Here is a 57,671-nt window from a genome sequence, read left to right as displayed (position 1 = left end):
TGGTCGATTAATGCTGCAATGTTCATATCTAAAAGCTCCTTCATTAGATAAATAGTGTGAAGACAAAAGTCATTTATTTCTCTGTGATGAGACCATCATAGCACGGCTTTGAACATATGTAAAACACATTTTGAAATTATGTTCAAGCTTGTGCACAAGTCGTCACCTACATATCATATTACCCTGTAGGGACGTGCCATAACCGTATATTTTGCTGGGTTGAGACGACTTGCTCTATTGTAAAAGTGCTTGAGCCGTAAACTGATCCGTCACCAAAATATTCGCATACTTGCCACGCAGCGATGCCCGAATGGCCTCCACTTTACGCTGGCCTCCAGCGACGAGAATAGACTTCTCCTTCTTTCGCAAATCAGGCAAATCAATCCCGACGGTACGGCTATTGATTTCCTGACTGCATATATTGCCTTCAGCGTCAAAAAAGCGCGAGCAAATATCACCCTTGCCAATTCTTTGCAGTAGCTTCTGCTCTTCCCCGTTAAAATAACCCAATCGGAACAGCAACGCATCCTCCTTGACCGTCCCCACCGTAAACACAGCGATGTTCGCCTGCTTGCCAAGTTCGATGATGCGCTGGATATGCCGATCCTCCTCGACCATTTTCTTAACAGCGTGACTGTCGAAAATCACAGGCAGCGGTAAATACCTTGCTATGGTATGAAAGGCTTCTGCGAACAAATTCACGGTTTCCACGGCATATGTGTTGACATGTGAATGGCTCACGCCTCCTTTGAGCTGAACCACCTCAACACCCTTGACCTGCTTTTGTTGGAGATGAAGCGCCACGGCATGCATTGTTGTTCCCCATGTCACTCCAATAATATCAGCATCCTGTACCGTTTCATGCAAATAATCGGCTGCTTTTTTGCTAATATGCTTCTTAATCTCCTGATATTCATTTAACGGCGAATAACAGACTAACACAGTATCCAGTCCGTACTTCTTTTTCACCTGCTCTCCGAGCGCGTCCATATCCTCCATCGGGTCCACAATACTGATCCGCACGTATCCCTGTTCCTTGGCAGCCTGAAGTAACCGCGATACCGTAGGACGCGAAACCCCGAGTCTGACCGCGATATCTTGCTGACTGTAGTCGTTTAGATAGTATAATCTGGCTGCCTCGATACTTAATCGCTGCTTTTCATGATCCATTCTACCTCAACCCGCTTATCTTAAAATGTAGTGCCATCGGACACAGCTTTAGTCCCCAACATTATATATGAAGGGAAACTTGAAGCCACGCCTTGGCCGTATGGTTGTTATTTTGGAAGATTTAACTGCTCGTTTGTGATATTCTGTGATTAACTACAACTACTTTACCGCATCCTCAACTTTATCGTTCCATCTGTCAAAACGCAATAGCTAACCCATTTTACCGCTCATTCACAACCTGTGATGGCTTATCTGAATATGTAAGGAGAATTGCTATGTCTGAATTTATTGTGTGCAGTCTGGCGGACAAAAAGTTCGCTTTAAACTTTGTGGAAGTAGAAGAAGTCATGAATGCCAAAAAAGGGACCCCACTTCCCTTTTCCGAAGCGTGGCATGAAGGAATGGTGACTATTCGCGGTGGTGTCTTTACAATCCTTAACTTACGCAAAAAGCTGCTTCTTCCTGCATCAAGCGATTCCTCCGAGGACAAAATGATTTTGCTCAGCCGTGCGAAGATTGCTCTGCTTGTCGATCAGGTAGAGGACACAGCTTCTGCCGAGGACAGTCAGCTACAAAGCAATGAGGAAGAGTGGCAGCGCGAGTTGTTCCCTACTGTGATGGAGCATCAGGGGACCCTCATTCCGGTGATCGATATGGACGCTTTTCTTGCATCCACCAAGACGAACTAAAACGCAAAATACTCCCGAACCTTGAGCTGGCTTGCACTCATCGTTCGGGAGTATTTTCCGTTATTGGAGTCCCTGCCCCTCTTTCATGTGAACCAGCGTGTTCAGCTGCTCCAGCAACGTATTCCCGCCAGTCAGCGAAATCGTGCCAATCTTCTCGCAGATTTTTTCCATGAATTCCAGTTCTTTAAGACGATAGAGGGTGGCATTCTCGTCCATCAGCTTGGCCGTATTGAGCAGACTACGAGTGGATGCCGTCTCTTCACGTCGTGTGATAAGGTTGGCCTGTGCCTTCTTCTCTGCCAACAGCACGGTATTCAGAATATCCTTGATATCCCCTGGCAAAATAATATCCTTCACCCCTGCTGACGTAAAAGTCACTCCATATTCGCCGCTCTGCTCATTTAGTCGAGTCAAAACATATTCCGCAATCTCCTGCTTCATTTTCAGCAAATCATCCAGCTTCATCGTACCAACGTACTCGCGCAGCAGCAGTTGAAGCATAATGTACATTTGTTCCTCGTATGCTCGGAATTCCAACGCCCGCAACGGGTCGATGATACGGTACTGACAGACAAAGTTGAGGCGCAGCGTGATTTTGTCCTCTGTCATGATTTCCTGTCCCATCAGGTCCAACTGCTGCTGTCGCATATCTATCGTTTTGATCTCTGTATTCACTGTGGACATCCAGAAATAATATTTGCCCGGTTTCAGCTCACCCTGCAACACATTATCGTAATACAAAAAGCCCATTTCATAGCTGGCCACCTGAAGTGCCTTCCAGAAGCCCGGTGTCTTGGACAAGAATGCTTGCCCCAATGCCTTATCAATTGCAGGCTGCCGAGTATCTGCACGAACAAAACGATGCTCCTTAAGCATGTTCCAAAAAGCATATTTCCCAGCCGTCAGAAGCTCCACAAACCGATTATCCTCATAATGCAATACATATTCATGGTCCTCTACATCGATGACATTCAATTGCTCAAGCAATAGGGGATCTGTCAAAAACAAACGAATATCATGATCCGGTACAAAAAATGGTTCGGCTACATTCAAAATTTCAACTGCTTCCTGCTGAAATGTCTTCAAAAGGTAAGTTCCTGGGTGCAACAACTTGTGGTAGCTTCCTTTTTTGAACAGTAGCCCGCGCTCATCAGATTTAATCGTTATCTTCTTAAACATCGTATCACTCCTAGTATTTAAAATCCTCCACTTAAAAGTATGCTTCTTTCTATGTGTGGCGGCTCCGCGGTCCATTTGATCTTCCGATCGCTGTTGCCACTGAATTTTTAGAATGGATGAACCCGTTAAAGGGTTAAAATTCAGTGGCAAAGGCGAACGCTTCGCTTCTTCAGATTCAAATGGGCCGCTCCGCTGCTATCCGCCTTAAAATCAACACACTTTTAAAATGAGAATTTTTTATTTTTATTTGTTGTAGTAGGGTTAGTGACCCTTGCAGAGCATCCCTCCGGTGTGGACGGCGGGGCCAAGCTTGAGGAAAAAGGAAGATACCGCCTGTTTCCGTGTTCTAGGGATGGGATTCGTCAGCCCAACATCGACTGTGAACTCGCATCTCCCGAAGCTTCGGAGCCTGTCGGCGCTTGCTCTCCCCGGTATCCGCTGGCCGCATAGCCATCGCCCCGATATCTGTCATCGAGACCAGACATGGGATGCTCTCATCCGGGTCTTTTCATTGTTTTTATTCGATCATTCGAATACTCTCAGAAGTCGCGTGGAAGGCGATTGGGAATTGAACCCTAATTGTTGATAGATACATCAGATTTACAGGATACCTGACCCAATCAGGGTAGGCACTGCGGGACCTTTGGAAATCCACGCCTCGGTAATATCTTTCTGTATCAGCCTTTATCATTATCGCTCAACCTGGAACTCACGAACATGGTGAAAGTATTACGACCCTATAAAAAAAGACACAGGAGAAGCGTATGTGCTTCCCTTGTGTCTTTCTTTCTATAGTTAACTGTCGCGTTCGTATCTTAGGTCTGATCCACTAGGATGTTTTTTCGAAAACGGGATCAACGCTCGGTAGTGGAAGTTGTGGAACGTCTGTTGTTGTAGAAGAAGTCTGCTGGTGTGTATAGCTGAATGAAGGGGTCTCGTATTGCAATCCCGCCTTTTCATAGGTAAACCAATAGCTGACAGCCTTCCCGATATCGAGGTCTGTAACCCGCTGCTCCCAAACACCGCCGTTGTTTGTCATCCGGTAATTGAGCTGTTGTCCACCCGTTAAAGTATAATGCACGTCAACATAGGCTGAGGCTGTTTTTTTGGGTGTAAATTGAAGCAATGCTTCACGATCGCTGACAAAGCGAGCTCCTACTTTATAATCCTCCGTTTCTCCGCCACCCTCATTACCACCAGATGCTGGCTCTGTCGTTACCTCTACGGAATTGCTTGCTGCAGATAGGTTGCCCGCTGCATCGCGTGCCTTAACGGTAAAGCTGTAAGTGGAAGCTGCACTCAGCCCTGTAATTGAAGCGGAAGTACCGCTTATCTCTGCTGCCTGAGCCCCGTCCTTATAAACGATATAACCCGTAACGCCAACATTGTCTGTAGCTGCATCCCACTCCAGCGTGACTACCGAAGCCGTTTTGGTCGTAGCTCGAACATTCGCCGGGATGGATGGAGCCTCCGTATCAGGTTGCGGATTGCCACCGCCGCTTCCATTTCCGGTATTAAAGCTATTCGGCTGCACAGTAATACTGTGCCCATCTGAGAAGGTTACCGTTTTGACCTGGTTTGTAAAGTTGTAGGCCACATAAGTTTTTACACCGTTTTTATGAAATACAGCATAAATAGGTGAATTAGCGGTGATGCTGCGGTCGATGTTGCCTAAAGCATCCAAATTGTAGATCCAGTGGTAGGCATTCGCCTTGGAATTCCCTGCTTCCGGTGTCATGGCCGCTGCGCGTGCACTGAATTTGGCCTTGGCATCGGACGGGTCCGAGATCGCTCTGTACATATACACAATATCTTCCCACGGACTGAAGTTCCCACCGCTTTTTCGCAGCAGATCGTTATAGTTCTTAGCCGCATACTCCGAATATTGCGTCAGATACAAGGAGGCCGAGGTAATCGGGAGCCAGTTGATACCATGCACCTCTGTGGCATTATTGGTCCACCATGTTGCATTCCCTACCGTTTTACCGCCCCAGATCATGCTTGCCGTCGCGCTTTGCATCCCTGCAGGGGTGTTTGTGCCATGCACATCAAACCAGTATTCGTTAATCGCATTCATTTCCGTTGTGTATAGATAGATGCCGAGATCACGAGTTTGAGTATTTCCCGTCGCCTCGCCCCATAAAATAAGACCGGCCCAAGCATTCATCGCCTCCGAGGAGGATTCATTGTTGTTGCCGTCGCCAAATTTGGCATGGCCGGAAGCCCAAGTGTGCCCGGCATAGGGATCAAAATTACGCAAATACGGAAATTTTGAATCAGACCTGTCGGTATTGGCGATATCGCGAATGAGCAACTGCACCATTTGTCCCCATTGGGAATCGGATGCCCAGTTCTTGTCCACACGTGCAATTTCGGCTGCGGCCTTGATAAAGTAGCCATAATGGAAATGATGGTCATTTAATTCTACCGCACTACCAAAGCTGTCGGGATAACCGATCAATGTCCCCCAATGGTTGTTATACACAAATAGACTGGAGCTTTTCAGATTCCCCGAGCTGTCACTGGCCTTAAACCAGTCCTGCAGCCGGCTTTTGATCTCATTGCGGAACTGGGTCGCTGCTGCGGTATTGCCAGCCTGGTCGGCAATCGGCGCCAGCGCTGCTAGCTTGCCCAGACGTTTTCCAGTCCAGTACGTATCTCTATCGCCGGAGTAGACTTCTGCTTTCGCTTCGTTTATATAATTGTTGAGCGTATTTTTATCGTAGGACCCCAAGTCGGGCAGGGAAGGCAGTACTCCTGTAAATTTCATTTTCGTTTGAAAAGACGCACCCTCTGCTGTTTTCATCAGACCACGTACAGAATTGTACGTATAGCCTAGCAGGGGTTGTGATGAATTCTTCCACTGATGCGGGTATAAGGCAAAAATAGTGCCGCTTTGTGTGCCTTCCTTTGCTGTGGTTGCAACGTTAAAGGTGGTCGTTACCTCGGAAGAGGCTTCGTTATAGCTGTACTGTGCTTTGGAGTTTGTAACGAAAGAATAAGCGTATTGCTGAAACTTGTCCAATGTCGCTTTTGTTTTGTCAGGCAAAGCCGCCACTGTAAAATAGTTTTTCCCGTTCAATTGATTGATCAGAGTACTCGTTCCGAGGCCAGACCAAGTGCTGCCTGAAGGAGCAAACAGACCATAGTGTGAGCCATTAACCGTAATGCCAAGTACAGGAGAACTAGCTGACCCAGACCATACCTCTGGTACCCCATTAAATGAAAGCTTGGGATTGCCACCGCCAAACTCAAAAAAAACATAGGGGGAGCCGTGTCCATAGGTAGCACTCATTTTATTGCTGCCGCTTTGAAATAATGATTTGACAAACCAGTCGCTGAAACCGTCCACCTTGGCATCAGGAAATGAAGCGCTTACAGAATGACCGACGGTAAAATCGTTCACATCATCCATCCAGCCTGCAATGTATCCAGTATTTACCGTAATTTTCCCACTCGGGTTAAAGATGCGTAAACCGTTTTGCTGATTTTTCAAGGCAAGGGGATGTGGATATTGAGCCTCGGAGTACGGTACCCAGGCCAGACTGCTCCACCAGTCATTGGTAGGCATTGGGCTGGTTATATTCGCTGTTTTGTAAATCTCGTTTTGCGGTGTTGCTGCTCCGGTAGGTAGTGTGGTTGAATATGAGCCAGCGCCTTGTGTGACCTCACCCGAAAAGGCTTTAGTAGAAACTGGTGCAGCTAAAAATATCAGACTGGCACTTAACAAGCATAATATCGTTTTTTTCACAACCTACATCCTCCTTTGATTTCTCTAATCCCTTTTACTGCAAGGCTTTTCCCTTCTCTCTTCCAAGTTGAATTCAACTTCATTGTGCTTGATCTCAATTTCCAGGTCAATCCTTTTATTTCTATATTCTAACTAAACGAGGCGAAAGTCTCTAAAAATACATAAGAAACCAGTACGAAAAACCCAAGCATGCGTAATTATGTTATCTCGACTTCACCCCATAAGACATTCACCCTATGAGTTATTCATCCCATTAACCATTCACCCTAATAAACGTTTAGCATATAAAAAAAGAATCTTCCAGGCCTTTTAGCCCTTCAGATTCTTTATTCTTTTAAGTGTATATAAGCTTTTGAGTTATTTAAGTCCTTTTGCCCTTCCCATACTCCACACCATTTCGGAAAACGAGTGACTTTGCCGTGGGCAATAGCGGAGCGAAGGGGTTGAATCTGGAGAAGCGTAAGCGTTCGCCTTTGCAGTGGGATTCTTACCTTTAAATGTCTTATACAATCCGAAGAATCCCACTGCAACAGCGATCGGAAGATCAACCCCTTTGCGGAGCCTCCTTCATCCTCAATTCACTCATTTTCCCCGCTCAAAATACCCTTCTATTTTCCAGTCTACGCCCACCTGCGTTACGCTCAAATCCTGCAATGCCACCGCATCGCTCATCGCAGACACGCCCTCTCCCCCGAGAAAGCCCGGGGCTGCGCGCCCTCCAACCAGCTTTGGTGCAATGTACAGCACCAGCTTGTCTGCCAGCCCTTGCTGCACGAACGAAGCGTTCACCTCGGCTCCGCCTTCCACGAACACCGATGATACCTCCGCCGCACCCAGAATATCCAGCATTTGCGGCAGGTTCACCCGATCGCTGTTTTCATCCTGTGTCGGATATATCCTCACACCAAGCTGTTCCAACTGGCTTCGCTTGCTTTCATCATAAGTGCGTCCTGTGAATATCCAGGTAGGTGCCTCCCCATCTGTAATGACACGGGCATCCAATGGAATTCGAAGCTTGCTATCCAAAATAATACGAATCGGATTCCGTCCTTCTGGTAGACGAGTCGTAAGCTGAGGATTATCGTGAATCACCGTCTGTACACCGACCAGGATTCCTACATGCTCGTTACGAAGACGATGCACATCCTCCCGTGCAGCCTCAGATGTAATCCACTTGCTTTCCGAGGTCCGGGTCGCAATTTTACCGTCCAGCGTTACTGCCGATTTGATCGTAATAAAAGGACGCTTGCTCACGATATATTGATTGAACACTTCATTCATGCGGATGGATTCCTGCTCACATACTCCGATAATGACCTCAATGCCCGCATCTTTCAAAATCTGTACCCCTCTGCCGGAAACCAGCGGGTTCGGGTCCAGCGCTGCAATCACCACTCGACGAATGCCAGCCTTCACAATCGCTTCCGCGCACGGGCCTGTCCGGCCGTGATGGGAACACGGCTCCAGCGTTACGTAAATCGTCGCTCCCTGAGCGTGTTCACCCGCCATACGCAACGCATGAATCTCGGCATGTGGCTCGCCGGGCTTCAGATGAGCGCCGATCCCAACGATACGACCGTTGTTGACAATGACTGATCCGACGAGTGGATTCGGTTCTGTTTGCCCTTTAGCACTTCTGGCATTTTCCAGTGCCAGGCGCATATATTTTTCGTGAGTGGTCATAGAACCTCCCTGAGATCGGAATCCCGCAAATGGCCGGATCGTTCCACTTTTGTATTCAAATACCGTTCATTATATTGCGACACATCACCCCAGAGCGGCATGCGACCCGCCACATTCATACCCGACTTCTTCAAAGCATCCATTTTTTTAGGATTATTTGTAATCAAAGTTACCGGTTTTTGTCTCAGGTGACGGAGCACACTAATGGCATCCGCATAGTTGCGTGTATCATCTTCAAAACCCAATTGATGATTGGCTTCGACAGTATCCATGCCTTCTTCCTGCAGAATATAAGCCATTGCTTTACTAAACAAACCGATTCCGCGGCCTTCATGGTTAGCCAGATAGAACAACGCACCCGCTCCGTGTTCCACAATCATTTTCATGGACTGGTGGAGTTGAAATCCGCAATCACAACGCTTGCTACCAAAAATATCTCCAGTATGGCAAATACTATGCATGCGAACTAATGCATTTTCCGACTGTTCAAGATCGCCATACACCAAAACGCTTGACTGTTGTCCCTCTGCCAAATCCAGTGTGGACAATCGCTTCACAATCGTCTCAGCGGTGGCATTCAGTAAGTCCTGACGATCTTCCTCATCCCGTACAGGCAACCAGCAGTACCACTGAAAAACAACCGTTTCTCCTTCCAAATTAACTGGCAGCTTGATCGGTCCTACCAAAATCGTCGAAGATTGCTCTCCACGAACGGTTTGAATTTTATCGTTAAGTAGCGTAGCTACATCTTTTTGGTTCATCTCTCTGCACCATCCTTTATATGAGCTCTATATAGAAAATGCCTAATTCTTCAAAGGCTAATCGTTATTGTCAGGGTATAAATCATTGAACTATGTGTAAGAAATGTTCATGAAACGTGGATTCCATCGTCAGCTGCCGTTCCTGAAGCTCGGTGACAGCCTGTCGTCGTCCGTCTTCGAACGCCTTTAAGTCTTCTGCGGTATAACTCTTCTGTCGTAAACGAAGAAGCTCACTGGCTAGCACTTCGGCATCCTTCAAAGCTGCATTCAAGCCAAAAGCTCCGGTAGGTGTCATGGTATGCGCCGCATCTCCAATAAGGACCAGTCCGTTCTGCGTCCAAGTGTCACTGCGGCTGCTGAAAATATCCAACGGTACAAAGTCCTTCCATGAACGAATGTGATCATGCACACTATGCTTCAAATCTGGAAAAGCCTCGGTAAACAGTTGTATAAATGGTGCAAAGGATTGCTTAAACAGGGTTGAAAAGCTACCTTCCTCCACATTCCAGCCAATTTGAATATAGCCCTCAGCCTGCGAGAATAAAGCCAACTGCCCTCCGTTGATTCGTGCCAGACGAGTGACGGGCTCCCACCCAGCAGGTGCTGTGATTTTCGCCCATAGCAGATCATAGCCGTGTCGAATGTTCGTCACAGGCATCTGAGCCAGCTTGCGCACAGTCGAATAGCGACCGTCTGCACCTACAATCAACGAACTGTCAATCGTGATCTCATGACCGTTCTTATTGCGGGCGATCAAGCCCGTGTAGCCCTTTTCGCTGTTATCTTCCAACGCAGTCACCGTTGTACCCGCCAGGTAACGGAAGGACTCGTAGGTTGACGCCTGCTTAAGCAGAGCCTCCAAAAATCGAGGCTGCGGAATATGAATCCCTACATTACCATTTACTGAAACCGGCTTGACCGTTTTTACCTGCTGCTGGTGCTCCCAATATTCGATTCTTGTAGAGGCAAGAACGTAGTCCTCATGAATTTGTTCGAGCAGCTTATGCTTTTGGATCACTTCCTGACCCTCATCATTTAAAATTTCACCGCGGAAAGCCTTTCCCGCTACGCTCTGCCGCTCAACCAATATCGTTGAAATACCCTGCTCCGCCAGTAAACAGGCCAATAAAGTCCCTGCGGGTCCCCCTCCAACTACGCACACTTCACATTCCAACTTCATCCGACTTCCCCCTACGCCCGAACCATAGCCTCAACTGTTAGCCCATACCTACAAAATTATTTTTTATAAGCCGTCATACATATTCATCTTGTTAAACCTTCATATATAAATGTCCGTATCGAATCTAATGAGTTACTTTATGTAACAAAGTATATTTATATCATTCAATTTCGTCAAGTAATAAATTTATGTAAAGTAAAGTCATTTACTTTTAACAGTGAATCGTTAATAATAAGAGCATGAGGTGATCACATGAACATTCCGCAGATGTGCCCACGGTTTGAAAAAGCTATGGAGCTACTAAGCAAACGTTGGACGGTGTTGATCGTATTTCAACTAACCAATGGTCCGCAACGTTTCGTCGCTATTGAGAATTCAATTCCTAATTTAAGCGGAAAGGTCCTTTCCGACCGTTTGAAAGAGCTGGAGGAAGAAGGGATCATACAACGTATGGTTTATCCTGAGAAGCCTGTACGGATTGAATACTCTCTTACAGATAAGGGACGCGATTTAGCCCCTTTGTTTGACCATATCGGTACTTGGGCTACACGCTGGATTGAGGTTCTACCAGCACTAGAAAAGCAATGATCTATATGGACTACAGCTATTTTTCCTAAACTAACATGATAAACACACACAGAATGCTAACATGCCAAAGAACGCCTTTGCTCTAAGTGCAATTTGTACTCCTAGTGCAAGGCGTTCTATTTTTCATATGAAGGAACTTTAAACGTCCCCCTCACCGCTGCGTTGCATTTCCTCACGAATGGATTGCACCCGTTTTTTCCCCCAGTCATACATCATCTCCACAATCGGTAAAATCGTCATTCCCAGCTCAGTCATTGAATATTCCACTTTTGGAGGCACTTCGGGATACACTTCCCGGTGCACAATACCGTCCTCCATCAACTCCCGCAACTGATTGGTCAGCACTTTATGCGACAGCTTCGGAAACAGCCTTTGCAGGTCACTGAAACGGTGCGCTCCTTCCACACCCAGATGCCATAAAATGACGACCTTCCATTTTCCGCTTAACACTGACAAGGTTAGTTCCTTTTCGCAGTTATAGTCTCCGTTAACGATCTTTTCCCGTATTTCTTCTCTCAGCGTATCAGTCATATATCAACTAACTCCTTCTAAACCATCATGGTCTTGCACTCTAATAGTAACCTGCAGGTAACCTCCGTACTTGAAAGTGCATTCTTCACAGCCTGACGAAGCCACCCTACAATAGTAGATAACGTTACACATTCAAGGAGGAATAAAGTATGAGTAAAAAAGCTCTTTTTATTATACCCCCAGAGCGCTTTAATGAGGATGAATTGTTTAAACCCAAGGAAGCACTGGAGCAAGCAGGTGTTACTGTGACGCTAGCTAGTACAAAAACAGGCGAAATCACGGGTGACTACAACGGTAAAGCGACAGCTGATCTTGTTTTTACAGACGCTGTGCTGGCTGATTATGATGTAGTATCTGTGATCGGCGGATCAGGTACGAATGACCATCTGTGGAATAACGCGGATCTCCAAGCTCTGCTAAAACAAACTCATGAGCAAAAGACTTTATTGGCTGGCATCTGCGCAGGCTCTGTAGCTGTGGCTCAAACCGGACTACTCTCTGGTAGAACGGCTACATGCTATCCAGTGGATGTACAAAAAGATCAGCTCCAATCGCATCAAGCCGAATATGTGGCGCAGCATGTCGTTGCGCATAGCGACATTATTACGGCCGACGGTCCAGATGGCGCACAGGCATTTGGCGAGGCGCTCGTTCAAGCCCTGCGATAAGCACCCTTTAAAGTCCCGTGTGGGGACTAAAAACGAGCATCCCCAAAGAAGCCGCATCACGTCCTTTCTATTGTATGGGACCTGATGTGGCTTCTTTGTGTCATTTTCATGCTTAAGTGATTAATTTAATTGTATGGTCCTGGATTTTCGTGTTAGCTTTAAACAATCGACGTTTAGCATAGGAGGCTTATATGCCGTGTTTATGAAAGGTAAAATCCATTTACATCAGGTAACGTCCGAATCGTTGCGACTGGGCGCCTTACTATCATTAGTAGGGGGCTTTTTGGACACATATACCTTTGTTGGAAGAGGCGGTGTTTTCGCCAACGCACAGACAGGCAATATCGTGCTGCTGGCTGTCAAAGTCATTCAGGGGCACTGGATTCAGGCGTTATCCTATATCCCACCCCTGATCGCCTTTTCACTGGGCGTTTTTGTTGCTGAAGGGATTAAACGAAAATCAACCCACCGTCTAACTCCGGACTGGACCCGCGCAATTATTTTATTGGAAATTGCAATTTTTTTCATCGTGGGACTGATTCCGCAAGGAGTTCCCAATACGGTAGTGGTGGTGATCGTCTCGTTCGTCGCTTCCGTGCAAATGACTTCCTTCCGCAAGCTCATTGATGTGCCGTACACCTCCACGGTCAGCACCGGTAACCTCCGATCAGCTATCGAGGCTGTGTATGTCGCCATAACGACCAAGGACACGAACGCTGCCATTCGAGCGATGCGTTATGGTGTCATCTTGGCAGCCTTCTTGGTAGGAGCCTTGCTGGGGGGATTTCTAACTTTGACAATTGGGGATAAAGCCGTTTGGGGCGCTGTTGTTGTACTTATTTTTTCTTTTATTTTATTTACAGAAAAGGAAAAGTGGAAGCTTCCCCTACGCCACTAATCCTCCATTACATCAGCCCTGAATGAACTGCCGCTGGGCCGTTTCAAAGAAATTCAAAAGGTTTTCGCGGGACGAGAATGCTGCCTGAGCAGATTGGTTGCTACCGCCCCCCTTACCGTGCAACGCGCCCAGATTTTCCTTTAAAAACGCTCCGCAGCTAATGGATTGGGTACCGTTGTGTGCCAGAATGATTTTGTTTTCTGCTGTTGTGGCAAATAAAACAAGCAGATCATGCTCAGCTGTCAGCTTGGTAGCCAATTGCTGCATCTCCTGAAAGGATTTCTGTTCGAATACACGAGCAAGAACATGCCCCTGTACAGCAGATAGCAACTCTTTCGCCTGATACGATGCATTTTCCTCTTGCAGAAGCTCCACTTGCGCCTTGAGCTGCTTATGCTCCTGCTCCCACTTTTCGAATCGAGTCAAAATATCCTTCCGCCCGGTATTGAATTTCGTAGATAACACGTCCAATATCTGAACACTATCGTTAAAATCCTGGAGTGCGCGAACGCCACATTTGAAATGGATTCTTGCCATCCCCTTCTGCTTCTCCCATTTTAAGCATTTAATGATCCCAATTTCCCCGGTCTGAGCTACATGTGTGCCGCCGCAAGCGTTATATTCAATGCCCTCGATCTCGACAATCCGAATATTTTCTGTCACTTTGGGCGTTTTCACCAGCGGAATATCCTTCAATTGCTCACTGGTTACAAAAAAACTTTTTATGCTGCGATTACTATAGATTTGCTGATTTACTTCCTGCTCGATTGCCGATAGCTGCGCAGGCGTTACATCCGAACAGTTCACATCAATCGTGGCATATTCTTGTCCCAGATGAAAGCTTTCAGTACGCGCACCCAGCAACTCCAGACAAACCGCTGACAGCAAGTGCTGTCCGCTATGCTGCTGCATATGATCAAATCTGCGCTCCCAATCCAATTGGCAGGCTACTTTCCTATCCTCCGGCAAACGCTCTACCTGATGCCAAATGTCCCCATCTTCGAGAACAACATCTAATACACGGATGCCCTGAATTGTTCCTGTATCACAAGGCTGACCACCGCCATGCGGATAAAAGGCCGTTTCCTCCAGCATAACCAAATATTTTCCGTCTCTTTCCATGTTCTGTGTAATATGAGTGTCCCACTCCGTAAGATTTGGAGCAGTGTAGTATAATTTTGTCGTCATTACAGGTTCCTCACTTTTGAGTTTTGGTCTCGTACGATATCCACTTATTATCAAGCACTTCATTGTAAATATCAATGTAGGGAATAACTTGAATTATTGTACGAAGCACCCTCCATATGGTGAAAATCCGCATGACGATTAACAAAATTTAGCTTGAAATTCATTTTTGAATAGATTAAGATTAGTCGGCTAACTAATTTATTGATTGGAACATACTGTAAGAAGAAAGGAGAACCTTATGGATTTTGATTTACGGGACTTGCCCACTCGAGAGGCGCTGCAAGAATTTTCTATGCGTATCCCCGAGATTGATGTAAGAGCGACGGAAGCTATGCTATTTTTCATGCGGGTATCTTCCAGCGTCTTTAAAGTCAGCTTTGAGGGCTTTGAGAAATTCGGTATATCTCAAGGTAAATTTTCGATATTAATTCTTCTGTACCGCAACATCCATACAGGATTGCTGGCTACAGAGCTTGCGGAGAAAGTAGGGGTTAGCAAGCCTACCGTTACCGGTCTGCTTGACCGCCTGGAACGCGATGGGCTTATTATTCGATCTGTTCATCCTTCCGACCGCCGCATGAGCATTGTTAAACTGACCGATCAAGGAACGGAAATGATGGAAAGACTGCTGCCTATACATTTTACAAGCACTTCCACACTGATGAGCCACCTGTCCACCGATGAAAAAGAGCTGCTCCTGACGTTACTGCAAAAAATAGAAAGCGGCATCCTTCAAGCAAAAGAGATATATAAAGCAGCAAAACCAGAATAAGTTTTAATTTTGCGTTTTAGTTAGCCGACTAACTTTTAAATTATTAAATAAAAGAATAAATAAAATGTACATACCAGGATATTTATTCGAGTCTATGTTTAACTCATTTTATGAATTTAAGGAGTGTATTACTCATGAATCGCACACAAGTCACCAGCCTCATCATCCCTCTCATTTCTATCGCCTGTCTTATCGGCGGGGGGTTCCTGCTCCAGACCAACGGACAAGATCAAGTCAATGCTTCTCGATCCGTTAAAGGCACAACACTAAATGCGGATAGCATTCATGTATCGTTTGAACAAGTAGGAGGCAAAATCCTGAACATCCCGGTAACAGAAGAAACTAAGGTGAAAAAAGGAACTGTCCTTATGACTTTGGATTCCACAGATGTGGATCTGCAAATTGAGCAGCTGCGGACACAAATCGCCCAGTTCAATACGCAAATCAGCCAACAACAACAATCCATCCATTTAGGGTATACACGAGCAGCAACTCAGGAAAAACAGGCGAAGCTAGATATCGCGCAAGCTCAAGTGACTGAGCGTAAAAGTCAGGCGGCATTGCAGCGGGCACAAGCGGCTGAGCGTCAAGCCACTGCTGCGGAACAACAGGTCAATAACGGGGCTCGGGCTGAAGATGTTCAGCAGCAACGAATTGCCGTAGCTTCAGCCACCAAAAACGTTCAGACGGCGCAGACCAACTATAAGCGTAATAAAGCACTCTATGATGCAGGAAGTGCATCCAAAGCAGCGTTGGATGATGCCGAATCCTCTTTGACTTTAGCGACAAATCAGTTGAGCCAGCAAAAAGAGTCTCTTCAAAAACTACTTCATGGTGCCACTTCCGAAGAACGTATGCAGGCCAGTGAACAGACGACACAAGCAGCCGTTTCGGTAAAACAAGCCGAGGAAGAAATTCGCGGTGCCCAATTGTCCGTCGATCGTTCCAAGACCCAGCTGGAAACCATTCAGCAGAGTCGTCAACAGTTGGCAGATCAGAAGCTGGCTATTGACCTCTTAAAGCAACAAAAAGACACACAGGAAGTCCAGCTTAAAACGTTGCTGCTCAAAAAAGAACGCCTGGTGTTAAAAGCTCCACAGGATGGCAAGGTTACTTCAATTAGTACCAAAGTAGGCGAAAATGTGGCGCAAGGGGCTCCTGTGATTACCCTGGAAACCAACGATTTATATTACGATCTCTATGTGAATGAAGAACAAGCGGGGAAATTCAAGGCCAATCAAGAAATTAAAACTCATATCTCTGGTCTCAATAAGGACTTGAAAGGTAAAGTACGCTACGTAACTGCTGCACCACAATTCGCTAATGTGAAGATGTCCCGTGAAAAAGGAGAAGCAGATACCGCTACATTCCAGGTACGTGTATATGTAACAAGAGAAGCAGCTTTGCTACCAGGCATGACAGTTGAGGTGAATACAAATGAAATCTCTTCGTGATGAATGGTCGTATCTGGTTCACTCCAAGTATCCGATCATAGCTATTATCTTCCCGTTGATTGCCGTACTGGGGTATTCACTGTTGCTCCCAAGCAGCCAAATTAACGACGCTAACGTGGTAGTAGTGGATCAAGATAACACAGCTTACAGCCGTGAGTTCATTCAGAAAATAGATGCTTCCCCGTATATGAACGTAGCTGAGATTGTTTCGTATACGGACAACCCTGAACAGTATTTTTATCACGAGCAATATTTGGCTGTTATTTCCTTGCCGCATGGTTTAGAGGATAATCACAATCGCTCCCTTTCCAGCCGCGTGGGTCTCATTCTCGATAATACCAATGTTCAATCTATTACTTCGATTCGTACAGCTATGCAGGAAATTAGCGTTTCCGAGAATATGGAATTGTCTGTTCCAGCTATGTTGAAAACCGGGATGAACGCAGAACAGGCTCAAGGGGCCCTCAATGGTATCGCCTTGGAAGTGCGTTCCCTGTTTAATCCAACTAATGACTATCAGAATACGACGATACTTGCATTCACTTGTATGTTCTCTTTTATGATACTGAATATAAATAGCTTACCTCTGGTCGCCAGACTCCGAGTTTCCAAGAGGCTGGCTGCTGAGCTGCAAAATCCATTCAACATCCTGCTGCGTATGCTTCCTTATACGCTGTTTTCGACGGCTGGCTTAATCTTCTCTCTCGGGATGCTTAAAGTGTTTGGGGGAGGCCGTTTCGAGGCCAATCCAATTCTCTTTATAATTCCAGTTGTCCTGTATGTATTCGGTACCGTTTGTATCAATGTCCTGGTTGCATGGGGCGCTGCACATCCGGGAATAGCCATCGGCAGAATGGTGATGATACTCATGCCTGCTTTTGTTCTATCGGGGGCTGTTCTTTCCAGATCACTGTTTCCACCTTTAGCGATTCAAATCGGTGATTTCTTCCCCTTTGTATGGATGTATAAATTCCTGCGCACCATGGGTCTGCGTGGTGCACCTTTGCAAGAGATGCTTCCCGAACTCGGTTCTCTGTTACTATATGTGGGTGTACTCTCCATGCTGGTGATCGCCAGGGCCCTGTGGGAAAAACAGAAGCTGGCCAAGCAAACTGCGGGTTCTGCTTCTGAAAAGGGTTCACCACATCCCGTTGTTCCAGCAAGCACAACTGGCGGCGGGTTATCTATGCAAGGGGCACCGTCAGCACCTATGCACGAGCCTATAAAAGGATAGAGTCTCGTCTATAAAATAAAAAAGGGTTAAGTGCCGTCTAACGAGCCTTAACCCTTTTTCAATAATATTAACTTCCCATTGTTATCAGAATAAAACTCACTTATATGCCCGACCTAATTGATAAGCGTGCTCCAGTAAACCTGCAATGTATTCTTTCGACTCGGACAAAGTATCATAGAAGAACTCCACCTTGGACTCTCTTACTCTTGCGTAACCAGCAATGGCTTTATTCAAATAATTAGTAACCAAATCGTGATATTCATACTTGATCAGATGTTCTTTCGTCCCTCCTGCCAAGCACATCCACAAAACCTGCTTCGTCGTAAATTCCTGAAGTAAACCTTTGTTCCAGACTTTATCCAGGTACCCTTTTAGCATGGAAGGCACACTGTACCACCATAGTGGAAACACAAAGACCAGAGCATCCGCAGCAGCAATTCTGTCCATCTCTCTCCGTGTTTCAGGAGCATATTGTTTATGAGGCGTATTCCAATCCAGCTCATCTGCCGCGCTATATACCGGATTAAACCCATCCCGATCCAAGTCCAAAATATCTACCTCGTGCTTATTCTCCTTCAATTCCTCTACAAAACGATTCATGACTGTAAGGGTAAGTGAATCCTCTCTAGGATGCGTCACGACCAATAGAACTTTCATGTTATCCGTAACCTTCTTTCTCCTCATAATTGTTGAACCCTGTCTACAGATGCTATTATGGTTGATATATATGAAAGTGTGAAGTACGCACTTCAATGTACTGTAGGTACTTTTAGGTTCCTTAGTGCCTTTTGTACTACAGATCGGAGAGGGGGAAAGTCTATGGAACACAAAGCCAAAACCTATATGCTCGGGATCGAGGCAACTTTGGAGGTCATCAGTGGAAAGTGGAAAGGCATCATCCTGCATCATTTAACCAGCGGCAGAAAACGTACATACGAACTTCGTCAACTCATTCCGAAAATCACCCAAAAAGTGCTTACCCAACAGCTTAGAGAGCTTGAAAAGGATGGAATCATCCACCGCATCATTTATAACCAGATTCCACCCAAAGTGGAGTACGAGCTTAGTGAATATGGATGGGATTTTAAAGATCTGCTTGATCGTTTTTGCTTATGGGGAGAAGATCATTTGGATAGGATCTATGGAGATAAAACAAAGGTGCTGGAAGAGTATTCTGTGAAGGAGAAAAACGCCAAACAAGCACCACCTCTTTAAGGAGGCGTGCTTGTTTGAAATACTATAGCTGTGCAGCTTGTTTATTTACCAGTCTCCGCAAATTTCCGAATACGAGCCTCGACTTCATCCCGTACACGCTGGAACACGCTCCATTTCTCTTCTTCTGTTCCTTTTGCTTTAGCCGGATCATCAAATCCCCAATGTTCACGACGAACGTGCGGAGGTGTGATAGGACATTTATCAGCAGCATCTCCGCACAAGGTCACAACCAAATCCGCGCTGTTCAGCAAAGCAGGATCTATAATATCTGAAGTTTGTCCGGAGATATCGATCCCTATTTCATTCATCGCTTGCACCGCTTTAGGGTTAAGGCCGTGTGCCTCAATGCCCGCACTGTATACATTCCAACGGTCTCCCAAGTATTTTTGGGCCCAGCCTTCTGCCATTTGACTGCGACAAGAATTACCAGTGCATAAAAAGTAAATTGTCTTCTTTTCCATCATTACCGTCTCCTTCAATGTTCAATTATGAAATGATTAACCATAGATATAAGCCCAGTAGGGTCATAAAAAGTGTAGGAATGGTTAAGACAATGCCTGTCTTAAAATAAGTTCCCCAAGAAATTTTCACGTTTTTCGAACGAAGCACATGCAGCCACAACAACGTGGCTAATGAACCGATCGGAGTTATTTTCGGCCCCAGATCAGAACCAATGACGTTAGCATAAATCAACGCCTCTTTGACCATACCGGTTGTATGGGTGGCATCAATGGCAAGCGCATTAATCATGACCGTAGGCATGTTATTCATGACCGACGAGATAATCGCCGCAATAAAACCCATGCCCATGGTGGCCACAAACATACCTTGATCGGCAGCCGCTTGAATCACATGGGCCAGCAGATCCGTCAAACCGGCATTACGTAGACCATACACCACAACATACATTCCGATAGAGAAAAATACGATGGCCCATGGAGCGCCCTTGATGACTTCTTTCATCGGCACTGCAGGGCTTCTACGCGCTATCAATAAGAAAAAGATAGCAATAATACCGGCCACCACCGAAACGGGAATGTTAAAAAATTCGCATGCAAAGTAGCCAACGAACAAAACCGCGAGAACGATCCAAGACATACGGAATATTTTTGGATCTTTAATCGCTTCCGCAGGCGTGATTAATTGTGCCGCATCAAACGTTTTCGGAATACTTTTGCGAAAAAAAAGATACAGTACCCCTATACTGGCTGCTAAAGAAAATAAATTAGGTATAATCATGCGACTCGCATATTCCATAAAGGTAATCCCAAAGAAATCGGCTGACACAATGTTGACCAAGTTGCTGACCACAAGCGGAAGCGACGTCGTGTCTGAAATAAAACCGCTCGCTATGATAAAAGGAAAAATCATTTTCTCATCCAATTTAAGTGCTCGAACCATCGCCAGTACAATCGGTGTCAGTATTAAGGCCGCACCGTCATTCGCAAAAAAAGCAGCAACAACGGCGCCAAGAAGGGTCACATAAACAAACATCCGCGTTCCGCTTCCTCGCGCAGCTCGTGCCATGTGGAGCGCCGCCCATTCGAAAAAGCCGATTTTATCAAGCACCAACGAAATCAGAATAATGGCTACAAAAGCCAGTGTCGCATTCCAGACAATATGAGTAACTTCCCAAACATCATGCAAATCGACGACACCCACCAGCAAGGCGAGTATGGCACCTCCGCAAGCAGACCAGCCGATAGACAGATTTCTAGGCTGCCATATCACCAACACTAAAGTGGCTAAAAATATAATGCATGCCAACAAAATCAATGTTTTAAACCTCCATTACATTACCTTATAAACATATACTTATATTAAAAACACCGGCTATCCCTCAAGGAGATAAACGGAACAGCCTTTAGGATGAGCAGCAAGCCGATGAATCCGGTGCACAAGATGCTATCGGCTCCTCTTTATTCAGCCATTTTAAAATCTGCTTGGAGTCTGGCATACGCTCAAGAACGGCTTGAATATGCGGCTTGTCGTCTACATTTAAGGAATAGTATACCCACTGACTTCGTCGTTCTTCTTTTACCATTCCTTGCGACTTTAATTTTCTCAAATGTTGGCTAATTGCTGGCTGCGACATATCAAAGATATCTACAAATTCGCAAACACACCATTCTCTCTCTCTTAGCAGGGAAAGCATGGCCAGCCGAGTTTTATCGCCCAATAGCTTTAAATGATCGGCTACATAACCAAGTTGCTCCAATGTGTAACCTCCTTTCATTCATATAACTGTATGCTTATATACTAATGGAGTACGTTTTTAATATCAAGAACGATAATACTTATCCATTCACCAATTGCATAATCCAGTCTTTTATATCAACGATTCGCAGTGTTTTGGGGCGTGTATTCGCTCCGGAAATAATTAATGGGACAAGGGAATCTATTTCATGCAGCGAACCATGAGCTCCCCCTCCGATGTGGGTAGGAGAACTTTCACCGACGAGTTCATATCCGGGTTGTACCGTGACGACAATATATCTACCTCCATGTGAATACATTGCCCCGTGCAGCCTCGCCAAAACGTCTGGATATTTTCCATATTTGATCCGGTTGTTATTTATCGTAATATCCACAAGGTCTTCTTCGCCCGACAATGTCCACGATTGTCCATATTCATCGGTGTATTTTCCACCAGGATGATAAGAAAATAGCTTACTCTTTTTCCCCTTTGTAACATGAATATTGTTTTTACCATCTTTCATAGCGATAATGTCGAGCTTGTCCTCATTTTGTAAAAACTTCACCACATTGGATAACTCCACATCATCGTTTATGGCATAGATATAAGCCATCCGTTCATTAGCAGAAATCACGATTTGGTCATCGTTTCTTACTGGTTGATTTAATTTTGCAATGCGGTAATGATTCAAAAGCGACTTTAAATCAACCGTTGCTACCTGTCGATCATTATAAATAGCGCTTTGCGCACTGTCACCCATGACAATCCATGTCGCATTGTTTACAGCCTGTTCCCACGAACCATATGCATTCAACACAGTTTGAAGTGCTTGATCCGCTTTTTCGATTCCCTCCAGTTGAGTCGGGCCCTTTCTATGCGCCAAATTATCATTTTCTGGAAAGTATGTGATGGTTACGTCTGGAAGCTTCTTCTGACTTATTACAAAAGCGGTATCTTTTGCGGAAAACTCGTCGTTCATCCCGAATTTTTTCCACGGAGGAGTATTCCAGCTATTCTTTGGATCCAGTTGTGCAAAAGTTGCATAAGAAAACCATTTAGGTCCTGTTATTCTCAATTGTTCTGGCACACGATTGCTGTTCGTTATAAAGCGAGGTACTTTTAAGTCATGTTCCGTTCTTCCTCTAAAAACAATAGCGTTGATTGATGCCGATTCTTTTCCTTTGTCGGCCAGCTCTTCGTGAATTGTTTTTGTTTTTTTGTTCAAATGAACTTGATTTAACTGATAAATAGCATCCATAAATACTTGCATTTGATCTATCTTCAAGGCTTCTTTGGCACCATTGCCGTAGAGAATCATGCGTTTCTTTTGGTCGCTGTACCAAACGAGTCCAGGCACATGATGTTGGTCTGCATACGTTCCCGTTAATAATGTACTGTCGATTGTCACAGACATCGTGGGAAATGAACTCACTACCTGCGGGAAATATTGCCCTTGTTTCAGGAGATATTGCATTGCCGGTGCGCGGCCTGCTTGAATCGCATCTTGCAAAGGCTTATCCATTAACGAATCAATCAAGATCATAATGACAGGTTTTTTGCCCATTTGATTTACTGTAATAGGTGGCTTCACACTCTGTTGTTTTAGCTGTTGACTGGAGTCCGCTCTACAGCCCAAGATCAACAACAATAAACTTAGCACTACTGCAATGGTAACTTTATTTTTCATGCCCATGTATGTGTCCCTTTCTTAGAAAAACTTGATCTTCTTATTTTTTTCTTGTACTTAAAATATTATTCCTGCATTGGGTCATCGGGACAAAGGTATCTCATACAAGCAATTAAAGTTACACCTCCATGAATTTTTTGGATCCAATAGGCCAAATTTAAAGTCAAACCATTCAGGGAGGGAGCATAACCATGACTACGACAAACATAAATGAATATTCGATGCATTATATTGATTCCGGAAAAGGGTTCGCCATCCTATTCATTCACCCTCCAGTACTCACAAGCTTAAATTTCACATACCAAATCCAAGGACTCTCGCCCCATTTTCGAACTATAGCTTTTGATATTAGAGGACACGGTAAAAGTCAGCCTTCCCAGCAAACGGTTACTTACCCTCTCATCGCCCTGGATATTAAACATTTGATGGACCGGATGAGCCTTGATAAAGTATTTCTGTGTGGATATTCTACCGGGGGCTCGATAGTACTTGAATTCCTCTTGACTTACCCAGATCGGGCATGGGGAGGTATTGTTATCAGTGGAATGTCGGAAGTAAACGAATGGCGACTAAGAAATAAAATTTCTTTGGGCATTGCTCTTTCCAAAATCGGCACAATCGGTACGATTGCCCTTTCTAATGCTTGGTCACAAACGAAACAGCTATCTTTATTCCGTAAGTTATTCAACGATGCGAAGCAGGGAAATCCCAGGAATATCGAACAATATTATCGATACAGCTTGAAGTACAACTGCACCTCACGGCTCGGGGAAATCCATCTTCCTGTCCTGCTCGTTTATGGTGAAAAAGATAAGCACTTTCATCCCTATGCCAAAATATTGCATCAACAATTACCAAATAGTGAGCTGGTTTTCCTTAAGAAAGCTGATCATCGCCTTCCTACGAAGGCCGCCGGATTATTGAATGAACTGATCAAGCAGTTCGTAGATCGGTTCAGCCTTTAAAGCAAATCCTACAGGATAATTCCACATACATAGCTACATTCCACTCCTGTTACGTTAAGCGTCAAATAGCCCCCCACCTGTTCAACATCCGTTGGCCATGACATGCGGCGGATGGGGCACTCCTTTTCTGGACCCCGGCCGAAAGGCAGAAATCAGCACATTACATGCCGTTTTCTGCGCCATCGTCGCGCAACCTTACAAGAGTGTTAGGCAATTGTCATCTAGATCAATGGTATCAACCTAGCTGCTCCTCTATACTAATCCATTGATAGGATTATTTTTAAGGGGGAGTTGGCGTGAGGTTTTTTGAAATGCTGCTATTCTTTTCAAGTGCTTGTTTGTTGGCACTCCTGTTCATTATCAATCAACGTATCCGAAGACCAGCTTTGCTCCTGACAAGCGGAGCAGGCTCTATTTTTTTAGTGATACATTTGCTTGTCGAAGGATACAGGGTTCAGCTTTTATTTTTATACGGATTTACGATCCTGATGCTTATGTTTTCGCTTATAGACGTTTTCATAACGCTGAAAGTCGTTCGGACTGCCTCGCGAATCCGTAGGGTGCTGGGCCGCCTTTTTATTGTGATTGGGCTAATCGCAACGGCGTGCTTCCTCTATGTGTTTCCCGTATTCGACTTTCCGGCGCCAACCGGCGAGTTGAAGGTAGGCACGAAAGTCTTTCATTTCATCGATCCAAACCGGGAGGAGACATTTGGCAAAACCGCGACAGGCAAAAGGGAATTGATGGTTCAGGTATGGTATCCGGCTCAAGCTGGCACCAACAAGTACGCTCCCTTTATTCCCGATACCCAGATTTTACGTTATATGGCCGCGGACTATGGCCTTCCTGAGTTTACTTTTCAACATCTGAAGTACGTATCCAGTCATGCTTATTCGGGGGCCGAAGTCTCTTCGGCACAGACTTCATACCCGCTGATCCTTGCGAATCCCGGCAATGGCTCTTCCAGGTTCCTCCACACGTCGCAAGCCGAAAATCTCGCGAGTCATGGATATATCGTGGCAGTGATCGACCACACCTACAATACATTTGCAACCGAGTTTCCGGACGGGCGAATCACGACCAGCACAACCAACGACTTATTCTCGCCCGCCCATGATTACCAGACGAGTAGGGGAAATCGCGACAAGTTGGGACAAGTTTTAACCGGTGATGTGGCGTTTGCGCTGGACCAATTCGAGCTCATCCAATCGGGGCAGATTCCAAGTCATCTAAAAGGGAGGATTGATCTCGGTCATGTCGGGGTGTTCGGTCATTCCATCGGCGGAGCGACGGCCTATGACGCTTCTTACGATCCGCGAATCGCGGTTGGAATAGACCTTGATGGAGGGCTTTATCGACTGCGTGACAGAGAGGGTCTGCGAAAGCCGTTTTTGTTCATCAACTCGGAAAGCTATTTCGAAAAATTAAAAATGGTGATGGATAACCGGGTCTACACGGATGCAGAGCTTAACCGTATGGGCTCAACAAGAGAGTGGGAGGATCAAGTAACGGAAGATAAAAAGTTGGAGCTTGAACGGATGCGCGAAGCGGTCGACGAAGGGGGACAAGTCCTCTATATCGAAAATACGGAGCATTTGAATTTTGCCGACGTACAGTTTATTTCTCCGATTTTCGAAATGCTGGGCATTACAGGAAAGATTGCGCCCGAAAGAGCGAACTCCGTTATCAATGCCTATATGCTGGATTTCTTCGATAGGTATCTGAAAAATCAAGGCGGAAACTTAATGAAAGGACCGGATAGCCGCTTTCCGGAGGTGAAGTTCGTAACCTCGCTATTATAAATTACGGAACAGGCTACCGATTTTGATATGCTCCCCTTCAAGTAGGCAGGTTTAATAAATAAACCGCTACTTGAGGGGGAGTTTTCCTTTGTCTAAGAAGAACGCATACAATGCGATTGAGAAACTAGCAATCATACAGGAGTTAAAAGCAGGACAGAGCAGCCGTGTGGAAGTAGCAAAAAAAACATAACATCAGCGTTACCACCTTAGTGAAATGGCGACATCGCTATGAGTTGTACGGAATGGGAAAGCGAAAGCTATGAGCAAGGGGCGGTCTACCAATCATCAGGAACGAATAGACAGTATCTTTGCCTGTATATTGTCCTGCTCATCAAAGTGAAAAATATTATATAATATTTTACACTATGTAAATATACAAATTATGCTAAAGTCATATATAGTTTGGTTGGGATAGGTATGTATTCGGAAGGAGTGTAAAAATGAAATGCTAAAGCGTATTCAGAATCTTTTTGTTATCCCTAACTACCCATTGTTCATGATCTGCATGTTATTGCAAGGCATGGCTATATCCATCAGCGCACCTTTTTTAGCTGTATATTTTACAAGTACACTTGGCGTATCTGTGGGAACCTTTGGTGTGTTTACAGCGGTAACTTTGATTTGTGGCATATGGATAAGCTCTCTGATTGCCAAACGTTCTGATACCGGATTAGATCGTAAACAAATTTTGGTGATTTGTACGTTATTTAATGCCATAGCCTTTGCAGGATATCTTGTAATCCAAAATTTTTATGTACTTTTTGTTTATATGACGATCTTTACGGCCATTGGTGCTCCTGGGATGCCGCAGTTATTTGCCAGCGCACGTGAAGCAGTAGATCGCAGTAAATCTGCGGATCACGCCTTTGCTAATTCAACACTTCGGTCTATGTTTTCTCTTGGATTTATTACCGGGCCGCTTTTTGGTTCCTTTTTGATTGCACATACGGGCTTTAAAGGTATCTTTATGGGGACGACCTCTATTTTTGTTCTTATTGCTGTTCTTTTATTCTTTTTTATCCAGCAGCCTCCCGCTCAGCTTAAACATAAGGATCAACTTTCACTTCATAACATTACATTACATAAAAATATTGAGATTCTGATCCCTTTCTCAGTTCTTACTCTGCTCTATACGTCTCACTGGATGAACAATTTAAATATTTCCTTGTTCATCATTTACAATTTAAAAGGTGACACAAGTGACGTTGCTCTAGTATCCAGTATTTGCGCCATTTTAGAAATACCCTTGATGCTCATGCTAGGCGTACTAGCAGCTAAATACTCCAACCGTTTGCTTGTATTTTTAGGGGCATTAACAGGAGTTGTCTATTATATCCTTGTCCTTATGTCTACGGAGATGTGGCAGCTATTCGTGGGGCAACTTCTTCTAGCCTTCTTTGTTGCAGTGATTTCTGCCATTGGCATTAGTTACATGCAGGATTTGTTGCCCTCTCTTCCAGGGTACGCATCGACGCTATATTCCAATGCGACAACTATCGGAAGACTGGTGGGGAGCTTAATGGGCGGATTAACCGCTCAATGGATGGGTTACCGAAACACCTATTGGGTATGTTTGGCCCTAATCATCTGCTCCCTGGGTCTTCTGGCAATTTCGAAGAAATTAGAGTTTGAAAAATCTGCTGCTTTAAAAGAAAGGAATCACAGTATATAGACTACGCTTATTTTTCTATGGTGGAGAAATGACTCATAATTGTATCTGCCGCATGTCTGTACCCACCAGCCTGGCGTAATGATTCGCCGATCACATGAGCCTGTTCTTTATAGGTTGGATGACTCAATACCTCTAATAAGGCAGCTTTCAAACTAGCGGGTGTAAGCTTATTTTTATCCACAACAACACCCGCTCCCAGTTCCTGCACCCGACTAGCTACGATCGGCTGATCCGATGTTAAAGGAATCATGACCTGCGGTACATTGTAATATAAGGCTTCACTTGTACTGTTCATCCCCGCATGTGTAACAAAAGGTCGGATTAACATGGCCTTCAGCTGGCGTGATCACTACTAACACACGTGCCATATCCTACACCTCCAAATCAATAATAAATTTCAATTTGAGATAAATGCACTTTTAACATAGCAAACATTTACCATATAAACAAGTATTTTCAATACCGAAAATCAAGTATGTATCCTCTACTCAAACTATAGAAATAAGCGAGGCTGAACGCTAGAAGCGCTTGCCCCGCTTAACCACTGAACATCAAATTTAAAGACGCCAATCCCAATGATCTGTCCCGCTCAGAACAGCTTCAACGGTGTACTGACTTGCTTCATCAGCGGTAAGCTGTTTGGCCCAAGATACACGCCCGCTACTTCCTGCACCTGGTCCAAAGTTGTCAAACTCTCCAAATCTTGCGGTCTGCTCATTGGATTCCTTGCCCCAATTGTTCCAGCCGCCCGGCTTGATATGGTCATCCATATAGGTCTTCAAAAAAGTAACATGAGCATAAGGGCGCCATGGCCGTCCAAGATCCACCTTGCCTGTCAAGCCATTTTCTGTTGTCAGACGACATTGAATAAATACAAAGCCCGGCTTGTTCTCTTCTGTTGAAGCTGCTGTCACATATCCAGCACGCAGGCTGTGTATGATCGAATTATCAAACACGGCAGGTGCATTGCCAAATATAAAATCTACACTACCACTGATGTAGCTGTCCTTAAAATACTGTCTGCCACGGTTCACAAGCAACGTATCCTGTAGGCCGGTAATTTTGACATTGTGATACTTACCACGATCACCTTCGGCATATAACGCTACAGCCTGCACCTGCCCGGTTCCTTCAGTATTGGCAACCGTGACATTCTCCAACACAAAATCGGGACTTTGCACACGCATTGTATAGCTGTTGCTTGTTCCTAATTCTTTTCCGTCCACCACCGTTTTGGCCGTATCATCAAAAGCAATGATCGTTTTGTCGCGATCTTCTCCGATAATACTCAGATTTTTTTTGGAGGAATTCACCTTTATTTTTTCACGATACGTACCGTTTTTGAGATGGATAACTGTCCTTGTGTTGCTGTCGTCAGGGACTGCGTCAATCGCTGCCTGGAGAGATGTAAAGTCAGCAGGGCCATAGGTCGCTACCACCACACTAGTAGGATGAGTTCCTCCTGAGTCTGTCAGGTTGCGGATGGTGACATTGCTGAATTCCGACGTATTGTAATTCCATACATCATTTTGTTGTTTGGATGCATCGGTGGCCAACCCGAACAATAGCGGCTGATTATCCGGCACATCTATAACAGTTTCACCAACCTTCTCCCAGTTCGTCACACCATCTGCGGATACCCAGCCGGTAACCTTTTGTCCTTGTCGTACCAGACGAACCGAATATGGCGTTGCAATAAACGACTCCATTGACGCACGTTTCGTCTTGGCATCCGTTTGATCACGACTGATAAGAATACCCTGTTTGCCATATTTAACAAATGCTAAAGACATAAAGGCCATTTTTGATCCAGGCTTCAGCGACTCACGAATCATTACACCCGCTTCGGCATTATCATCCACCGGAGTAATTTGTTCCACACGGGCTGTAATTTCAGTGTTACCTTCCCATTTTTGATAAGCATAATGGAAAATATCTGCCTTACCGTCAACGTCTCCCGCTGACTTCAGTCTTATACTGCCGCCGCTTGCATCTTCTTTTAAGACCTGAGTATGCCCTTTTATATAACCATCGTTGCCCTCAGAGCCAATCTCTTCGCTGAGCCAACTTCCCGACGGCGCAGTCGTATTGACGTGAATGGTAACAGGATTGGAAAATGCAGCATTCCCCTTGCGGTCGGTCACCCGTACAATAATATAATGGGTACCGTCTGTTACATGATTCCAATCGAGATGATAAGGCGCGGTCTCTACTTTACCAACAAGTTTGCCGTCAATGATAAATTCAACATGAGCAATACCATCTTTGTCCTTGGCTGTTGCTGTTATGGTCGCATCACGGCCTGCTTCCAAAATATCGTTATGCTTTAGTGAACGTCCGTTTGCATCCGACACCTGAACGACGGCCTCTGGATTATCCACCTCATTTCCATTCGACAGCTTCTCAATAAGATCATTTAAATAGACCTCCAGATTTGTATAACCCTTGGCAAAATGAGCATACGCCCCTGTGCCGGCAAGCAATTGACCGTTACGATCATCTGCATTATTGGGGTCCAGCCCATGGGCACGTTCCCATTCATCCGGCATTCCATCATGGTCACTATCAGAAAGCTCCGTCGTCGTTACGTTAGAATCGTCGTAAATCCACCCTACTTCACGCGGAGAGTTAATAAACGCACCCGTTCCATTCTTCACATCATTCATAATTCGGGCGTCCACCGCATCTCTTCTTGGCAGCGTGGCTCCTGAGCCGGCAAGCACCTCCGTATATGCGGTTTGTGCATCTGTCGCTTGATATGGACCATACGCATCCGGTGAAATTCCGTTGTCGTATTCCCCTCTGACTTCAATCGGCTCCGCCAAACGGGTGGAAGGATCAATAATTGACCCAATGGATGTGCCAAGCTGCCAGTTGTCTTTCGTAACCGAGTCATTGCCGTACATGTAGTTACCACCAATAAAGATGCGTGTTTTATATTTTTTACTACCCACGTCTACAAAAATTTGACCGCGAACGTCCTCATATGTGTTGGGGCCATACTTATAATAGTTATTCAGCACATTATACGATCCTTCACCGCCACCGTATGAAGAGAAAAATCCCCAGTTATAAATGACATTATTGGTCATTTCCACAGCGTCGATTTGTTTTTTATCGGTTGGAAAACGCGGATTACGACTTGCATTGTGAGCCAACAAATTATGATGATAGGTGGAATTTCGTCCGCCCCATATGCCGCCATAGCCGTGGCGACCTTTCTGATGCGTGGTCATTAGCATACTTTCGGACGCAATGGACCATTGTACCGTTGTATTGACGTTGTCATACAGGCTCAGTACCTCATCCACCGACCAGCTAAAGGAACAGTGATCAATCATTATGTTTTTATGGTATCTGGCTCCTAACGCGTCATCCTCACTGGGGTAACGGTCGGTCAATCGGAAACGCAGGTAACGGAGAATGACGTTATCTGCATCAATCCCTGTCGTGTAATCGCTTACAGTTATACCATCGCCAGGAGCTGTCTGGCCCGCAACCGTCAGGTTGTTTCCCAAGATTTTAAGTGGCTCCTTGAGATGAATCGTTCCACCCACCCGGAATACGACCGTCCGATTATCGGAGCTGACCGCTGCACGAAGAGATCCGGGTATTATCTGTTCCCCTTTGCCGTAGTCTGCCAGCGTGGTAACCTCATACACTTCACCTCCGCGTCCACCGATAACATATTTACCGCCACCCTCAGCCCCCGGAAACGCCGGAATATCCGTCGCCACTTTTGACACCTTTGCGTTCTCTGTTCCTACCGCAGTCTCCGCTTGGATTAGTGGTGGGCACAAGGTCAACAACAATGAACCCACAACCACATTACATAGCACCTTTTTCCATGTACGCTGCTTGCTCATATTCTGTTTCCTCCCTAAGATTTTCTTCCACATCAGCGCATATTTTTATAAAAACACGATCCGAGACGTTCAGAAGCGCCTTCACCTCCTTTCATCAATCTTTTCTGCTTTTATCATTGGCAGGTTGTCATATATACTGGTGGTATATGAATGCGCTTACTTATCTTAATTTGTAAAGGAAGAAGCACATGAATGAAATGAAAGAAGATAAATATGTCCTTGGCGAACAACAATTCTCCATTCATCACATCTATCGTACCGGTTTCACGGTTATGCCCCGGCCTCATGTCCACGAGAACTATGAGCTGTATCTCTTACTGCGAGGAGAACGCATCTATTTTATGAATGGCAAGGTATACACCGCTCGCAAGGGGGATCTGATATTCATCCTTCCTCATGACTTGCATTCTACCGCCAGTACGCAATTGCAGGAAACAGAACGCATTTTGATTCATTTTTCTCCGACGTTTCTCCCACAGCAGGATCATGACATTCTTGACCTGCCACCGTATCAGCAATCCGCGTTGCTTCGCTTACCTGCGAGAGAGCAAGTGGAGGTTGAACGTTTATTCCTACAGATGAATACCGAATGCAGGAATAAGCAGCCTCTGCATGACCGTTGCGTACAGCATTTACTGCTGGAAATGCTTATTCTGGTGCACCGATCGGAAGCGATCGAGCGTAGTGAACCTGTTCCCTCTCATCCCATGCATCAGAAAATCACGGAAATTTCTTCTTTTATTCAGGATCATTACAATGAACCGTTAACTCTCGAACAAGTGGCCGCCTGCTTTTTCATTAGTCCAGCTTACCTAAGCCGTATCTTTCTAAAGTTGACTGGTTTTCATTTCAGCGAATACATCCGCGTAGTGAGGGTCAGGGCGGCCCAAACAAGACTGCGAACCACCAAAGACAAAATCCAGCATATTGCAGAGGATGTCGGGTTCGGTCATGCTTCCCACTTTAATAAAATCTTTAAAAAAATAACCGGGCTCTCTCCTCTTCAGTACCGCAAGCAGGTTCGGTAGATATTCAGTGTAAAGAATTAGACGCCGACTTTATACATCCGCTCTTGTCTTGTTTTTCCATTTTTATATCCACTTGCTCTTTCATGGAACTAAAGACAAGCCGCTTTGGAGCAAGTAAAATGCACAAAAAAACCATACTTCGCTGCAATGCATGCAACGAAGTATGGCTATTCCATAGTCATTCTACATCTTTAAAATTATAAATTACACTTTCTATGACCTTTATCGCAATGCTTTAATATCCTGAATCAGCATTGCAACATTTTCTTTCTTTGTAGCCCAACTAGTACAGAATCGAACAGCACTATGTGCATCATCAACCTTTTCCCAAAAGGAGTAAGTATATTTTTCACTCAATGCCTTTAGTATGCGATCTGGCAAAATCGGAAACTGCTGATTAGTTGTAGAACGGTATTGAAAAGAAAAACCTTGCTCAGATAATCCGTTTTGAAGCAGCATTGCCATATCTATAGCGTGTTTGGAAATTTCAACGTATAAACCGTCTTCAAACAAAGTTTCGAATTGAATGCCCAACATTCTTCCCTTAGCCAACAGTCCTCCTTTTTGCTTGATCATATATCGAAAATCTTTTTTCAATGTATCATTTAGAATGACTACTGCTTCTCCCATCAAGGCTCCAATTTTGGTCCCGCCAATATAAAATACATCGCATAGCTTCGCTATATCTGCTAAAGATACATCGCTATCTTCGGCCACCAAGCTATAACCTAATCGGGCTCCATCTATAAACAGTGGTAAACCACACTCTTGACAGACTCTACTTAATGCTTCCAGCTCTGATTTGCTATAAATCGTTCCATTTTCAGTAGGTTGGGAAATATAAACCATCCCTGGCTGTACACTATGCTCAGGAGCGGCATCATTCCAGTGAGCGTCATATAGCTCCTTTACTTGCTCGGCCCGGATTTTCCCATCATCACTTGGCAAAGTAAGTACTTTATGCCCAGTAGCTTCAATCGCTCCGGTCTCATGTACGGCAATATGTCCAGAAACTGCAGCAACGACGCCTTGATGCGGACGCAGAATAGAAGAAATGACGGTGGTATTGGTCTGTGTACCTCCAATCAAAAAGTGTACATCCGCATTTGGGGAGTGACATGCTTCTTTAATATATGCTCTGGCTTTTTCACAATGATCGTCGACACCATAACCTGGAGTTTGTTCATCATTAGTCTCCAGTAGTCGCTTTAATATGCGCTCATGAGCACCTTCGGTATAGTCGCATTCAAATCGTATCATTCTGTATCCTCTCCAAATTATCCAATTTCTTCTGAATTAACAACATAGAAGCATGTAATTCCTTAATCTCTTCTTCTGAAAGTCCTTGAACTAATTTTAAAATCTGTTCATCAGACCTTTCATTCAGTTGGTTGTAGAATGCTTTTCCTTTAGGAGTCAACCGAATCAGATTTGTTCTATTATCCAACGTTGAATTTTCCTTAACAAGAAAGCCCTCTTTGCAAAATTTAGCAATGATCCTACTCATATAGCTGCGGTCAATTTTAAGAGATTCGACTAGAGTATTCGCAATACATGGCTCGATCAACCCGATCTCTATAATGACACGGGCCTCAGTAAAGGAATATCCGCTATCCAGCACATGTCTATCTAAAACACCCAGTATATTCGTATAGAATCGATTAAAACGCCTCATATCCGCTATCATATTAGCATCTATATTGATCATAACTCCCCCAATTTAGTGGACTTTTGCAACAATTATAGTAATGATTTTTGTGGACTCTGTCAATGAAATAATAATCAATATCGACAAAAGAAAAAATCGTACATTAAGACACTCGTCTAATGCACGATTTCATATATTTACCTACAAGGTCAATGAGCTATCGCTATTTATAGCCTTTTCCTTCTTATGCTTCCGATTCAGTTTCAGATGAGCTACGACCATATACAGCGTCGGAACTACAAACAAAGTTAAAATAGTTGAAAAAATTAGTCCGAAAATAATGGTCGTTGCCAACGGTTTGAACAAGATCTCGCCTATTGTGGCAATAGGGATCATACCCACAATCGCAGTTAGCGAAGTAAGCAAGATCGGACGGAAACGGGCAGAGCATGCCATTAGAATGGCGTCTGTTAAATCAGCGCCTTCACGCCGCGCATCTTCAATAAACTCTATCAGCACGATACCGTTACGCACGACGATACCAGCAAGTGAAATGATACCCATAATACTCATGAATCCAATTGGCATCCCCGAAATAAAACTTCCAAGGATTCCCCCTGCCGCTGCCAGATAAACAGTGGTCATAATAATGAGCGGTGTGGAAACCGAGTAAAACTGCATGGTAATTAAGAGGAGAATAAGAAAAATAACAATCACAGCTAATTTGCCCAAATCCTTAAACATATCAGACTGCGCAGATGTTTCCCCTCCCATCTCCCAGGTGTAGTCTGGTTCAAACTGGGTATTTGTAAGTTTGCTACGGATATCATTAGTGAGTTCTGTAGCCGTACGCCCATTTCCATTGGCTGAGATCGTTACCGTCCGTTCCAGATCATAGCGGTGGATTTGTTGGATGGAAAAGTCCGGTTTCATCGTGGCTAATTGGGATAAGGGGATTTGCTCCCTTGCCGCATTGTTCACACTTAATTGTTGGAATAATACCTCAGGATCATGGTTTGGTTTGTTCATGTATATATTGACATCAAGCAATTCCTTACCCGTATCAAAATCCGTTACATTCACCCCGTCACCCATTAATAGCAAAGTACGCGTTAAATCGGAATAGCTAACCTGATATTTATCCAAGGCTTGCTGATTAATTTGGAAATTCAGATTATAGCTTTGCATACCCATATTATCGGTCACATCTACAGCTCCGGGGGTTCCCGCAACGATTTCTTTGACTTTAGTTGTCATGTTTTGCAGCTTATCAATGTCTTCTCCTTTTATACGGATAGACACCGCACTGCCGACCGGAATACCTAATTGGGGAACGCGAATGCTGATTAATGCAGATGGATATTTAGCTTGTAGCGTATGGGTCCAGTTATCCACTGTTTTTTTGAGATCAAATAGCCCCTCTTTTCCAACGACAGCAATTTGGCCATTTACCGCCCCCCCAGAGCCGTGACCACCTGCAACATCGCTGTACAACTGAGGCGCTCCTCCACCTGCCGTTGCCGCCAACCGCTCCGTTTCTGGCTGTTTTTTGACCCACATGCCAATCTCGTTAATAACCTGATTGGTTGCCTGCAACGATGTTCCTTCTGGCATCGTTACACTGATCGTGGCATCCGCTTGATCGGAATCCGGAAATAATTCAATAGGAACAACAGCTAGTAGTCCATAAGCTGCTGTACCCATCATAAGACCAATAAGCGCTGTTAAAAGTGGGCGTCGCAGTATTCTTGGCATCCAGTTTTTAGAGTACACATTGGATAGAGACTGGATTTGACTCCCCAGAAGTCCAGGTGGCTTAACTGTCCTATTATTCTCTTTTCCTTTACGACGTTGATCATACCATTGACGGAAAATAGGAATGATCGTTAATGACATAATCATGGAAGCCAGCATCGTTAACGAAATAACGGTAGGTATCGGTTTAATAAAGTCACCGATGGTGCCCGGCAGGAATAAAAGCGGGGCAAATGCTGCAACCGTAGCTAGTGTAGCTGTAATGATTGATAAGGATACCTCTTTTGTTCCTTTAATGGCTGCCTCCGTAGCATCTTCCCCAAATTCAGTGCGTCGGCGTTCAATATTGTCATTGACCACGACGGCATCATCAACCAATATCCCTAGCACGATGATTAATCCGATGACTGAAATTTGATTCAGCGTGATTCCTGTTGTGGGTAAGAAAATAAAGCCGATGGCGATGGAAACAGGAATGGCCAAGGCCACAAATGCAGAAGTCAGCAAATTTAAACCTAATGTACATATAACAATGACCGATATAATAGCGATGATCATCTCTTTGGTCAGGTTTCCAAACATTTCATCTACTCGATCATTTTGCGCAAAAAGTAGTTCAAAATGTACATTCTTCGGCAAACTGCTCACAAGTTCATTGATTTTGGTTGTAGTCGCCTTAGATACCGTTGGCACGTCTGTGCCTGTATCCCCACTCACACTGATCGAAATAGCAGGCTTGTTATTCACATACGTATAACTAGCTGCTTTTTTAAAAACAAGTGAGGCTGTCCCTACATCTTTCAGAGATATCGGGAATCCATCGTCATTGCTTGAAATCTGGACGTTATTTAGAATGGATGGATCGGTAGAGGCATTTACCGTCAGTTGATAAGTACGCTCATTGAAATCCATGCTTCCTGTAGGAACTCTTTCATTCTCATTTTTGATTGCTTGAACAACCTGCTCCCAGGAGATGTTATATTGTTGCATCTTTTGTGTGTCTAAACTGATTCGTACTTCTTGATCTGGTATTCCTTGAATATTAACTTGCGAAACACCCGAGACCGTTTTTAATTGATCTTTCCATTTGTTCATCAATTCATTCAACGAGTATAAATTCTCAATTTTATCAGAAGTAATCGCATATGAACCAATAAAGGAGCTTGTCATGCTATCATTGATAACCGGCTGCATCGCATCATCTGGAAGCTCGGACTTTGCATCCTGTACCTTTGTACGAAGATCAGCCCATACCTTTGTCGGGTCTGCATCTTCAAAAGCTTCTACAGTTATACTGGATTGGCCTTTAGATGAAGTGGAAGAAACCGTTTTGACACCTTGTACGGCTTTAATTTTCTGTTCCATGACCTTAGTAATGGTTTGCTCGATTCTTTCGGGTGAGGCGCCCGGATAGATGGTTGTAACACTGGCTGACAAGGGAATAACATCGGGCTGCTCTTGTTTAGGTAACGATGTAAAATTATAGAGCCCTAGCACAATGCACATGCCAAAGAAAATGAGTGTAATTTTTTGTTTTTTAACGATATATTTAATCATTCGGACGACTCCTCCGATTTCTCAAGTACGTCATTCCCAATTAAATCACCATTAAATAAGGTTCCTGCTCCTTGTGTAACGATTTGATCGCCTGCCTGTAATCCAGAGACCACTTCGAGCTGATTATTAGTCACTTTCCCCAGTTTAATCGGTGTTTTGACGGCTTTTCCGTTTACAGCTTTAAAGACATAAGGATCATTTCCCGTACTAATTACGGCCTCTACGGGCACTAAAAGCGCTTCGTTTTGATTCATGCTTTTAGATGCGCTTATGACTTGACCAGGTTTCCAATTCAGTTCGGGATTGGGAATGCTAACTTCTACATTGATGCTTCCCGTTTTGGAGTTAGTCGATGGATAGATCTGAGTAACGGTCCCTGTTCTAATTTCATCGTAGAGAGAGATATTTACTTTTTGGTTTTTCTTCCACGATAAGATTTCACTGTCCGGTACGGGGAGGAGTACTTTTAAAGTCTTAATATTTCCGACAACAAATGCCTCACTCCCGCTGGAGCCCAGTTGACCATCAGATATCTTTTTTTCAATCACAACACCCGTGATCGGGGAAGTTAAAGTTGCTTTTTTCAGTGACAAGGCTGACTGTTCATAAGCAGCCAATGCATCTTCATAGGTAGCCTGCGCCTGAGCTTTACTGGCTAGTCCTTGTTGTATAGTAGCCCTAGCCGATTCCAGCCCTGCCCTGGCCTGATCTACCCCGGCCGAAGCTTGGGCACGCTCTTCCTGGGATGCCCCTGCAAGCAAAAGAGACAATTTCTCTTGCGCATCACTTAAGCTTTTTTGTGCGTTTGCTAATTCCAGCTGCGCATTCTCATTTTCCGTTAATGATACTGCACCTGCCTGGAATAGACTTTGGGACCGTGTGGCATCCGCTTTCTTCTTGTTATAATTATTAGTTGCTACAGTAACCGCATTTTGAGACTGTGCAATCTCCTGCTTTTTGGCGCCATTGTTCAATTCCTGCAATTTGGATTGGGCCGCGTTGACCTGGGATTGTGAACTATGAATGCCCGCCTGGGCCGATTGGACAGTAGCCTCCGCTTGGCTTACACCAGCCTTTGCCTTTTCCATGGTTGCCTTTGCCCGATCCAGCTGTAACTGGTAAGCAGATGTATCTAACTTCGCAAGGACACTTCCTTTTTCTACTGAATCCCCAACTTCAACCATGGTGTTCAATATACGTCCATCCGCTTCAAAGGAAACATTGGCCTCATTACTTGCCTGCAATGTTCCCGCCAAATTAAAATCATTGGCCAAAGGTTTCATTGCAAGTTTCTCAATTTTTACCGGGTGACTCGCTTCTGTTACAGAGTTCTCCGATGCACTGGAGCAACCGGAAGCTACTAAGGCTAATGCAACCCCTGCAATCATTATCCTGATTTCTTTTCTCTTCAACTAATGTCATCCTCTCTGATTCTCTCTTCTAAAGGTGCTATCAGCAACCCGTGGGTCAAGTAAACTTTTTCATCCTTTTTTCATGTTATAGCAATGAACAAACAAAAAAATCGTACAAAGGGGCAAGCACCTTATGTACGACTGGGCAAATAAATAACATATTTTCAGTTATTATTTCTAAAGCTGTAAAATACCACGTTCCAACGAAACGGCAACGGCTTCGGATCTGGAATCAACACCAAGCTTGTTATAAATATTCGTTAAATGTGCCTTTACGGTACGCTCGGAAATTCCCATATCAAACGCAATTTCCTTACTTTTAAAACCATGTGCAACAGACTTTAATATGTGTCTTTCCTTATCAGTTAGAATTAAGTTTCTTTCGTGTGATTCTATCTCAGCTTCTCTCTTATTCGTAGTAGCAAATACCCTTGCTGTTATTTCTGGCTGAAGCAGCGTTTCACCCCTTAGCGCAGACTCAATAGTGCGAAATAAGTTTTCTCGACTGGTATCTTTTAGTAAATATCCTTTTGCCCCCAATGAGAGTCCCTTAATCATTAAATCATCTTCGTTATAGGTCGTCAGGATAATGACTGGTGTTTCATTTTGTTTTTCTCTGAGGGCTTTCATGGTTTCCAAACCACTCATTTGTGGCATATATAAATCCAACAATATGACATGCGGCTGAAGTTCTTCGATCAATTTAAGAGCCGTTACACCTTCTCCAGCTTCACCAATCACTTCATAACTGTCATTGGTCTCCAGCACCAGCTTTAATCCTTCTCTAACTACCCAATGATCGTCGACGATTAAAATCTTGTATTTCATGATAGGTCTCCTTTAGTAAGAGGCGCCTCTATTTTTATAGCTGTACCTTCTTGAAATATACTGCTGATATTGATTTTTCCACCCAGCATCCGTACACGCTCATGTATGCCTATTATTCCGTAATGCCCTGTTTGCTTGGCAATAATATCTGTATCAAATCCTTTTCCATCATCGCGAATCTGAATTTCAATCTTGCCTTCATTATCTAAAATATGAATCCATACGGTATTAGCATGTGAATGTTTCGCTACGTTGGTTAAACACTCGCTTATAATAAACAATCCATGTTCGAACAACAGTCTGGGGACGGAAGCTTTAATTTTGATGTTGCGTATTACACGGATGCTCGTAGCCATTGTAAATCGCTGTATTTCTTCCTCCACTGCTTCTGCAAAATCAACTTCCGAGATGGTTTTCGAACGCAGATTGTCTATAGCTCGCCTTGAATCAGACAATGTTCTTCGCACTTGTGACATCGATTGTTGGACGATCTCCTGAGCTCTTTGCGTACTCCCTTTTGTCAGATGGGCATCAATGGCTTCAAGTTGCATGATTAGCCCAGCAAGCCCTTGAGCCAGCGTATCATGAAGATCACGGGCCATACGTTGTCGTTCGTTAGCAATTGTAAGTTCTTCGACCTTTTGATGTGCGATTTCAAGTTCTTTAAGAACGTTTTGCGTTCGGATTCGTGCTTTGACTTGTTTGAGAAAAAGAACGGCATAAGCTACTATAACAACTGCAATTAGAAAAAATAGCGGGATGAACAACACAAACTGCCTGCCATCATTATGCCAGACCACAGCTACACAAAAAAGTACATAGGAGATCAAAAATACAAGAATGACCTTAAGCGGCTTGTAATAAATACCTATACTCTGACCCACCAAAATTGGCATTAACCCAACCAGTACAATCGAAAAACTGTCAGGTAGAAGAAATGCACTTGAAAAGATCAATCCCCCTTGCACAACAAAATAAGCCCATGAAAAATATTTTGCAACTCTATGAGCATGCAAGTACAAGAGGATGTGCAATATGATGATTACAGTGAATAAGACACTTTGCAGCAGATTTAGACCACTAGACAAATGTTGAAGAATGACAGACTCACTATAAATTACAAAAATCCATATTATAGTTAATACTTTTGAAATATCTTTCTTCTCAAATTCACCTTCACTTATTTCTGGATCTAGATTTTGAATCTGTTCATTGAATACATCAATCATAATTCCCTCCTACAATTTTGAATTCGGCTTTTCAACTTATTAGAGACAACGCCGCTATGACGACCTGGTCAATTTAGTTTGGACAGAAATCATTTATATACTATTTTACAAAAAAACAAACAGAAAAAAACGTACACATGGGCAATATCATTTGTACGTTTGGGCACTACATACTATTTGTTCGACTCCAGCCAAATATGTGTCATATAAAAAGCACGCAACAGGTTATCCTGTGCGCGCTTGGTCATTCTCTATTTCTCCTCCAACTCATCCGGTACATCGTACTTATTGATATGTGAAGTTATTGCTGCAACGGCTTCGCTGGCATCCGTCGTGGCCGGTACTTCTCTAACCACATCATCCGTCTGGTCACGAAAATTCAAGCGGTCTGCCTCGATTTCCTTCTGTTGATTTGGTTTCATTTTTCATAGCGCTCCTTTCTTATTCCAGTGCCTGATCTCGTTCTGTTAACGTGTATAAAGGTACTTCCCGTTCCTCTTCTGGATTGCTCAGCGCATAAATGCGTGCCGTCTCACGCTGTTCATTCACATGCTGAATATAAATGGGTAGCCCATCGCACAACACATTCGCCATAATGGAAGAGGACGCTATTTCTTGCGCTCTTTGAACATTCACTTAGAAAAAACCTCCCTTGCTAAGTAGAGTTCGCCTTTACTATGCACGAGTTAAATATTTGTTATACACATTTCATGCCAACATGTGTTTCACGATCATGAAAGGATATCATTTGAAAAAATAAATATTATTGTTATTATGGATTAAGAGATTCAGTGAAAACTGCGATCTTAATTGTAGAGAAAAGGAGTAATGATGGATGTTAAACGTATTAATGGTTAACTTTCCGGCAGAAGGACATGTAAACCCCACGCTTGGGATCACGCAAGCCTTTGCAGCACGAGGGGACCAGGTTCATTACATTACAACTGAGAAATACAAGAATAGACTCGAAGCAGTTGGAGCGAAGGTTCACCTGCATCCTGATCTGGTCAGGACTGCTTCCATTGATACCAACACTCCGGCAGGACTGAACGCATTTATGAATATTCATATCCAGACTTCGATGGACATCTTAGCCATCACTCAGGAGCTGTCCGAGCGTATTCAATTTGACTTGGTGTTCTATGATCGATTCGGAGCTGGTGAATTAGTAAGAGATTATTTGAATATTCCAGGCATTTCTTCATCCCCATCTTTTCTCATTTCAAATCATCTGATGGCTGCCAATCTCTTCCGCTCCGACGCTAAAGTACCGTTTCAGCCTGATGAACAAGTCACGTCTTCACTGCATCTCATGAAAGAAAGGTTCGGTGTTGCTCCCAAAGATCTGGTTCAATTTATGAACAATTCAGGAGCTTTGAATGTTGTATATACGAGCAGATATTTTCAACCGAATGGTGAACAATTTGGGGACGAGCATCTTTTTATTGGCCCCAGCTTCCCGGAGCGCAAAGGAGAAAATTCATTCCCGCTGGACAGACTACAGGGTAAAAAGGTTTTATATATTTCGATGGGAACTGTGCTGGACCACACTGAAGACTTTTTTAACACCTGCATTGAGGCTTTTTCCGATTTTGAAGGCATCGTCGTGATTGCAGCTGGCGAGAAAGCTGACTTTACCAAAATTAACCCGGCTCCTGAGCACTTTATCATCTCGTCTTATGTTCCTCAATTGGAGGTATTACGTCATTCAGATGTATTTATTACTCATGGTGGAATGAACAGTGTGAATGAAGGAATTCACTTTAATGTACCCTTGGTCGTGCTGCCTCAGGACAAGGATCAGCCCATGGTCGCGCAGCGGTTAACGGAACTTCAAGCGGGCTATCGAATAACTAAGGATCAAATCAATACACAAACGTTAAGAGATGCCGTACATGAGGTAGTGTCAAACGCAGCGTATAAAGAGGGCGTACAAAAAATAAATGACAGCTTCCAGCAATCCGGCGGTACAAAAGAAGCTCTCGCAAAAATTGATGCTTATCTTGATGCTTATCTGCAACATAAGCGCGCCTAAAATCACACGAGCAAAATGGCCACAAAAAAACAGGAATCTGACCATCCACGGTCAGGTTCCTGTTTGTATGCGATTCTATGCGAGGATATCCCACTTCTGGAACGAGGCAATCGTACAGTTTCCGTTCGCAAATGCACGAATACCTGTTGATTCCATTCCGGGATACACTCTTCCTGTGAGGACGTATTCACCGTCGCCGATGAATATTTCAACCGAGCTTTTATCGACAAAAACCCGAAGCTCCAGGCGGCCCTCGTTTAAGCCCAAAGGCACTCTTCTCTCTCCACCCGGGCCGATACCGGCACGCTCACGGTTAAAACGGAACAGGCCGTCATCGGGACGGTACGACAGTACAGTCTCCTCTTCGTTACCCACCCGCAGTTTCAAACCGAATTCATCGGTGTTACTGGACTCAAACTCAAATACGACCTTCAGTTCGTAGCTATCTCCGCGCGTGTCCATAATCTGCTCACCTGTCATTAAGATATCCCGCTGCTCGAACAGATTGCATCGGTAATTCTTTACCTCTTCAAGTGGACGGAACAGCAGCCTGGCGCCGTCGATCACCGCTTCCCGCGGAAGACTCATCGCACCAGCCCAATGGTGCCCCTCCTGAGTCGGCATCTCCGATTCCCACATATCCATCCATCCGATGACGATACGCCGCCCTTTATCATCCAAGGTTGACTGTGGGGCATAGAAATCGAATCCGTGATCCATCTGAGCATACCGATCTGCCGTAAATGTTCCGGCAGCGGAATTGAAATCACCTATACCGTACATGGTTGAATGCAGATTGCGGTAAGCCTCTCCCTGTGCAGGCATGCGCTGCGGGGATAGCATAAATACGTGCCGACCACCGAGCGGGAACAGATCTGGACACTCCCAATTATCGCCAAAGCGTCCGTCACTCACGGCTAGTACATTGACATACGTCCAGCTTTTCAGGTCTTCAGAACGGTAAAGCAGTACAAGTCCGTTCCCTTTCGCATCATTAGAACCGAGAACGGCGTAATATTGATCTTCGTGCCTGAACACCTTGGGGTCGCGGAAGTCTTTACGGCTGATCGTGTCCGGTATAGCGTCATAACCGATGACCGGGTTGCCCTCCCACTTTTCGAACGTTATTCCGTCTTCTGATACTGCAATTCCCTGCGACTGCTTGTAATCCTGATCTTTGTCAGGCCCGGTTACAACATGTCCGGTATACATCAGGACAAGCTTTCCGTCCTGCTCAATCGCACTGCCGGAGAAGCAGCCATCTTGGTCGAATTCACCATCCGGTGCCAAAGCGATCGGCAGATAATCCCACTTCATAAGATCGCGGCTGACTGCATGTCCCCAGTGCATCGGTCCCCATACGGATTTATACGGGTAATGTTGATAGAACAAGTGATATTGCCCGTTATATTGAATGAAGCCGTTCGGATCATTCATCCAGCCCAATTCAGCCATTAAATGGTAGTGCAGCCGATAATCTGGCCGAAGCATATGCTTCGATTGGGAAATAAATTGATCTGCACGCTCTCTCGTATACGTTCTAGTCTGTTTGATAAAGCATCCTCCCCCTGCAGTTATTTAATCGAGCCTTGCATAACACCCTGAATAATATACTTCTGGGCGAAAAGATAGATAATAATGATCGGAAATATCGTTAGTACCAAACTTGCCATCAATGGACCATAATCCACTGTATAGGTTCCATAAAAGTTGTACGTGGACAACGGAAGTGTCCTTTGCTCCGGATCAACCAGAATAAGGGAAGGCAACAGAAAATCATTCCAGATCCATAGTACATTGAGAATGGAAATGGTGGCAGTCGTGGGCATCAGTACCGGAAACACGATCCGGAAGAATGTCTGAAACCGCGTGCAGCCGTCAATTAGCGCCGCTTCCTCCAGTTCCTTTGGAATACTCTTTACAAAACCATGATAAATGAAGACGGCCAGCGAGCTGCCAAAACCGATATACATGTAAATCAGCGACCACTTGCTGTTCAGCAGATCAAGTGACCCGTAGATTTTCACCAATGGAATCATGATAGCCTGGAATGGAATGATCATGGATGCAACCATCAGCATAAATGTATATTGGTTGAACTTGGTGTTGTTTCTGACAAAATAATGGGCCGTCATCGCCGCGAACAGTGAGATAAACAGAACACTTAACACCGTTATGACCAATGAGTTGGTGAAGGCAGCGATGTAATTCATTTTATCAAATGCGTTCATATAATTGACCATACTGAAGCTCTCTGGAAGCGATAACGGATTTGAGGTGATGGCCATGTTTTCCTTGAACGAATTGATCAGCAAAAAGACGAACGGTACGATGAACAATATGAGTATGACTGTCAGCACAATGAATTTGATCACGGAGGAAGCAATTCTTTTTCTTGTCATTACGCCTCCACCTCCAACTTCTTGCTAAAATAAACCTGAAGCAGAGTGATGAGAGCAACCATCAGGAACAATACGAATGCTTCTGCCTGCCCCACACCATAATCACGGGAAAGGAATGCCTTTTCATACACATGCATCGACACCATTTGAGTACTGCTAAACGGCCCACCTTTCGTGAGCGCAAGGTTCACGTCATAGACCATAAATCCGCGCTGCAGGGACAAGAATATACATACGATGAAAGAAGGAACCATCAAGGGCAGCACCATTTTCCGCAGTCTGGTCCAGCTGTTTGCCCCATCAATGCTTGCGGCCTCCATAATATCATTCGGTACACCCGTCAATCCCGCGATGTAAATGACCATCATGTAACCCGCGTTCTGCCACACGGTTACAATCACGAGTGCCCAGAACGCTTTGTCGGGATCAGCCAGCCAGGTCGTGCTGAGCGACTGTATGCTGGCATGTTGTCCCAAATAGACAAGCACGTTGTTGAATATAAACTGCCATATAAAACCGAGTACAATGCCGCCGACAAGGTTGGGCAGGAAAAATCCCGCCCGGAAAATACTCTGTCCTTTTAACCCTTTTGTCAGCACATAAGCCAGCATGAAAGCGATCACATTGATAAGAACAACGGTATAAAACACATACTTGAGCGTCAAGCTGAACGATTTCCAAAACTCAATATCTCTAAAAACAGCCAGATAGTTTTGGACGCCAACCAGCGATAATGTGGTGGAAATACCATCCCAGTTTGTGAACGTCAGATAGATGCCGTACAAAAATGGAATGATCATTACCGTTATGAAGGCAAACAAGGTTGGTCCGGTAAACAGCAGCCGCGTCCGCAGCCGATTCCATACTCCTTTTTCCGCAATCATGATGATCCCCCTCTTTGTCCCTGATTTCTCTCTCTATTCCAGGTAATTTGAAAACAACCTTATTTTGCGGTCTTCCAGTAGTTTTCGATTTCTTTAACCAGTGTTGCTCGATCTCCCTGTTTCGCCAGATACTTTTGCATGGAAGATCCTGTCTTGGACCAGTGGTCGGCAGGCAGCATACTCATCGACTGCTCTGACTTGCCTTTTGCGATATAATCCTGGATGGACTTGCCCAGCGGATCGGCCGCAGGCAGTGTAATATTTTTGAACGCCGGGATGATGTTTGCTTGGTTCACGAGGAAATCCTGGCCTTTCTCTTCATAGACGATCCAGTTCAGGAACTTCTTCGCCGCCTCTTGCTGTTCTGGAGTAGCCTTCTCCTTGTCAATAACAATGCGCTTGGATACAGCAGACGAAATCTCCTGATTGCCGTAGTCATCGGCATTGTTGCTGATTGGTACAGGCAGAAAACCATATTCTTTGTTAGCGGTATCAAAACTGTTGATTTGCGGCCATGCCCAGTTGCCCATGAACCAAATGCCAACTTCACCTTTGCCGAGCAGTTCCGGTCCGCGTTCATAAGTTCCTGCTAGCGGAGAAGCCTGATCGATATTGTATTTCATCATGACGTCGAATGTATCCATAAGTCCGTTAAATACAGGATTATTAGCCAAGTCCGCCTGGCCCGCTTTTAGTGACGCCATGAATTTGTCCACTTCAGCCATGTCTTTGTTCTGGCCTGCATAAGCAAGAGGCAAATAATGAGCGCCCAGGGACCAGTCCATTGATGAAATCACCAGTGCTTTCTTTCCGGATGTCTCGATTTGCTGAAACAGTTTTTCAAGGTCATTTCGGGTTTTAATTGTGGTGGGATCAAAGCTTCCGCCTACCGCTTTATCTACAACGGCTTTATTGTAAATGAATCCGTAGCCTTCAACAGCCAGTGGAAACGCGTAATTTTTACCATCAACTGTCGTAGCAGTGGTAGCGCTTTCAACAGTGTCCGCATTCCACTTTTCCCCGCTTAGATCGAGGATACGGTCCTTAAATTTCTCAACATCGCCTGTATCTAGCATGATCATGGTCGGCGGGTTTCCTGATGCATACAAGGCAGAGGCACGCTCAAAAGGAGATCCACCAGTCGGAACCGGCTGGATTTCAACAGTAATGCCCGGATTGTCTTTCTGGAACGCCTTCGCGGCTTCCTCCAGCTGTGGAAGGATTTCGCCTTTGGAGTTCAAAAGCGTAATTTTCACATTTTTCGAATCCCCTGATCCCCCTCCAGAAGCCGAATTACCTTCTCCTCCGGAGCCACTGCATGCAGACACCACCATAACCAAAAGAAGCAGCATTACCATCCATTGAACTCTTATGAATTTCCTCATTGTTGTCATCCCCTTATTTATATAATGGCTCTGAACACTTAAATAAAACGCTTACAAACGGATTATATGTCAAGGGTTTAACTTGTGTCAATCGTTTGACATGTTGAATTTTTAACATGTACTAAAAAAAATCTGTTCCCCTTGTTAGAGGAACAGATTTTCATTCAGGTCGTTGCACGCTCAATTAGTTCAACAGGCAGCAGATTGACAGGTTGTACCTGCTCCCCTTCCGCCTGCCTGCGGATCAGCTCGACCGCCAGTCTGCCGATGTCTGCAATCGGCTGTCTTATCGATGTAAGTTCCGGCGTCAGCCAGGAAGCAACGCTTACATCGTCGAAGCCTACAATGCGCACATTCTCTGGCACATGCCTTCCAGCGCGAATATATTCTTTCAGCGCAAAAGCCGCAATAATATCACTTGTTGCGAACACTCCATCAACATCGGGATGTTCATGAACGAGTTTTGAAATGATTCGCTCGTACTCCTTCTGGTCGAACACATTCAAGTCTGTTTGAACGATCACATGCTGGACACCATCCCTGCCCACGACATCCCGGAATGCTTTGGTCCGCTCATTGGACAGCATGTTCAGCTCCAGATTTCCGCATATATGCGCAATTTTCTGGCAGCCTTTGCTGATGAGCAGCTCCGTAGCCAGCTCGCCTCCGCGATAATTATCCGAGGATATGTAAGGAATACACGGGTCAATCTGTCTATCAAATGTCACAATCGGTGAATTCAAATGTCGGTACTCTTCTACTTCTAATGTATGGCTACCCATAATGATGCCATCCACCCGGTTCCGCTTCAACATATCGATATACACTTTTTCCTTCACGGGATCCATATGGGAATTGCACAGCAGGACCTTGCAGTTTTGCTGATAGGCATAGAACTCAACCTGATTGGCAAGCTCACTGAAGAAAGGATGCGAGACATCGGGAATAATCAGGCCAATAATATTAGACTGCTTGCGCAATAGGGATCGTGCTATTTCATTCGGTTGATAATTAAGTTCCTCCATTGCGTCGAACACTTTTTTGCGTGTAGTTTCGCTGATATATCCCCGGTTGTTCATTACACGGGATACTGTTGTGACCGACACGCCCGCTTTTAATGCTACATCATGAATTGTCGCCATATTAACCTCTTCCCGCACAAAATAAATACATACAAACTATACTCTCTCCTCATCATTTCAACAACCTTACATAACGGAAGCCTAAAAATGGACGTAAATGTTAGGTGACTGAACTTTGCGAATCCCAAATTAGAGGTTACAGCAAGTTCTACTAACTTCATAAACTGATCATCATACATAATTCGCGAAGAGCTTTCTTCTTCCATTTGTTCACCGCCTGCCGAGTGATTTTGAGTTCTCATTTCTATAAAATAATACGACAGCCTATCCAATTGGATAGGCTGTCGGTAGCTGAAAGTATTAACATCATTCTGATTGTGCGTCAGTCGGTGCATTAATGTATGTATCTGTAAGCACATCAGTCGGTGCATCCGCAGGCACATCATCCGTTGCTGATTCACTGTTCTGGAGTAGTGCTCTCGGATAGGCCTGTGCACGCTCATAGTACCAGCCAAACAAGAAGCGGGCCATCGCCTGACGTCGGGTATCGCCATCCCACTTTAACCCTGCTGTTGGGTCCGCAAATGAACTCCTTGCTCCAGATTCCAGCAGAAAGCCATTCATGTGTGCGGTCATGCTGACATTACCGGCTGCTGTAAAAATGGACTTCGTGTTTTTCCCAAATCCATCATTAGAGCCGTTAAACAAATTCCAGTACTCTGAATCGCCGGGCTGTGTTTTGAACCAGGTAAATTCTGTAATATTTATTGGATAGGCTTGAGCTGCCGCCTTAATGTTGGAATTCCATTGCGATTGCAGCTTGTCCTTGTTATCATAAGCTCCGTAGCCTGGATACCAGTGGACAGCATAGCCGTAGTTGTTCAAAGGGTCTGTCAGCGGGTGTTTTGCCACCGGGCTGTAAAATTGGTTGTATCCAAGTCCTGCAGCCCAGATGACATTATCCGCTCCTTTACTTCGAATCGTGGAAATGATAGAGTTCTGGAATCTTCTCAGATCATTCCAATGGTCAAGAAAATCATTCTCGCCGGGATAGCCTCCCCAATGCCCATTCGCATACGACTTAATTGGCTCGTTGATCAGTTCAAACATGACGTTATCCGCGCTATTAATAGCCGGCTGCGAGGCAAGATACCCCCAGATTTGATTAAATTTGTCCAAATTGGATTGTGTTGTAGCCTGGTCGTTAGCCAAAGTGAAATCAAGACCAAGGGTAACATAAACGCCCTTTGTTTTCGCATAATTGATGTATGGAATAATCACATTTTGTGTAACTGCCTGTAAACCGGCGAAGTTGTATGACCCTGCGGCCACATCTCCCATATCCTGGCGGTCAATAAACAATCGGACCTGATTCATATACCAACCGTGGTTGCTTCCATACTTCGGTCTGGTGTCTGTAAAGGTGTCGGTGATATCCTTCAAATAAGCCAAAATTGCTGCATGACGATTGTTACCATTCAATTTGAGATAATAATTACTGTTTTGATAGGTCCAGTATGCTCCCGACGGCTGATGCCAGCCACTCAAAACAACAGGTTTTCCGCTGCTGTTCACCAATTGATTGCCTCTGACATGGAGCTCTCCCATGGGCATACCTGACCATGCATCTATATGTTGGTCAAACACCGGTTTTAAAGGCAATATGAATACAAGTATCAGAACTATTTTACATACCATACCTAATTTTTTCAAAGAAAGGCCTCCTCCTCAAAAATTAATTGACTATTATGCCAAAAGAATAAAATGGTATAAACATGTAGTGGCACCGCTTCCTGAGTCTATCCTATTGCAAAATCATCATCTCCCTTAATGGAAAATTATAACGTTTATTTGTATTTATTGCATCTAATTGTATAACTTACATTTCCAAACCACAACTTGATAAAATTTAGTTTTTTTTGAGATTATTTTTCAATCGTTAAGTTTGCTATAGTCTACGCCTCAATTTCAAGCTACAATGAAGATACCAAATATGGAAGTCTTTTATATTTTTTCGATAAGTCGGCCAATACTTGAAATAATGTATCATTGCCAGCCGTTTCTTTCATGTTTGGTCAATCTTTTATGGAGGTGTAAAATGAAGAAGAAATCTTGGTTCACTTTAATGGTCACGGGTATTGTCTCTCTGTTTTTTTCGGTAAGCGTTTATGCGGGGAATGTTTTTTGGGAACCACTTAATGGTTTCAATTCTGGTGCATGGCAAAAGGCGGATGGATATTCCAATGGGAACATGTTTAATTGCACTTGGCGTGCCAATAATGTCAATTTTACGAACGATGGCAAAATGAAGCTTGGCTTAACAAGTTCTGCGTACAATAAATTTGACTGTGGAGAGTATCGATCGACGAACACTTACAGATACGGCTTATACGAGGTCAGCATGAAGCCTGCTAAAAATACTGGGATCGTATCTTCCTTCTTTACGTATACGGGACCTACTGATGGCACGCAATGGGATGAAATAGATATTGAATTTTTAGGCAAAGACACGACAAAAGTGCAATTCAACTATTATACAAACGGGGTCGGTGGTCACGAGAAGATTGTTGATCTGGGCTTTGATGCATCAAGAGGCTTCCACACCTATGCTTTCGATTGGCAGCCAGGGTACATTAAGTGGTATGTTGACGGGGTTTTAAAACATACGGCAACTACAAACATACCAAGCACGCCAGGCAAGATTATGATGAATTTATGGAATGGTACTGGCGTTGACGACTGGCTGGGTTCGTATAATGGAGTGAATCCGCTATACGCTGAATATGATTGGGTAAAATACACGAGCAATTAGCCCGTAGTACAAAAGCAGCCCTGTAGGGGCTGTCAGGCTGTCGAGAAACCCCCTGTTTTTTTGCAGGGGGTTTAAAACTGTCTTAGTGGTCTAAAAACTAGGGTCCTCAGATCGTTTTAAATCGATTTTTGTTTTAAAAGATGCGTCTCCCCCATATAAAAATAGAAGTGTCGAAAAGTCCTCTGGACTTTCTCGACACTCTGGCAGCCCTGTAGGGGCTGCTTTTTTGATGATGCATTGATTCAGCCATGTTCCGGACATAAAGAAAAGAAGCATAATTTCCTGATCTGAAAATCCAATTCGCGACATCATTTCTTTGCCAAAGCGACTGAGAAATTTTGAATACATAGCTATTTGCATAAAAAGTACAGCGGAGAAGCTCTGCTTCCTAAACCTCTTATTTCAATTCCCCATTTTTTAAACTTTCTTTAGAATTATATGCATAGATTACTCATAAATTTTCGTTAAGAATTTTAAGGTACGCCGAGTACATTGCGTTCCTCCGTTCCAGTTGTCCGGTAGACTGTGCTTGCACTTGTTGAACTACCAATACAGTCCCTTGCGATACGCCAATAATCTGTGAGAACTGAATTCGATTGAGTTTATTCGTTTTCCGAATACTCTTTATTTTTCCCCCTATATCTTCATTGTTCCACCTACTTATCTATAAAAAAATAAAAACAGTCCCGATATAAAAACTTTCCATTGAGACTGTTTGAGTTAAGGTACTGTATTTTCTTGTAGGTAATATTTCAAATTAAGAATGGTGTTGTATTTATAATGGAAAAAAGTGTTAGGTGATAAACGCGAAAAATAAAAAGTCTGAAACCACCACAAATTACCGTAAAAAGAAAGTTGGAAACTTGTACTATTACGATAATAAAATTCTCATAACCATTTCCTCAATATACTGAATGTCGCATATAACGTGCTTAAATGATCAATTTTCTTTTTCAAAGAATTATCTCTAATAATCTGTCCATCTTTAGTCCATTGTCCATATATTTGAACTAACCGCCCTGTAGTTCGTGAGAGTTCAAGAAGTACTGTGCCATTATATCTCTAGCTAGTTATTAATTCTCTTTTTTTGTTTGAATGATAGCTTGATTTTACTTCATTCTTTAAATAGTGAACTTATGGAATGGTTTGATTCTTAGTATACCAAAGGTAAACTACGATTTCTGTTGTGTTTTGTCGATTTTCCAATATTGAAATAGTTACTCAGCGGCACTTGACGTCAGATTCCTGTGGTGGGTTTTTCCCTTTCATTTGGAAAAAAACACCCGGCAGGATGCGTACCGAGAGAAATACGGCATACACCCAAGCCGGGTAAGGGATTAGAAAATAATATCAATGGCCTCTAGCACATCTTGCTCCTGTTCGGATTGCCCGTTCAAGGAAATATCCTTCAACAGCACCGAAGGCTGTTCGCAAATTTGGGTGATGATCACGAGCAGGTCCTGAGCGAAATTGTCGATCAGATTGCGCGTAAACAACTTGGTGGCATATTCAAACTGCCCGTTCATTCCCTCATCCAGCAACGAAATGACCAAGGTAAGATCAAATTGGGAAACCGTATGAGTTTCCGGATAAGATTCGATCTCGATATCCCCGAAGCTTTGAACGTTATCTTCCTTGGTTTCCAGAACAAACATGACATCGAATACAGGATTGCGGCTTTGATCTCGCGGCGCCTGCAGCTTTTTCACAAGCTCCTCGAACGGATAATCCTGGTGGTCGTAGGCCCCCAGCATCGTTTCTTTGACTTCGTTCAAGTAAGCGAGGAACATCTGCTCCCCGGACGGATAATGGCGAATCGCCAAAGTGTTGACAAACATTCCGATGAGTGGCTCCAGGTCGGCATGTGTGCGGCCCGAAACCGGTATGCCTACAATGAAGTCTTCTTGTCCTGAGTACTTGCTGAGCAGGATTGAATAGGCCGCCAATAACACCATATAAAGGGTGGCACCGTTCTCATCGGCGATGCGCTGCAAGCTGTCGGTCATCTGCTTGTCGATGCTGAAAGGCAGCACATCTCCCTCAAAGCTGCGAGCGGCAGGTCTGACAAAGTCCGTAGGCAGTTCAAGCGTCGGCAGTTCGCCTTCCAGCACGTCCAGCCAGTAGGCTTCCTGACGTTTCAGCCGCTCTTTTACAGGTTCGGACTGCTGCCAAGCGGCGAATTCCTTGTATTGAATCCGAAGCGGTTCCAGAGTCTCGCCGTTATACAGGCGCAGCAGCTCTTCGACGAAGATGCCCATCGACATGCCATCCGTGACGATATGATGGATGTCCAGCATGAGCAGATGCCGTTCCGCTTCCCATTCGACTAAGCCCCCACGCAGCAGCGGCGGCCGCTCCAAATCAAAGACGCGCACAAAGCCGTCTACGATGCTCTTCGTTTCACTTTCCGTCGCTTTCGTATACTCGACGGCAAACTTCAAGTCCTGATAAATCCGTTGTACCGGTTCGCCGTCGACCATTTCGAAGCCGGTTCGCAAAATTTCGTGACGAGCTATCAATCCTTTGAGCGCTGCCTCGAATTGATTCCGTTCCAAGCGCCCGACGAGAACCGTCATGCCGGACATGTTGTAGCTAAGCTCGGCGCCTTCCATCTGCTGCTGGATGTACAGCCGTTTTTGCACGGAGGAAAGCGGATAGTAATCCCTCTTATCCAGAACCGGAATGGAGAGGTGTTCCTGCCGTTCCAATTGGCTGATCGCTTCGGCCATCGCTTCGATGGTCGAGTGCCGGAACACATCGCGCAGCGGCAGGTCCACGCTCAGCTCCTTGTGCACCTTGCTGACCAGCGTCGTCGCCCGCAGGGAGTGCCCGCCGAGGTCGAAGAAGTTGTCCGTCACGCCAATCGTGACCGGTCCGAGCACGTCCTGCCAGATGGCGACCAGTTTCGCCTCCAGTTCGGTGCGCGGCGCCACGTATTCGCGGCCTGCGCTTGCTCCCCCTTCCGGCGCCGGCAGCGCCTTCCGGTCGATTTTCCCGTTCGGCGTCAGAGGCAGGCGCTCCAGCTCGACGAAGTACGACGGGATCATGTAACCCGGCAGCTCCCTGGAGATCGCCCGTTTCAGGTCAGCCGCCGTCAGTTCGCCATCCGTTGTGTAGTACGCGCACAGCGCTTTCTGCCCGTTCGCATCACTTCGAACCAGCACCACCGCTTCGCGCACGCCTTCCACCCGCAGCAGTTGCGACTCGATCTCGCCCGTCTCGATCCGGTAGCCCCGGATTTTCGCCTGGTTGTCGATCCGGCCGATGAAGTCCACGTTGCCGTCTTCCATCCACCGCGCCAAGTCTCCCGTGCGGTACAGCCGCTCGCCCGCGGCGAACGGGCTGTCTACGAACTTCTCTTCCGTCAGCTCCGGACGGTTCAAGTACCCGCGCGCCACTCCGACTCCGCCGATGACCAGCTCGCCCAGCACCCCGACCGGCACCGGGTTCAGATGCGCATCCACGATGTAGAATTTCGCATTCAGCCACGCTTTGCCGATCGGCACATGGCCTGTCTGCGGCAGCTTCGCCAGCTCCTCGTCGTAGAAACTGGAGTCGATCGCCGCTTCCGTCACACCGTATGCGTTGATGATCCGGAACAACGAGCCGAAGCGTTCCTGCAAGGTCCGGTAATCCGCCACGCTGCAGCTGTCCGAGCTCGTGATCAACAGCTCCATCCAGCTCATATCCAGCCCCTGCTCGTGCACGTACTCCAGGAACGGCACGATCAGCGCCGGCGTCGATTCGAAGATGGTGACCCGCTCCCGCTCCATCCAGTGGTGCAGACGAGACGGATCGATCCGGTCGTCCTTCGGCACAATCACCATCGTGCCTCCGTTGTACAGCGTTCGCGCGATATCTCCCACGAACACGTCGAACGAGAAGCTTGCGAGCTGCAGCAGCCGCACCGGGAACTCATCCAACCGGTATTCCCGCCGGTAGCCCGCCGCCGTGTTCACCAGGCTGCGGTGCTCGATCATCACGCCCTTCGGCTTGCCCGTCGTTCCCGACGTATAGATCACGTACGCCAGATCCTCCGGATGGGCTTCATGGAAGCTGTCGGCATTCGCCTGCTTCTCGCTGTACGAAGTTTCGTCGTCCAGGTACAGCACCGCCGCCAGCGCCAGCTCCTCTTCGCCGAGCCAGGCTTCGGCGCGCTCTCGCAGCGGCGTTTGCGTCAGCAGCACCTTCGCTCCGCTGTCTTCGAGCATGAACCGCACGCGCTCCGCCGGGTAATCCGGGTCGAGCGGCACATACGCCCCGCCCGCTTTCCAGACAGCCAGCACGGCCACCAGCAAGTCCACCGAACGCTCGGCGAGAATGCCGACGATCGTCTCCCGGCCGATGCCGCTTGCGCGCAGCGTAGCCGCCAAGCGGTTCGCCCGCTCGTTCAGCTCCGCATACGTCAGCCGGTCGTTCTCGTACACGACGGCCGCCTCTTCCGGCGTGCGTTCCGCCTGTTCCTCAAACAGCCGGTGGAACGCGGCCGCAGGAGCTGCTTCCGGCTGCGCCGGGTTAAACGCGCCGAGAATTTGCTCTTTTTCCGCCGGTGTCAAAATACCCAGCTCGGCAATAGTCGCCGACGGGTTGCGGAGAATGGATTCAAGCAGCTGCAAGTAGTGTGCGGCCAATTTCTCCACCGTTTCGGTTTTATAAAGAGCAGTGGCGTATTCAAACAGATATTCCAAGCCTTCCTCGATCTCCGTGACGTCCAAGCTGAGATCGAATTTAGAAACAATTTCTTCGCTGGCATACGTCGACAAATGGAGTCCGGGAAGCTGGATTTCCAAATTCTCTGTATTCTGCAAAGCAAACATCGTATCGAACAGCGGATTGCGGCTTAAATCGCGAGCCACGTTCACCTTATCCACCAGTTCCTCAAACGGATAATTCTGATGTTCAAAAGCGCCCAGTGTCGTCTCCTTGATTTCCTTCAAGTAGTCAAGGAACGTCTTACCGGCAGCCGGATAACTGCGGATGGCCAGGGTATTGACGAACATCCCGATCAGCGGCTGAACGTCGCTGTGATTTCTTCCCGCAATCGGCGTACCCACCACCACGTCTTCTTTCCCTGTATATTTATGCAATAATATTGTATAACCAGCAAGCAGAACCATGTAAAGTGTTGCGCCGTTCTCGGCTGCAAGCCGTTTCAGACTCTCGCTTTTCTCGCTATGCATAAACAATTGCAGCGTACGGCCCTCGTAGCTCTGCATAGCCGGGCGCGGATAGTCCGTCGGCAATTCCAAAACCGGCAGCTCTCCGCGGAACATGTCGAGCCAGTAGGCTTCCTGCTTGGCAAGCTGAGCTTTCTGCTCGTCCGATTGCTGCCATACCGCATAATCTTTGTACTGGATGCGGAGCGGCTCCAACTGCTCCCCGCTGTACAAGCGGACGAACTCTTCGATCAGTACGTCAATCGAAACGCCGTCAGATACGATATGATGCGTATCGAACATTAGAATGTGCCGGTCCGGCGCCAGTTCGGCAAGGCCTACCCGCAGAAGTGGCGGCTTCGCTAGATCAAACGGACGAACGAATTGGCGCACCGTTTCTTCCGCCTGCTCCCCGCTGATCTGCACATATTCCACCTGGAAGGCGGCTTCTTCGTAAATCCGCTGAACCGCTTCGCCTTTTACCATCTCAAAGCCGGCACGCAGCGTTTCATGACGAGCTACGAGCCCGCGGAACGCTTCTTCAAACCGCTGCCGGTCGAGCTCCCCTTCGAGCAGCATAGCTCCCGGTATGTTGTAGCTCAGCTCGGCGCCTTCCAGCTGGTTCAAGATATAGAGACGTTTCTGAGCGGAAGAGAGCGGATAATACTCGCTAGGTTCCGTAGCCGGAATAGCCGTGAACGAGCCGATCTCCAGCCGCTCCATAGCCGCGGCCATTTCCTCAACCGTCGAGTAGCGGAATACGTCGCGAAGCGGGAATTCAACGCCTAGCTCCTTATGCATTTTGCTGACAAGCGTCGTCGCCCGCAGGGAGTGTCCGCCGAGGTCGAAGAAGTTGTCCGTTACGCCTACCGCCTTCTCCCGAACAAGCACATCCTGCCAAATGGCGGCCAGCTTCGCCTCAAGTTCGGTGCGCGGCTCCACGTATTCGCGGCTTGCGCTTGCTCCCCCTTCCGGTGCCGGCAGCGCCTTCCGGTCGATCTTTCCGTTCGGCGTCAGAGGCAGGCGCTCCAGCTCCACGAAGTACGACGGGATCATGTACCCCGGCAGCTCGCTGGCAATCGCCCGCTTCAGGTCCGCCGCCGTCAAGCCTTCTTCCGCTGTATAATAAGCGCACAAAGCTTTCTGACCTTCTTGATCTTCCCTGACGACGACGACCGCTTCCTTCACGCCACCTACACTCAGCAGCTTCGCTTCGACTTCGCCCGTCTCAATCCGGTACCCCCGGATTTTCGCCTGGTTGTCGATCCGGCCGATGAAGTCCACGTTCCCGTCCTCCATCCACCGCGC

At 45.5% G+C, this 57,671-nt stretch carries 45 protein-coding genes and 1 pseudogene (1 of these 46 running past the window's edge); 14 read left to right on the top strand and 32 right to left on the bottom strand.

What is annotated here, in order from left to right; translation table 11 throughout:
- On the bottom strand, positions 1-26 hold the beginning of the coding sequence (deoC, locus tag NLX74_RS17540; RefSeq protein ID WP_134903747.1) for a deoxyribose-phosphate aldolase. The gene continues 637 nt to the left of window position 1, outside the view; only the first 26 of its 663 coding nucleotides appear in the window; its start codon is at positions 24-26; its stop codon lies beyond the left edge, outside the window.
- Positions 27-234: 208 nt separating this feature from the next.
- A complete protein-coding gene (locus NLX74_RS17535) occupies positions 235-1,170 on the bottom strand; it encodes a DNA-binding transcriptional repressor DeoR (RefSeq protein WP_023990386.1) in 936 nt (311 codons plus the stop codon).
- A gap of 275 nt (positions 1,171-1,445) precedes the next feature.
- On the opposite strand from NLX74_RS17535, the gene NLX74_RS17530 reads away from it, so the two are divergent.
- Positions 1,446-1,859 (top strand): chemotaxis protein CheW, encoded by a 414-nt coding sequence (locus NLX74_RS17530; RefSeq protein WP_069290436.1) that lies wholly within the window; start codon positions 1,446-1,448, stop codon positions 1,857-1,859.
- A gap of 60 nt (positions 1,860-1,919) precedes the next feature.
- Here the strand turns inward: NLX74_RS17530 and NLX74_RS17525 are convergent, their stop codons facing one another.
- The 6 genes from NLX74_RS17525 to NLX74_RS17505 all read right to left on the bottom strand — a co-directional run bounded on the left by NLX74_RS17525 (position 1,920) and on the right by NLX74_RS17505 (position 10,413).
- Positions 1,920-3,038 carry a slipin family protein gene (locus NLX74_RS17525; RefSeq protein ID WP_250240428.1) on the bottom strand — a complete coding sequence of 373 codons (1,119 nt, stop codon included), beginning with the start codon at positions 3,036-3,038 and terminating at the stop codon, positions 1,920-1,922.
- A 362-nt stretch (positions 3,039-3,400) separates the two neighbouring features.
- On the bottom strand, positions 3,401-3,523 hold the full coding sequence (locus NLX74_RS25700; RefSeq protein ID WP_268819774.1) for a hypothetical protein: 123 nt from the start codon (positions 3,521-3,523) through the stop codon (positions 3,401-3,403).
- Positions 3,524-3,867: 344 nt separating this feature from the next.
- Positions 3,868-6,789: a glycosyl hydrolase gene (locus NLX74_RS17520; RefSeq protein WP_254329470.1), complete on the bottom strand. Its 2,922-nt coding sequence runs from the start codon at positions 6,787-6,789 to the stop codon at positions 3,868-3,870.
- A gap of 582 nt (positions 6,790-7,371) precedes the next feature.
- Positions 7,372-8,472 carry a bifunctional diaminohydroxyphosphoribosylaminopyrimidine deaminase/5-amino-6-(5-phosphoribosylamino)uracil reductase RibD gene (ribD, locus tag NLX74_RS17515; protein WP_254329469.1) on the bottom strand — a complete coding sequence of 367 codons (1,101 nt, stop codon included), beginning with the start codon at positions 8,470-8,472 and terminating at the stop codon, positions 7,372-7,374.
- On the bottom strand, positions 8,469-9,233 hold the full coding sequence (locus NLX74_RS17510; protein ID WP_254329468.1) for a GTP cyclohydrolase II: 765 nt from the start codon (positions 9,231-9,233) through the stop codon (positions 8,469-8,471). The genes ribD and NLX74_RS17510 overlap by 4 nt, the downstream gene beginning before the upstream one ends.
- A gap of 82 nt (positions 9,234-9,315) precedes the next feature.
- Positions 9,316-10,413, bottom strand: coding sequence for an FAD-dependent monooxygenase (locus NLX74_RS17505; RefSeq protein ID WP_254329467.1), 1,098 nt, complete (start codon positions 10,411-10,413; stop codon positions 9,316-9,318).
- Positions 10,414-10,665: 252 nt separating this feature from the next.
- Between NLX74_RS17505 and NLX74_RS17500 the strand changes: the two genes are divergently transcribed.
- Complete coding sequence (locus NLX74_RS17500; protein WP_023990392.1) at positions 10,666-11,001, top strand: winged helix-turn-helix transcriptional regulator; 336 nt, start codon at positions 10,666-10,668, stop codon at positions 10,999-11,001.
- A 138-nt stretch (positions 11,002-11,139) separates the two neighbouring features.
- On the opposite strand, the gene NLX74_RS17495 is transcribed toward NLX74_RS17500, so the two are convergent.
- Entirely contained in the window at positions 11,140-11,532 is a 393-nt protein-coding gene (locus NLX74_RS17495) for a winged helix-turn-helix transcriptional regulator (RefSeq protein ID WP_134904074.1), read from the bottom strand.
- 149 nt (positions 11,533-11,681) lie between these two features.
- On the opposite strand from NLX74_RS17495, the gene NLX74_RS17490 reads away from it, so the two are divergent.
- Together NLX74_RS17490 and NLX74_RS17485 are read left to right on the top strand one after the other, a co-directional pair.
- Positions 11,682-12,200 carry a DJ-1/PfpI family protein gene (locus NLX74_RS17490; protein ID WP_165179278.1) on the top strand — a complete coding sequence of 173 codons (519 nt, stop codon included), beginning with the start codon at positions 11,682-11,684 and terminating at the stop codon, positions 12,198-12,200.
- Positions 12,201-12,396: 196 nt separating this feature from the next.
- The gene (locus NLX74_RS17485) at positions 12,397-13,098 is read left to right on the top strand and encodes a YoaK family protein (protein ID WP_336078215.1); all 702 of its coding nucleotides are present in this window, start codon (positions 12,397-12,399) and stop codon (positions 13,096-13,098) included.
- A 12-nt stretch (positions 13,099-13,110) separates the two neighbouring features.
- Here NLX74_RS17485 and NLX74_RS17480 read toward each other — a convergent pair whose 3' ends face one another.
- Positions 13,111-14,286 (bottom strand): alanyl-tRNA editing protein, encoded by a 1,176-nt coding sequence (locus tag NLX74_RS17480; RefSeq protein WP_254329466.1) that lies wholly within the window; start codon positions 14,284-14,286, stop codon positions 13,111-13,113.
- A 238-nt stretch (positions 14,287-14,524) separates the two neighbouring features.
- On the opposite strand from NLX74_RS17480, the gene NLX74_RS17475 reads away from it, so the two are divergent.
- The 3 genes from NLX74_RS17475 to NLX74_RS17465 all read left to right on the top strand — a co-directional run bounded on the left by NLX74_RS17475 (position 14,525) and on the right by NLX74_RS17465 (position 17,746).
- On the top strand, positions 14,525-15,058 hold the full coding sequence (locus NLX74_RS17475) for a MarR family winged helix-turn-helix transcriptional regulator (RefSeq protein WP_254329465.1): 534 nt from the start codon (positions 14,525-14,527) through the stop codon (positions 15,056-15,058).
- Between the two features lie 134 nt (positions 15,059-15,192).
- Positions 15,193-16,512: an HlyD family secretion protein gene (locus NLX74_RS17470; RefSeq protein ID WP_254329464.1), complete on the top strand. Its 1,320-nt coding sequence runs from the start codon at positions 15,193-15,195 to the stop codon at positions 16,510-16,512.
- Complete coding sequence (locus NLX74_RS17465) at positions 16,496-17,746, top strand: ABC transporter permease (protein ID WP_061828944.1); 1,251 nt, start codon at positions 16,496-16,498, stop codon at positions 17,744-17,746. The genes NLX74_RS17470 and NLX74_RS17465 overlap by 17 nt, the downstream gene beginning before the upstream one ends.
- Before the next feature lie 96 nt (positions 17,747-17,842).
- On the opposite strand, the gene NLX74_RS17460 is transcribed toward NLX74_RS17465, so the two are convergent.
- Complete coding sequence (locus NLX74_RS17460) at positions 17,843-18,403, bottom strand: NAD(P)H oxidoreductase (protein ID WP_254329463.1); 561 nt, start codon at positions 18,401-18,403, stop codon at positions 17,843-17,845.
- Between the two features lie 162 nt (positions 18,404-18,565).
- Here NLX74_RS17460 and NLX74_RS17455 point away from each other — a divergent pair, with 162 nt between their 5' ends.
- Positions 18,566-18,961: a winged helix-turn-helix transcriptional regulator gene (locus NLX74_RS17455; protein ID WP_235306393.1), complete on the top strand. Its 396-nt coding sequence runs from the start codon at positions 18,566-18,568 to the stop codon at positions 18,959-18,961.
- Between the two features lie 41 nt (positions 18,962-19,002).
- Here the strand turns inward: NLX74_RS17455 and arsC are convergent, their stop codons facing one another.
- The 4 genes from arsC to NLX74_RS17435 all read right to left on the bottom strand — a co-directional run bounded on the left by arsC (position 19,003) and on the right by NLX74_RS17435 (position 22,851).
- Complete coding sequence (gene arsC / locus NLX74_RS17450; protein WP_254329462.1) at positions 19,003-19,422, bottom strand: arsenate reductase (thioredoxin); 420 nt, start codon at positions 19,420-19,422, stop codon at positions 19,003-19,005.
- Positions 19,423-19,447: 25 nt separating this feature from the next.
- Entirely contained in the window at positions 19,448-20,737 is a 1,290-nt protein-coding gene (locus tag NLX74_RS17445; protein WP_302058646.1) for an arsenic transporter, read from the bottom strand.
- Between the two features lie 88 nt (positions 20,738-20,825).
- Entirely contained in the window at positions 20,826-21,179 is a 354-nt protein-coding gene (locus NLX74_RS17440) for an ArsR/SmtB family transcription factor (RefSeq protein ID WP_254329461.1), read from the bottom strand.
- A 79-nt stretch (positions 21,180-21,258) separates the two neighbouring features.
- On the bottom strand, positions 21,259-22,851 hold the full coding sequence (locus NLX74_RS17435) for an alkaline phosphatase family protein (RefSeq protein ID WP_254329460.1): 1,593 nt from the start codon (positions 22,849-22,851) through the stop codon (positions 21,259-21,261).
- Positions 22,852-23,036: 185 nt separating this feature from the next.
- Between NLX74_RS17435 and NLX74_RS17430 the strand changes: the two genes are divergently transcribed.
- The 3 genes from NLX74_RS17430 (at position 23,037) to NLX74_RS17420 (ending at position 27,284) form a co-directional block, all read left to right on the top strand.
- Entirely contained in the window at positions 23,037-23,810 is a 774-nt protein-coding gene (locus NLX74_RS17430) for an alpha/beta fold hydrolase (protein WP_254329459.1), read from the top strand.
- A 296-nt stretch (positions 23,811-24,106) separates the two neighbouring features.
- Complete coding sequence (locus tag NLX74_RS17425; RefSeq protein ID WP_254329458.1) at positions 24,107-25,612, top strand: alpha/beta hydrolase family protein; 1,506 nt, start codon at positions 24,107-24,109, stop codon at positions 25,610-25,612.
- 445 nt (positions 25,613-26,057) lie between these two features.
- A complete protein-coding gene (locus NLX74_RS17420; RefSeq protein WP_254329457.1) occupies positions 26,058-27,284 on the top strand; it encodes a sugar efflux transporter in 1,227 nt (408 codons plus the stop codon).
- 7 nt (positions 27,285-27,291) lie between these two features.
- On the opposite strand, the pseudogene NLX74_RS17415 reads toward NLX74_RS17420, so the two are convergent.
- Both NLX74_RS17415 and NLX74_RS17410 read right to left on the bottom strand, forming a co-directional pair.
- A pseudogene (locus NLX74_RS17415) lies at positions 27,292-27,597 on the bottom strand (nucleotide disphospho-sugar-binding domain-containing protein); the annotation flags it as partial.
- Positions 27,598-27,841: 244 nt separating this feature from the next.
- On the bottom strand, positions 27,842-31,150 hold the full coding sequence (locus NLX74_RS17410; protein WP_254329456.1) for a pectinesterase family protein: 3,309 nt from the start codon (positions 31,148-31,150) through the stop codon (positions 27,842-27,844).
- A 188-nt stretch (positions 31,151-31,338) separates the two neighbouring features.
- Between NLX74_RS17410 and NLX74_RS17405 the strand changes: the two genes are divergently transcribed.
- On the top strand, positions 31,339-32,178 hold the full coding sequence (locus NLX74_RS17405) for a helix-turn-helix transcriptional regulator (RefSeq protein WP_254329455.1): 840 nt from the start codon (positions 31,339-31,341) through the stop codon (positions 32,176-32,178).
- A 222-nt stretch (positions 32,179-32,400) separates the two neighbouring features.
- Here the strand turns inward: NLX74_RS17405 and NLX74_RS17400 are convergent, their stop codons facing one another.
- The 8 genes from NLX74_RS17400 to NLX74_RS17365 form a co-directional block, all read right to left on the bottom strand.
- Entirely contained in the window at positions 32,401-33,438 is a 1,038-nt protein-coding gene (locus NLX74_RS17400; protein ID WP_254329454.1) for a threonine aldolase family protein, read from the bottom strand.
- Positions 33,425-33,886 (bottom strand): MarR family winged helix-turn-helix transcriptional regulator, encoded by a 462-nt coding sequence (locus tag NLX74_RS17395; protein ID WP_103048335.1) that lies wholly within the window; start codon positions 33,884-33,886, stop codon positions 33,425-33,427. Before NLX74_RS17395 ends, NLX74_RS17400 begins: the two co-directional genes overlap by 14 nt.
- A 141-nt stretch (positions 33,887-34,027) precedes the next feature.
- Positions 34,028-37,138, bottom strand: coding sequence for an efflux RND transporter permease subunit (locus NLX74_RS17390; protein WP_254329453.1), 3,111 nt, complete (start codon positions 37,136-37,138; stop codon positions 34,028-34,030).
- On the bottom strand, positions 37,135-38,526 hold the full coding sequence (locus NLX74_RS17385) for an efflux RND transporter periplasmic adaptor subunit (RefSeq protein WP_367997048.1): 1,392 nt from the start codon (positions 38,524-38,526) through the stop codon (positions 37,135-37,137). Before NLX74_RS17385 ends, NLX74_RS17390 begins: the two co-directional genes overlap by 4 nt.
- A 201-nt stretch (positions 38,527-38,727) precedes the next feature.
- Positions 38,728-39,378, bottom strand: a complete 651-nt coding sequence (locus NLX74_RS17380) for a response regulator (protein WP_254329451.1) — start codon at positions 39,376-39,378, stop codon at positions 38,728-38,730.
- Positions 39,375-40,607, bottom strand: coding sequence for a sensor histidine kinase (locus NLX74_RS17375; protein WP_254329450.1), 1,233 nt, complete (start codon positions 40,605-40,607; stop codon positions 39,375-39,377). The genes NLX74_RS17380 and NLX74_RS17375 overlap by 4 nt, the downstream gene beginning before the upstream one ends.
- 251 nt (positions 40,608-40,858) lie before the next feature.
- A complete protein-coding gene (locus tag NLX74_RS17370) occupies positions 40,859-41,029 on the bottom strand; it encodes a hypothetical protein (protein ID WP_165179260.1) in 171 nt (56 codons plus the stop codon).
- Between the two features lie 19 nt (positions 41,030-41,048).
- Positions 41,049-41,243 carry an H-type small acid-soluble spore protein gene (locus NLX74_RS17365; protein WP_165179259.1) on the bottom strand — a complete coding sequence of 65 codons (195 nt, stop codon included), beginning with the start codon at positions 41,241-41,243 and terminating at the stop codon, positions 41,049-41,051.
- Between the two features lie 199 nt (positions 41,244-41,442).
- Between NLX74_RS17365 and NLX74_RS17360 the strand changes: the two genes are divergently transcribed.
- Positions 41,443-42,642 (top strand): macrolide family glycosyltransferase, encoded by a 1,200-nt coding sequence (locus NLX74_RS17360; protein WP_250266740.1) that lies wholly within the window; start codon positions 41,443-41,445, stop codon positions 42,640-42,642.
- Positions 42,643-42,717: 75 nt separating this feature from the next.
- Here NLX74_RS17360 and NLX74_RS17355 read toward each other — a convergent pair whose 3' ends face one another.
- The 6 genes from NLX74_RS17355 to NLX74_RS17330 all read right to left on the bottom strand — a co-directional run bounded on the left by NLX74_RS17355 (position 42,718) and on the right by NLX74_RS17330 (position 50,108).
- Complete coding sequence (locus tag NLX74_RS17355; protein WP_254329449.1) at positions 42,718-44,133, bottom strand: glycoside hydrolase family 32 protein; 1,416 nt, start codon at positions 44,131-44,133, stop codon at positions 42,718-42,720.
- 83 nt (positions 44,134-44,216) lie between these two features.
- Positions 44,217-45,044 carry a carbohydrate ABC transporter permease gene (locus tag NLX74_RS17350; RefSeq protein WP_023990432.1) on the bottom strand — a complete coding sequence of 276 codons (828 nt, stop codon included), beginning with the start codon at positions 45,042-45,044 and terminating at the stop codon, positions 44,217-44,219.
- Positions 45,044-45,928: a carbohydrate ABC transporter permease gene (locus tag NLX74_RS17345; protein WP_061828966.1), complete on the bottom strand. Its 885-nt coding sequence runs from the start codon at positions 45,926-45,928 to the stop codon at positions 45,044-45,046. Before NLX74_RS17345 ends, NLX74_RS17350 begins: the two co-directional genes overlap by 1 nt.
- 59 nt (positions 45,929-45,987) lie before the next feature.
- A complete protein-coding gene (locus NLX74_RS17340; protein WP_254329448.1) occupies positions 45,988-47,313 on the bottom strand; it encodes an ABC transporter substrate-binding protein in 1,326 nt (441 codons plus the stop codon).
- Between the two features lie 164 nt (positions 47,314-47,477).
- Entirely contained in the window at positions 47,478-48,455 is a 978-nt protein-coding gene (locus NLX74_RS17335) for a LacI family DNA-binding transcriptional regulator (RefSeq protein WP_254329447.1), read from the bottom strand.
- 306 nt (positions 48,456-48,761) lie between these two features.
- A complete protein-coding gene (locus tag NLX74_RS17330) occupies positions 48,762-50,108 on the bottom strand; it encodes a cellulase family glycosylhydrolase (RefSeq protein ID WP_254329446.1) in 1,347 nt (448 codons plus the stop codon).
- Positions 50,109-50,493: 385 nt separating this feature from the next.
- On the opposite strand from NLX74_RS17330, the gene bglS reads away from it, so the two are divergent.
- On the top strand, positions 50,494-51,207 hold the full coding sequence (gene bglS, locus NLX74_RS17325; RefSeq protein ID WP_061828971.1) for a beta-glucanase: 714 nt from the start codon (positions 50,494-50,496) through the stop codon (positions 51,205-51,207).
- Positions 51,208-52,544: 1,337 nt separating this feature from the next.
- Here the strand turns inward: bglS and NLX74_RS17320 are convergent.
- Positions 52,545-57,671, bottom strand: a 5,127-nt coding sequence (locus NLX74_RS17320) for a non-ribosomal peptide synthetase (protein ID WP_254329445.1), incomplete at its 5' end; no start/stop codon positions are given.

It is taken from the genome of Paenibacillus sp. MZ03-122A (assembly GCF_024213325.1).
Lineage (GTDB): Bacteria > Bacillota > Bacilli > Paenibacillales > Paenibacillaceae > Paenibacillus > Paenibacillus polymyxa_B.
This window is presented reverse-complemented; position numbering and strand designations above follow the sequence as displayed.

Bases quoted from the DNA above. Each gene is read 5' to 3' on its own strand.
- NLX74_RS17510 (WP_254329468.1), bottom strand. From the start codon at position 9,233: ATGAACCAAAAAGATGTAGCTACGCTACTTAACGATAAAATTCAAACC.
- NLX74_RS17495 (WP_134904074.1), bottom strand. From the start codon at position 11,532: ATGACTGATACGCTGAGAGAAGAAATACGGGAAAAGATCGTTAACGGA.
- NLX74_RS17410 (WP_254329456.1), bottom strand. From the start codon at position 31,150: ATGAGCAAGCAGCGTACATGGAAAAAGGTGCTATGTAATGTGGTTGTG.
- NLX74_RS17350 (WP_023990432.1), bottom strand. From the start codon at position 45,044: ATGACAAGAAAAAGAATTGCTTCCTCCGTGATCAAATTCATTGTGCTG.
- NLX74_RS25700 (WP_268819774.1), bottom strand. From the start codon at position 3,523: ATGTCTGGTCTCGATGACAGATATCGGGGCGATGGCTATGCGGCCAGC.
- NLX74_RS17420 (WP_254329457.1), top strand. From the start codon at position 26,058: ATGCTAAAGCGTATTCAGAATCTTTTTGTTATCCCTAACTACCCATTG.
- NLX74_RS17530 (WP_069290436.1), top strand. From the start codon at position 1,446: ATGTCTGAATTTATTGTGTGCAGTCTGGCGGACAAAAAGTTCGCTTTA.
- NLX74_RS17500 (WP_023990392.1), top strand. From the start codon at position 10,666: ATGAACATTCCGCAGATGTGCCCACGGTTTGAAAAAGCTATGGAGCTA.
- bglS (WP_061828971.1), top strand. From the start codon at position 50,494: ATGAAGAAGAAATCTTGGTTCACTTTAATGGTCACGGGTATTGTCTCT.
- NLX74_RS17400 (WP_254329454.1), bottom strand. From the start codon at position 33,438: ATGATACGATTTGAATGCGACTATACCGAAGGTGCTCATGAGCGCATA.
- ribD (WP_254329469.1), bottom strand. From the start codon at position 8,472: ATGACCACTCACGAAAAATATATGCGCCTGGCACTGGAAAATGCCAGA.
- NLX74_RS17480 (WP_254329466.1), bottom strand. From the start codon at position 14,286: ATGACGACAAAATTATACTACACTGCTCCAAATCTTACGGAGTGGGAC.
- NLX74_RS17390 (WP_254329453.1), bottom strand. From the start codon at position 37,138: ATGATTAAATATATCGTTAAAAAACAAAAAATTACACTCATTTTCTTT.
- NLX74_RS17505 (WP_254329467.1), bottom strand. From the start codon at position 10,413: ATGAAGTTGGAATGTGAAGTGTGCGTAGTTGGAGGGGGACCCGCAGGG.
- NLX74_RS17430 (WP_254329459.1), top strand. From the start codon at position 23,037: ATGACTACGACAAACATAAATGAATATTCGATGCATTATATTGATTCC.
- NLX74_RS17370 (WP_165179260.1), bottom strand. From the start codon at position 41,029: ATGAAACCAAATCAACAGAAGGAAATCGAGGCAGACCGCTTGAATTTT.
- NLX74_RS17535 (WP_023990386.1), bottom strand. From the start codon at position 1,170: ATGGATCATGAAAAGCAGCGATTAAGTATCGAGGCAGCCAGATTATAC.
- NLX74_RS17470 (WP_254329464.1), top strand. From the start codon at position 15,193: ATGAATCGCACACAAGTCACCAGCCTCATCATCCCTCTCATTTCTATC.
- NLX74_RS17345 (WP_061828966.1), bottom strand. From the start codon at position 45,928: ATGATTGCGGAAAAAGGAGTATGGAATCGGCTGCGGACGCGGCTGCTG.
- NLX74_RS17395 (WP_103048335.1), bottom strand. From the start codon at position 33,886: ATGATCAATATAGATGCTAATATGATAGCGGATATGAGGCGTTTTAAT.
- NLX74_RS17360 (WP_250266740.1), top strand. From the start codon at position 41,443: ATGTTAAACGTATTAATGGTTAACTTTCCGGCAGAAGGACATGTAAAC.
- NLX74_RS17385 (WP_367997048.1), bottom strand. From the start codon at position 38,526: ATGATTGCAGGGGTTGCATTAGCCTTAGTAGCTTCCGGTTGCTCCAGT.
- NLX74_RS17490 (WP_165179278.1), top strand. From the start codon at position 11,682: ATGAGTAAAAAAGCTCTTTTTATTATACCCCCAGAGCGCTTTAATGAG.
- NLX74_RS17355 (WP_254329449.1), bottom strand. From the start codon at position 44,133: ATGCTTCGGCCAGATTATCGGCTGCACTACCATTTAATGGCTGAATTG.
- NLX74_RS17525 (WP_250240428.1), bottom strand. From the start codon at position 3,038: ATGTTTAAGAAGATAACGATTAAATCTGATGAGCGCGGGCTACTGTTC.
- NLX74_RS17465 (WP_061828944.1), top strand. From the start codon at position 16,496: ATGAAATCTCTTCGTGATGAATGGTCGTATCTGGTTCACTCCAAGTAT.
- NLX74_RS17475 (WP_254329465.1), top strand. From the start codon at position 14,525: ATGGATTTTGATTTACGGGACTTGCCCACTCGAGAGGCGCTGCAAGAA.
- NLX74_RS17335 (WP_254329447.1), bottom strand. From the start codon at position 48,455: ATGGCGACAATTCATGATGTAGCATTAAAAGCGGGCGTGTCGGTCACA.
- NLX74_RS17340 (WP_254329448.1), bottom strand. From the start codon at position 47,313: ATGAGGAAATTCATAAGAGTTCAATGGATGGTAATGCTGCTTCTTTTG.
- arsC (WP_254329462.1), bottom strand. From the start codon at position 19,422: ATGGAAAAGAAGACAATTTACTTTTTATGCACTGGTAATTCTTGTCGC.
- NLX74_RS17380 (WP_254329451.1), bottom strand. From the start codon at position 39,378: ATGAAATACAAGATTTTAATCGTCGACGATCATTGGGTAGTTAGAGAA.
- NLX74_RS17455 (WP_235306393.1), top strand. From the start codon at position 18,566: ATGGAACACAAAGCCAAAACCTATATGCTCGGGATCGAGGCAACTTTG.
- NLX74_RS17375 (WP_254329450.1), bottom strand. From the start codon at position 40,607: ATGATTGATGTATTCAATGAACAGATTCAAAATCTAGATCCAGAAATA.
- NLX74_RS17435 (WP_254329460.1), bottom strand. From the start codon at position 22,851: ATGGGCATGAAAAATAAAGTTACCATTGCAGTAGTGCTAAGTTTATTG.
- NLX74_RS17460 (WP_254329463.1), bottom strand. From the start codon at position 18,403: ATGAAAGTTCTATTGGTCGTGACGCATCCTAGAGAGGATTCACTTACC.
- NLX74_RS17405 (WP_254329455.1), top strand. From the start codon at position 31,339: ATGAATGAAATGAAAGAAGATAAATATGTCCTTGGCGAACAACAATTC.